Source organism: Alkalimonas cellulosilytica (assembly GCF_036325985.1).
Lineage (GTDB): Bacteria > Pseudomonadota > Gammaproteobacteria > Enterobacterales > Alteromonadaceae > Alkalimonas > Alkalimonas cellulosilytica.
On the sequence record NZ_JAUHLI010000008.1, the window covers coordinates 171,855 to 216,144 of the forward strand.

34 protein-coding genes, 4 tRNA genes and 1 riboswitch (1 of these 39 running past the window's edge) are annotated in these 44,290 nt (G+C 51.0%); of the genes, 14 read left to right on the top strand and 24 right to left on the bottom strand.

Going from position 1 to position 44,290, the window contains the following annotated elements; translation table 11 throughout:
• Positions 1-299, top strand: partial view of an FAD-dependent oxidoreductase gene (locus QWY20_RS09785; RefSeq protein WP_330128838.1) — the final stretch only. 1,114 nt of this gene lie to the left of the window's left edge; 299 of the gene's 1,413 nt are visible here — the last part of the coding sequence; the start codon falls outside the window, past its left edge; the stop codon is at positions 297-299.
• 57 nt (positions 300-356) lie between these two features.
• On the opposite strand, the gene QWY20_RS09790 is transcribed toward QWY20_RS09785, so the two are convergent.
• Entirely contained in the window at positions 357-2,387 is a 2,031-nt protein-coding gene (locus QWY20_RS09790) for a spermidine synthase (protein WP_330128839.1), read from the bottom strand.
• 166 nt (positions 2,388-2,553) lie between these two features.
• Between QWY20_RS09790 and QWY20_RS09795 the strand changes: the two genes are divergently transcribed.
• Together QWY20_RS09795 and QWY20_RS09800 are read left to right on the top strand one after the other, a co-directional pair.
• Entirely contained in the window at positions 2,554-3,990 is a 1,437-nt protein-coding gene (locus tag QWY20_RS09795; protein ID WP_330128840.1) for a YfcC family protein, read from the top strand.
• A 12-nt stretch (positions 3,991-4,002) separates the two neighbouring features.
• Positions 4,003-4,860 (top strand): PA4780 family RIO1-like protein kinase, encoded by an 858-nt coding sequence (locus QWY20_RS09800; RefSeq protein ID WP_330128841.1) that lies wholly within the window; start codon positions 4,003-4,005, stop codon positions 4,858-4,860.
• A 121-nt stretch (positions 4,861-4,981) separates the two neighbouring features.
• Here QWY20_RS09800 and QWY20_RS09805 read toward each other — a convergent pair whose 3' ends face one another.
• The 7 genes from QWY20_RS09805 to dnaQ all read right to left on the bottom strand — a co-directional run bounded on the left by QWY20_RS09805 (position 4,982) and on the right by dnaQ (position 8,451).
• Positions 4,982-5,494: a peptidase S1 gene (locus tag QWY20_RS09805; RefSeq protein ID WP_330128842.1), complete on the bottom strand. Its 513-nt coding sequence runs from the start codon at positions 5,492-5,494 to the stop codon at positions 4,982-4,984.
• Between the two features lie 280 nt (positions 5,495-5,774).
• A tRNA-Asp gene (locus tag QWY20_RS09810) sits at positions 5,775-5,851 on the bottom strand.
• Positions 5,852-5,900: 49 nt separating this feature from the next.
• A tRNA-Asp gene (locus QWY20_RS09815) sits at positions 5,901-5,977 on the bottom strand.
• Positions 5,978-6,020: 43 nt separating this feature from the next.
• Positions 6,021-6,097: transfer RNA gene (locus tag QWY20_RS09820), tRNA-Asp, on the bottom strand.
• A 23-nt stretch (positions 6,098-6,120) separates the two neighbouring features.
• Positions 6,121-6,197, bottom strand: a tRNA-Asp gene (locus QWY20_RS09825).
• Positions 6,198-6,304: 107 nt separating this feature from the next.
• Complete coding sequence (locus tag QWY20_RS09830; RefSeq protein ID WP_330128843.1) at positions 6,305-7,759, bottom strand: TIGR03503 family protein; 1,455 nt, start codon at positions 7,757-7,759, stop codon at positions 6,305-6,307.
• The gene (gene dnaQ, locus QWY20_RS09835; RefSeq protein ID WP_330128844.1) at positions 7,744-8,451 is read right to left on the bottom strand and encodes a DNA polymerase III subunit epsilon; all 708 of its coding nucleotides are present in this window, start codon (positions 8,449-8,451) and stop codon (positions 7,744-7,746) included. The genes QWY20_RS09830 and dnaQ overlap by 16 nt, the downstream gene beginning before the upstream one ends.
• A 100-nt stretch (positions 8,452-8,551) precedes the next feature.
• On the opposite strand from dnaQ, the gene rnhA reads away from it, so the two are divergent.
• Positions 8,552-9,028: a ribonuclease HI gene (rnhA, locus tag QWY20_RS09840; RefSeq protein WP_330128845.1), complete on the top strand. Its 477-nt coding sequence runs from the start codon at positions 8,552-8,554 to the stop codon at positions 9,026-9,028.
• A gap of 3 nt (positions 9,029-9,031) precedes the next feature.
• Here rnhA and QWY20_RS09845 read toward each other — a convergent pair whose 3' ends face one another.
• Positions 9,032-9,583, bottom strand: a complete 552-nt coding sequence (locus QWY20_RS09845; protein ID WP_407935419.1) for a glutathione peroxidase — start codon at positions 9,581-9,583, stop codon at positions 9,032-9,034.
• Positions 9,584-9,760: 177 nt separating this feature from the next.
• Between QWY20_RS09845 and QWY20_RS09850 the strand changes: the two genes are divergently transcribed.
• From QWY20_RS09850 to QWY20_RS09860, 3 genes are all read left to right on the top strand, one after another.
• Complete coding sequence (locus QWY20_RS09850) at positions 9,761-12,739, top strand: bifunctional diguanylate cyclase/phosphodiesterase (protein ID WP_330128846.1); 2,979 nt, start codon at positions 9,761-9,763, stop codon at positions 12,737-12,739.
• Between the two features lie 187 nt (positions 12,740-12,926).
• Positions 12,927-14,894 (top strand): methyl-accepting chemotaxis protein, encoded by a 1,968-nt coding sequence (locus tag QWY20_RS09855; RefSeq protein ID WP_330128847.1) that lies wholly within the window; start codon positions 12,927-12,929, stop codon positions 14,892-14,894.
• Between the two features lie 50 nt (positions 14,895-14,944).
• Positions 14,945-17,041, top strand: coding sequence for a putative bifunctional diguanylate cyclase/phosphodiesterase (locus QWY20_RS09860; protein ID WP_330128848.1), 2,097 nt, complete (start codon positions 14,945-14,947; stop codon positions 17,039-17,041).
• A gap of 56 nt (positions 17,042-17,097) precedes the next feature.
• Here QWY20_RS09860 and folE read toward each other — a convergent pair whose 3' ends face one another.
• Complete coding sequence (gene folE / locus QWY20_RS09865) at positions 17,098-17,745, bottom strand: GTP cyclohydrolase I FolE (RefSeq protein ID WP_330128849.1); 648 nt, start codon at positions 17,743-17,745, stop codon at positions 17,098-17,100.
• A 91-nt stretch (positions 17,746-17,836) separates the two neighbouring features.
• Complete coding sequence (locus QWY20_RS09870) at positions 17,837-18,190, bottom strand: DUF2750 domain-containing protein (RefSeq protein WP_330086031.1); 354 nt, start codon at positions 18,188-18,190, stop codon at positions 17,837-17,839.
• 144 nt (positions 18,191-18,334) lie between these two features.
• On the opposite strand from QWY20_RS09870, the gene ettA reads away from it, so the two are divergent.
• On the top strand, positions 18,335-19,996 hold the full coding sequence (ettA, locus tag QWY20_RS09875) for an energy-dependent translational throttle protein EttA (protein ID WP_330128850.1): 1,662 nt from the start codon (positions 18,335-18,337) through the stop codon (positions 19,994-19,996).
• A 25-nt stretch (positions 19,997-20,021) separates the two neighbouring features.
• On the opposite strand, the gene QWY20_RS09880 is transcribed toward ettA, so the two are convergent.
• The 3 genes from QWY20_RS09880 to QWY20_RS09890 all read right to left on the bottom strand — a co-directional run bounded on the left by QWY20_RS09880 (position 20,022) and on the right by QWY20_RS09890 (position 22,496).
• Positions 20,022-20,444, bottom strand: a complete 423-nt coding sequence (locus tag QWY20_RS09880) for a CBS domain-containing protein (protein ID WP_330128851.1) — start codon at positions 20,442-20,444, stop codon at positions 20,022-20,024.
• A gap of 115 nt (positions 20,445-20,559) precedes the next feature.
• On the bottom strand, positions 20,560-21,753 hold the full coding sequence (locus tag QWY20_RS09885; protein WP_330128852.1) for an amino acid aminotransferase: 1,194 nt from the start codon (positions 21,751-21,753) through the stop codon (positions 20,560-20,562).
• Between the two features lie 29 nt (positions 21,754-21,782).
• Positions 21,783-22,496, bottom strand: coding sequence for a GAF domain-containing protein (locus QWY20_RS09890; protein WP_330128853.1), 714 nt, complete (start codon positions 22,494-22,496; stop codon positions 21,783-21,785).
• An 89-nt stretch (positions 22,497-22,585) separates the two neighbouring features.
• Here QWY20_RS09890 and QWY20_RS09895 point away from each other — a divergent pair, with 89 nt between their 5' ends.
• Positions 22,586-22,981, top strand: a complete 396-nt coding sequence (locus QWY20_RS09895) for a translation initiation factor (protein WP_330128854.1) — start codon at positions 22,586-22,588, stop codon at positions 22,979-22,981.
• Positions 22,982-23,146: 165 nt separating this feature from the next.
• Positions 23,147-23,869, top strand: coding sequence for a PEP-CTERM sorting domain-containing protein (locus tag QWY20_RS09900; RefSeq protein WP_330128855.1), 723 nt, complete (start codon positions 23,147-23,149; stop codon positions 23,867-23,869).
• A gap of 69 nt (positions 23,870-23,938) precedes the next feature.
• On the opposite strand, the gene QWY20_RS09905 is transcribed toward QWY20_RS09900, so the two are convergent.
• From QWY20_RS09905 to QWY20_RS09915, 3 genes are read right to left on the bottom strand one after another with little or no spacing between them, the layout of a single operon-like run.
• Positions 23,939-25,243: an amidohydrolase family protein gene (locus QWY20_RS09905; protein ID WP_330128856.1), complete on the bottom strand. Its 1,305-nt coding sequence runs from the start codon at positions 25,241-25,243 to the stop codon at positions 23,939-23,941.
• Positions 25,240-28,377, bottom strand: a complete 3,138-nt coding sequence (locus QWY20_RS09910) for an amidohydrolase family protein (protein ID WP_330128857.1) — start codon at positions 28,375-28,377, stop codon at positions 25,240-25,242. Before QWY20_RS09910 ends, QWY20_RS09905 begins: the two co-directional genes overlap by 4 nt.
• 22 nt (positions 28,378-28,399) lie before the next feature.
• Positions 28,400-31,360 carry a bifunctional diguanylate cyclase/phosphodiesterase gene (locus QWY20_RS09915; RefSeq protein WP_330128858.1) on the bottom strand — a complete coding sequence of 987 codons (2,961 nt, stop codon included), beginning with the start codon at positions 31,358-31,360 and terminating at the stop codon, positions 28,400-28,402.
• 137 nt (positions 31,361-31,497) lie between these two features.
• On the opposite strand from QWY20_RS09915, the gene QWY20_RS09920 reads away from it, so the two are divergent.
• The gene (locus QWY20_RS09920) at positions 31,498-31,959 is read left to right on the top strand and encodes a c-type cytochrome (RefSeq protein ID WP_330128859.1); all 462 of its coding nucleotides are present in this window, start codon (positions 31,498-31,500) and stop codon (positions 31,957-31,959) included.
• 49 nt (positions 31,960-32,008) lie between these two features.
• Here the strand turns inward: QWY20_RS09920 and QWY20_RS09925 are convergent, their stop codons facing one another.
• Complete coding sequence (locus tag QWY20_RS09925; protein ID WP_330128860.1) at positions 32,009-32,668, bottom strand: cytochrome b/b6 domain-containing protein; 660 nt, start codon at positions 32,666-32,668, stop codon at positions 32,009-32,011.
• Positions 32,669-32,723: 55 nt separating this feature from the next.
• On the opposite strand from QWY20_RS09925, the gene QWY20_RS09930 reads away from it, so the two are divergent.
• Both QWY20_RS09930 and QWY20_RS09935 read left to right on the top strand, forming a co-directional pair.
• Positions 32,724-35,078 carry a penicillin acylase family protein gene (locus QWY20_RS09930; RefSeq protein ID WP_330128861.1) on the top strand — a complete coding sequence of 785 codons (2,355 nt, stop codon included), beginning with the start codon at positions 32,724-32,726 and terminating at the stop codon, positions 35,076-35,078.
• Positions 35,079-35,270: 192 nt separating this feature from the next.
• Positions 35,271-36,422 carry a chorismate mutase gene (locus QWY20_RS09935; RefSeq protein ID WP_330128862.1) on the top strand — a complete coding sequence of 384 codons (1,152 nt, stop codon included), beginning with the start codon at positions 35,271-35,273 and terminating at the stop codon, positions 36,420-36,422.
• Between the two features lie 62 nt (positions 36,423-36,484).
• On the opposite strand, the gene QWY20_RS09940 is transcribed toward QWY20_RS09935, so the two are convergent.
• The 3 genes from QWY20_RS09940 to QWY20_RS09950 all read right to left on the bottom strand — a co-directional run bounded on the left by QWY20_RS09940 (position 36,485) and on the right by QWY20_RS09950 (position 40,167).
• Positions 36,485-36,856, bottom strand: a complete 372-nt coding sequence (locus QWY20_RS09940) for a DUF3718 domain-containing protein (RefSeq protein WP_091337817.1) — start codon at positions 36,854-36,856, stop codon at positions 36,485-36,487.
• Between the two features lie 126 nt (positions 36,857-36,982).
• Positions 36,983-37,073: riboswitch (cyclic di-GMP riboswitch) on the bottom strand.
• 84 nt (positions 37,074-37,157) lie between these two features.
• Entirely contained in the window at positions 37,158-38,564 is a 1,407-nt protein-coding gene (locus tag QWY20_RS09945; protein WP_330128863.1) for an MBL fold metallo-hydrolase, read from the bottom strand.
• Positions 38,554-40,167 (bottom strand): Na/Pi cotransporter family protein, encoded by a 1,614-nt coding sequence (locus QWY20_RS09950; protein WP_330128864.1) that lies wholly within the window; start codon positions 40,165-40,167, stop codon positions 38,554-38,556. The genes QWY20_RS09945 and QWY20_RS09950 overlap by 11 nt, the downstream gene beginning before the upstream one ends.
• 140 nt (positions 40,168-40,307) lie before the next feature.
• Here QWY20_RS09950 and QWY20_RS09955 point away from each other — a divergent pair, with 140 nt between their 5' ends.
• Positions 40,308-41,198, top strand: coding sequence for an LOG family protein (locus tag QWY20_RS09955; RefSeq protein ID WP_330128865.1), 891 nt, complete (start codon positions 40,308-40,310; stop codon positions 41,196-41,198).
• 11 nt (positions 41,199-41,209) lie between these two features.
• Here QWY20_RS09955 and tyrA read toward each other — a convergent pair whose 3' ends face one another.
• The 3 genes from tyrA to QWY20_RS09970 all read right to left on the bottom strand — a co-directional run.
• Positions 41,210-42,343, bottom strand: a complete 1,134-nt coding sequence (gene tyrA / locus QWY20_RS09960; RefSeq protein ID WP_330128866.1) for a bifunctional chorismate mutase/prephenate dehydrogenase — start codon at positions 42,341-42,343, stop codon at positions 41,210-41,212.
• A complete protein-coding gene (locus QWY20_RS09965; protein ID WP_330128867.1) occupies positions 42,340-43,398 on the bottom strand; it encodes a 3-deoxy-7-phosphoheptulonate synthase in 1,059 nt (352 codons plus the stop codon). Before QWY20_RS09965 ends, tyrA begins: the two co-directional genes overlap by 4 nt.
• A gap of 253 nt (positions 43,399-43,651) precedes the next feature.
• Positions 43,652-44,290: DNA-J related domain-containing protein (locus QWY20_RS09970; RefSeq protein ID WP_330128868.1), on the bottom strand; the 639-nt coding region annotated here is incomplete at its 5' end.

Sequence of the window (44,290 nt, forward strand, 5' to 3'; positions counted from 1 at the left end):
CCAATGGCCGCCGCAGCCCAGAGCCAATTGCCGGCTCTGAGCAGGTGCTGGAAGCCGATGCCATCATCATTGCCTTTGGTTTTCAGCCAAGCCCACCAGCCTGGTTGCAGGACTACGGCATTGAGCTCGATAGCAAAGGCCGGGTCAAAGCCAGTGAGAAAAGCACCTATGCACTACAAACCAATCAGGACAAAATCTTCGCCGGCGGCGATATGGTGCTGGGTTCTGATCTGGTAGTGACCGCCATCGCCCAGGGCCGCAAAGCAGCCGAAGGCATACTTGATTATCTGCAGGTATAAAACAAAGCGCCCGGCTGATGCCGGGCACTTTCGAGTCCTTGCTGCATGATCGAGCAACTACTTCAACACCCGCAGTAAATTGCTAAAATCATCCGTCCACTGAATGGCTGGGTTCAGCGGGGTCGGCCAATTGCCTGCCAGCTGCTGAATCGCTTCTTGCCGGATAAAGTCCTGATTCGTGGTGAGCAACACCCATTCGGTCGCCGCCGGGTTTTGGCTATCGGCCGGCGTGTGAAAAAACAGCGCGTCCAACCCAAAGTGACTGGCGTGATTGCGCACCACCGAGGTTAAATCCAGGTAGTTGTTTGAGATATGCACTGCCAATACGCCATCGGTGTGCAAATGCTGCAAATACAATGTAAAGGCTTCGCGGGTCAGTAAATGTTGCGGGATGGCATCGCTGCTAAAAGCATCCAGCACCAGCACATCAAACTGCTGGCTGCCCTGTTGCTGCAACTGCTGTTGCAGCACCAAACGGCCATCTCCCAGCAACACCTCAACGATCGCAGCGCTATCGGCCAGATAACTAAAGTGCTGCTGCGCCGTGCGGATAACCGCTGGATTCAGCTCGTAAAACTGAATGCGATCCCCAGCCTCACCATAGACCGCCAGGGTGCCGGCTCCCAGACCGACCATGCCAAAATGCCGGCCTGCGTTTTTCGTACCATCCGAGGTGCTTAGCTGCGGTTGACGATACTGCAGCGCCAGCGCCACGCCGGTACCAGGCCGGTAGTAGCTCAGCGCTTGTTGCCGCTGCTCCAAAGCCAGATACTGAGCGCCATGGCTGGTGGTGCCATCAATCAGAATACGCTGTAACTGTCCGGCCACTGGGATATCCCGCACCACCAGGCTGCCGTAGAAATTACGCTCTTGATGCACGGTAAACTGGTTTAGCAACAAATGCAGCCAAATCGCCAACAGCGCAAAACTTGCAGCCCCCCCCAGCCAGGCGACTTTTCGCCACAGCACCAGTTGACGCTGCCAGGGCAGCACGGCCAGCAGCAGAATAGCCAGCAGCACCAACGGGAATTCATGGAAATCATTTAAAAGAGCCGGAGCTAATAGATTAACCAGTAAGCCACCCAACACGCCGCCAAGCGCCATCGCCAGATAAAAGCGGGTGAGCTGACTTGCTACTGGCTTTAAGCGTGCCAGCTCGCCGTGACACAGCATGCAGCCGCTGAACAGGATCAGCAGATACAAAGCCAGCTGCGAATAGAGATCGAATAACCTGCCAAAGTGGATCAGCACCAGCGCCAGCACCAAACCAATACCAAACAGGTACAGCCAGATCGCGCGTTGATACCAGTGCTCGCGGTTAAATACCAGAATAAAGCTCAGCAGATACAGTGCCAGCGGTACCACCCACAAAAAAGGCACTGGCGGTACGTTTTGCGTCAGTTGCTGCGTCACCGCCAGCAATAACACCACCCCTGCGGCCGATAAACTGAGCCAATAACCCCACTGCCTGCTACTGGCAGCAGCAACAGCTTCAGAACTAGTACTGGCCTTCGGCCACTGCCATCTAAGTAAGACCAATAGCAACAAAGCCAGGCCAGTAAAGCCCAACTGCCAGCTAAAAAACTGCTGCGACAATGGCAGCCAGGGCTCCACGATAAAAGGATAACTAAGCAAAGCCCCTAAAGAGCCTAGATTGGATAATGCATAAAGCCGGTAAGGCGAGCGCATGGGGAAACGCTCAGCAAACCAGCGCTGCACCAGGGGGGCGCTGGCCGCTACCACCAACAACGGCAGACCCAATAAAAACAGCAGCCAGCTTAAAATACTAAGCAATGGATAAGCAGATGGCTCGGGCGCTGAGACGGCACTGCCAGCCCACCACAACCAAAGCAGCGCCAACAGCACCAGACTGCCGTGCACAGTCCGTTGCTGCTTTAAACTCAGCCTATGAGTCAGCCAATGCGCATAGCTGTACCCGGCCAGCAGCATCAGTTGAAAGAACAGCATGCAAGCAGTCCAGACCGCAGCGCCACCACCGTAATAGGGCAATAACCAACGTGCTGCCAGCGGCTGGATCAGAAACAACAACAAGGCACTGAGGAAAATGGTGATGGCAAATAAAGGCACAGCTGTATCCGGCTGGTTTTACAAGGCGCTCAGCCTAGCTAAAGCCAGCACAGACTGCAAGCCTGTTCAGAGCCGCAACAAAAAACCAACGGGGCCTTGGTTGCTTACCCTCCTTCAGGTAGACTTGGCGAGTTTGTATTCACCCTCATAACAAAAAGGTCTTTCCATGAAGAAAGCATTTAAGGTTCCTCATACCCTCACCTTGCTGTTTAGCATGATGATCGTGGCCATGATTGCCACCTGGATCGTGCCGCAAGGTTTTTTTGAAACGGCCCTGACCGATACCGGACGCACGGTAGTCATTCCCGGCACCTATACCCTGGCTGAAGAGCGTGGCTTACTTACCCCCTGGCAACTGCTGACAGCCGTACCCCGCGCCTTTGCCGCAGCGCAGGATATTATTTTCTTTGTATTCATCGTTGGTGGCGTACTGGCTATCGCCCGAAAAACTGGTACTGTCGATGCGTTGATTGGTCGTTTGCTGGAAAAACACAGTGACGCACCGCATAAATTGATTTTTATGGTGATCTTCTTTTTCTCACTGGCATCTGGTGCCATCGGCACTGCCGGTGAGTACATTCCCTTTGTGCTGATTTTAGTGGCGCTGTGCAAAGCGATGCGGCTTGATAGCATGACAGCGGTCGGTATGACCGTAGCAGGCTATGGTGTCGGCTATGGGGTGTCTGCTTTTAACCCCTTTACCGTGCTTATTGCACAAGGCATTGCTGAAGTGCCGCCATATTCCGGTATGTGGTTGCGCCTGGCGCTGATCCTGCCATTTTGTATTATTGCCTACCATCATGTCTGGCGATACGCTCAGAAAGTCATTGCCGATCCCAAAGCGTCCATGGTGGCCGATTTGCCCTGCCCGGTTGGTGATATCAGCAATAAAAGCTACCCCAGCTTAAACAAGCGGCATCAACTGATCCTTGCTACTTTCCTGGTAACTATTGGCATTGCGATTTATGGTATTTCCCAGCATGGCTGGTATCTGTATGAGCTGGGTGCTTGTTTTGTCGGTTGGGGCTTACTAACCACCCTGATTGGCCGGCTGAGCTTTGACGAGGCTTCCGATAGCTTTATTGAAGGGGTCAAAGATTTAACCACCACCGCAGTACTGATTGGTATTGCCCGCGGTATCGCGCTGATTTTAGAAGATGGCCAGATCCTGCATAGCATTGTACATGGCTTGTCATTGCCACTGTCGCATGTACCGGCGACTATTTCAGCCTTTGGTATGCTGGTGATTCAAACCATCCTGAATCTGTTTGTTCCCTCTGGCAGTGGCCAGGCTTTTGTCACCATGCCGCTGATGGCACCTCTTAGCGATTTAGTGGGCGTACCGCGTCAGGTCGCCGTGCTGGCGTATCAGTTTGGTGATGGTTTCTCCAACATGATCGTGCCCACCAATGCCGTACTGATGGGCATCATTGGTATTGCCGGCGTGCCTTACGATCGCTGGTTTAAGTTCTGTATGCCGCTGCTGCTAAAGCTAATGCTGGCCGCGGCTGTAGTGCTGATGTTGGCCGTGGTGTTCGGCTACGGTGCAGATGTGCAGCCTGAAGTGGTCCTGGCGCCGGTTGAAACCGTCACCGCCCCTTAACCGAAGCTCTTGATGAAAACACCTAAACGTATTCAGCCGCTGATCGATGAAGGCCTGGTGGATGAAGTAGTGAGGCCGCTGATGAGTGGCAAAGAAGCCGCAGTGTACATAGTTCGCTGCGGTGAGACCATGCGCTGCGCTAAAGTCTATAAAGAGGCCAGCCAGCGCAGCTTTAAAAAAGCGGTGCAATACCAGGAAGGCCGTAAAGTTCGTAGCTCCAGACGCGCCAGAGCCATGGAAAAAGGCTCAGGGTTTGGGCGCAAGCAAGCCGAAGAAAGCTGGCAGCACGCCGAGGTAGATGCTTTGTATAAACTGTCCGATGCAGGCGTACGGGTACCTGCCCCTTACGGCTGCTTTGATGGCATCTTGCTGATGGAGTTGATTCTGGATGAAGACGGTGATGTTGCGCCGCGTTTAAATGATATTGAACTAAGTGCCGAACAAGCAAGGCGCGATCATCAAAGTATGATGCAGGATGTGCTGCGGATGCTGTCTGTTGGTTTGGTGCATGGTGACTTGTCTGAATTTAATGTGCTGCAAGCGCCAGAAGGCCCGGTCATTATCGATCTGCCCCAGGTGGTGGATGCCGCCGCCAATAACAATGCTCAGTGGATGCTAGCGCGTGATGTTAACAACATCACTCAGTACTATGCGCAATTTGCGCCTGAACTAGCAAACACCCAGTATGCTAAAGAAATCTGGGCTTTGTTTGAAGCCGGTAACCTGAATCCCGATACCGAATTAACCGGGGTATTTCGCGAAGCAGAGCAAGCTGCGGATGTTACTGCCGTGCTGGCTGAGATCAATGCTGTGTTCGAAGAAGTTCAAGAGCGCAAAGCCAGGCAACAAGCAGCAAAAAGCCAGGATTAGTTCAAGGAGGCAATTATTACTGCACAAGTGTGGGCTAAATGCGCTTTTTGATGCAGTGTCTGAAGTTTAAACAACGGAAAGCAGCTAGCTTCCAAACCACTTTCCATTTTAAACAGCATCATTAACGCATAGCAGGTTTTACTTCGGTTACTTTGAGTTTCGCGCTATGCAGCTCGGCTGCACCATGCACGCCCACCCAAATATTGTACTGCCCTTCTCTTGGGTTTTGGAAAATAACCATTGGGTTTAAGCCAATAAAATCATCATTGCAGTACCAACGCCCATCCGGTGCATTGACTACCAGGGTGGTATCGGCATCCGACTCGACATGAATATAAACCACCGCACTGCTACCGGAAAAGTTAAAGTCTACATCAGGCCTGCTATAATTGATGAAGCCTTTACAACCTGGGGCTAAAGACGATGTCACTTCACGCCCTCCTCCCGCTTGCAAATCCTGCACCCAGGGATCTGGTGTAAAACCTGCGGCAAGGCTGACCGTGCCATAAACAGGGTTACCTTTCCAGTTCGGCTCATCAGCCTGAGTCATGGCACTAAAGCAGGCAGTAGCTGCCAGCATGCTTACTTTTAGCAGAGCGACCTTGTTGGTGGATAACGACAAGCCCTTGTACATTTTTCATTCCTTATAAATAATGTTCTGATATGAACGGAGTAAAAATATAGGGCAATTCAAAAGCTGTCAATCACCATCATAGACTTTGTAAGATCGAATAAAAAACAGGCCAAACGTAGCAGTAACTGACTGTTTTTTTTGAAAAATAAGGAATTTTACTATGGATAAGTCTTAGCAGGACAGGCCGCTAAGTTCGTAGCGATGAGCGAGCCAACTGAAGGACCGCTTCGCAAAAAGCGATCAGACCTAAAGTGATAAACAGAGAAATATACAAAAGAAGTGGCGGAGCGGACGGGGCTCGAACCCGCGACCCCCGGCGTGACAGGCCGGTATTCTAACCAACTGAACTACCGCTCCGCGAAAAGCGATTTGGCATTAGAGCCAACAATAGTGATGTACAAAGAAGTGGCGGAGCGGACGGGGCTCGAACCCGCGACCCCCGGCGTGACAGGCCGGTATTCTAACCAACTGAACTACCGCTCCGCAGCGGTATACACCAACTAAAGCTTTGCAATCGATCCGATAGTGGCGGAGCGGACGGGGCTCGAACCCGCGACCCCCGGCGTGACAGGCCGGTATTCTAACCAACTGAACTACCGCTCCGCTATCGGATGCTGCAAAAGGTTTGGCGGAGCGGACGGGGCTCGAACCCGCGACCCCCGGCGTGACAGGCCGGTATTCTAACCAACTGAACTACCGCTCCAAACCAAGGTGCGCTGCCCATCTTGTCAGGGATGTTGCAGTGCGGCGGGAATGATAAGGGTTCGGGTTTTCTGCGTCAACACCTTTTTGGCCGCAATTGCGCAAAGCTTAATCATCCGGTAACGATAAGTCGAGAATATCGTCCAAATCATCTTTTTTAGCGGCAGGGGCGCCCTGCTTGGCTTCGCTTTCCTTGTTCGGTTTGTTGTTATCGGCCGTTGCAGCCGCTTTTTTCTTTGGCAGTAAATCACGTACCGACTTGCCGGTGAGCATCAACCAGATAAAAAAGCCGCCTATCGATAGAATTAAAACATTCACACTGATCACCCATCCCCACGGGAAAGCAGCGGCTTGTTCCAACTCTCTTCTGGCTGCCTCTTCGGCCAGGATCTCTTCAGGCAAACGTTCCAGCTCAGGGGCCTGAAAAGTTTCGAGATTCACCGAAAAATCCACATTAGGCAGGGTCAGCATAAACTCCCGGCCATTACGAAGTTCACCAAAGGCCTGGATTTCAATCATATAGCTACCATAGCCCCGATGCTCCAGCTGCAAGCGATGAGCACCAAATTCAGACCGCTGCAGGCTAAATGCCTCGGTATCTCCATCCGGATAACGCACCCGGCCTTGCAAAATCAGGCTTTGAGCTTTGACTTCCTCGTTCACCACCACAAAGTTCAGTTGATGCTTGGCTTCGACATGTTCGGCTTTGGTCAGCTCCGCTTTGATTGGTATCGGATGAATCAACACCGGGGCTTGCTCTACTTCTCTGGTATAAAGCGGTGTTTTTACCAGGTATTTAGGAACCCACTCACCAGCGGCAAAACTCAGCTGGAACTCACCGGTAAATACCCCATCCCGGGCTCGTTCATCAAACCCCCGGCCGTCATCGCGGAATTGCGCGACCTGCACAATGCCCCGACCAAAATTGTCATAATCAGGGTTGTTGGTGCTGATAAAAATCACATCCAACGTTAGAATTTCACGGAAGTCTCTGGCATTAATCGGCTCACCAGCATTTTTTAGTCTGGCCGTTACCTTTAGGGTTTCGCCACTCATCAGATGATCTGGCAAAGGATCCACATCCAAAATAATATCGCTAAGTACCATAATCCGGCTTTCAGCTAAGATGCGCCCTAACGCCTGCCAGGGGCCTGCCATCGGCCGGGGAATCTGGATCAAATCGTAGTTACGGCTGGCATGCCATTCCACTTGCTGCTCTTCGGCATTTCGTACATTGATTTTACTGCCATCGGGCCGTACCAGAATCACGGAAGGTGAGCCCGGCCGGCGGAACATCAGTAAAGTAATTTCATCTACCTCGCCATCAATCCGAAAGCGATTGTCAAACAGCGAGATTTGGTTGCGGGTTGGCAGTTGCTGCAACATTTCAAAGCCAATATCAAACGGAGTATCTTGCAGTAACTCTGGAAAGTCCAGCTCCAGCTCCTCTAGCTGCTCCATGGTTAGCTCTGGCTCCGGGTCTGGTACAGGCTCAGGTTGGGCCAGTACCGCCAGACTACATAGCAAAAGTAAGCATAATAAATAACTCAGAGCTCTGGCCATAATGTGGCTCCGGATTTTTTGGCAATCAGTTGCAAGTGCTGTTGATGCGCTTGCAATTCCTGCTCGCTGGCTGCGATCACTTTCAAGGCACCGCTGCGTCTTATCTGCGCTGGTTGCCTCTGTTCACCACTGTCGTTTTGCTGCTCTGATGCCAGGTTCAGACTCACCTGGCCACCGGTCATCCGTAGATAGACATCCGCCAGGATCTCAGCATCCAGCAAAGCCCCGTGCAGGGTTCGATGACTGTTGTTGATATCGTAACGCCGGCAAAGAGCGTCTAAGTTGTTTTTCTGGCCAGGGTGTAGATCCCGCGCCAGCTTCAGCGTATCCAGAATGGCACAGTAACCCGCTACAGGAGGTAAAGTTGGCCGCAGCAGACTAAACTCGTGGTCAATAAAACCAACGTCGAAAGCTGCGTTGTGAATAACCAGCTCAGCTCCCTGAATGTAGTGATAGAAATCCTGGGCGATATCGCGGAACTTTGGCTCATGCATCAAGCGTTCATTGGTAATACCATGCACCGCAATGGCTTCGGCTTCAATATCCCGCTCCGGGTTGATGTAGACATGGTAGTTATTGCCGGTAAAACGCCGGTTCACCAGCTCCACACAGCCAATCTCAATGATTCGGTGCCCTTCTTTTGGGTTAATGCCGGTGGTTTCTGTATCAAGTACAATCTGACGTTTTGCCATCTCAGGTTCCGCTGCCATCGCTTTTACGGTAAATTATAACAACAATGCCAAAGCACTGCGCGCCTTGTCTGCATAGCCCATTGAATCATAGGACATCTGTATGCAAAAAACCGTCACCATCTTTACAGATGGCTCTTGCCTTGGCAACCCTGGCCCAGGTGGTTATGGCATCGTGCTGCGTTATCAACAGCACCAGAAGGAATTAAGCGCTGGTTTTGTGCAAACCACCAACAACCGAATGGAGCTGCTGGCAGCCATTGTTGCGCTGGAAAGCCTGAAATCGCCTTGTCAGGTGGAGCTCTATACCGACAGTCAGTATGTCCGGTTGGGTATCACCCAGTGGCTGGTTGGCTGGAAACGCAATAACTGGCGGACCAGCCAGAAAAAAGCCGTGAAAAACCAGGATCTATGGCAGCGTCTCGACAGCGCCAGTCAGCGCCATCAAATCAACTGGCACTGGGTGAAAGGCCACTCTGGACATCCGGAAAATGAACGTTGCGATGAACTGGCACGAGCAGCGGCAACGCATGGCGCTACCGCTATTGATCAAGGCTTTGTTGCTAATAAGGAGGAATAAGGCTTAACCTCCCTGGCCCAACAGCTTTTCCAGCTCGGCAACAAAAGCCGGATCAGCAGGACTAACCCGACTTCCAAAGTGCACTACGGTTTGCTCATCGGCACTGACTAAATACTTGTTGAAGTTCCAGGACGGCTGCTCGCCTGTTTTGTCAATCAAAGCACGAAACACAGGGTTGGCGTTACGTCCCCGTACTGAAGTGGTTGAGAACATAGGGAATTCAACCCCATAGTCTAAATAACACACTTCAGCCGTTCTGGCTTCATCGCTGTGTTCCTGACGAAAATCGTTGGAAGGAAAACCCAACACCACCAAGCCTTGCTCGCGGTAATCATGATACAGCTGCTGCAAAGCTTCAAACTGAGGAGTGAAACCACAACGACTGGCGGTATTGACCACCAGCAGTGTTTTCCCTTTGAATTGCTCGCATAAATCCACTGTCTCACGGGTATTGAGTTGCTGCATTGAATGACCTAACACAGCTCCGCATTGATTGGCCATCACCTGACTGCTAAAGGCCGCAGCAGCAACCGCTGCTAACCACCATGTTTTCATGACTAACTCCCACATTATGTTGTCCACTTAGCATGATTTATACGTGGCCATTATGCAAATGGATCGGCTATTTAACAGCAATAAGCCCTTGATTGGTCTAGAATAGGGAAATTGACTGGCAAAAGCTAAATACAGTCAGCCTTTAGCACTTACCGAATTTATCAACCACAAAAGCCGATGACCAAAACCATACTTAGCAAGCTGTCGAAACACAAATATCACCCCCTGGCTATTGCAAGCTTACTGGCAGCACTTTTGCTTAATACTGCATTTGTCTGGTATCTGGATACCCAACGTAGCCAACGCCAATCCATGGCAACGGCTCAGACATCTCAGGCTTTTCTGAATCAATTGCAACTTCGCCTGGAGCGCAACTTCACGGCAGCCTATGCCATTGCCGCAGGCATCAATCAGGCTGGTGCCGAACAAATCGAGTTTAGCGCCTATGCCAGAGAGTTACTGAACTATTATCCGGATATTGTTGCGGTTTCACTGGCTCCCAATGGGGTGATCAACGATGTTTACCCTTTAGCTGGCAATGAACAGCTGCTGGGTTTTGATATGTTCGCTCACCCGGCGCAAAGCATAGAAGCGAAACGCGCGAAAGCCGCCGGCAAACTTCGTTTAAACGGCCCTTTTGCCCTGGTGCAAGGTGGCAGTGGCGTAGTTGCCCGCTTACCTTTGTATCAGCAAACCAATAAGGGCGGTTTCCAGGGGTTTATTAATGTCACCTTGCTGCTGGATCCCATGCTGGATGGCCTGCATCAGGAATATTTCAGCGAAAGTTCCTTTGCTTATAAGCTATGGCGCTATGACGCTGAACAGCAAACTCAAATAATACGGCAACATGCTAACCCTGCTGCCAACAGCCTTTCTTTTACCCTGCCACTGGCTGACAATCCCTGGCAATTGGATATGCACTACCAACCTAGCTGGCAAGAGCAGCTCACATTCTGGCTGGAAGTACTGTTTGCACTTTTTTCCAGCCTGCTGCTCTATAGCTTTGCCTTATTCTATTTACAACTACGCAGTCAACGTGGCCTACTCGAACATCAGGTCGTTAAACGTACCGATGAGTTGCAACAAACATTGCAGCGTTACCGCTCTTTTATTCAGGCATCCAATACCGGTGGCTGGGAGTACGATCACAGCCGCAACTTTCTCAAATGCAGCCAGGAATACTTCAGTATGCTGGGCCGCAGGCGGGAACACTATGATCAATCCGGTCAGGATAATCTGGCGGCAACCTGGCTGGATTTAATGCACCCCGATGATGTTACCGCGGCCAGCCAGGCTTTTATCGACTACTTGCAACAGCCCGATGGTATGTACGAAAGCCAGTTCCGGATGCGTCATCAGGACGGCCACTGGGTGTGGGTTTTATCGCGCGGCCGGGCCATGCTTAATGAGGACGGCAGCCTGTCTCCAATTGTTGTTGGCACTCATATTGATATCAGTAGTCAAAAACAAGCTGAGATGAGGTTGCGGCTGTTGGAGCAGTTATTTGAGCAAAGCTCCGAGGGCATGCTAGTCACGGATCCAAACCATACCATCGTATTAGTAAACAGGGCCTTCACCGCTATCAGTGGTTACAGCAGCGACGAAGTTATGGGCCAAACCCCCAAACTACTCTCCTCCGGTAAACACAACAAAGATTTTTACCAAGCGATGCAGCAGGCTATACAGCGCCATGGCAGTTGGCAGGGCGAGATCTGGAATCGCCGCAAAAATGGTGAGCTCTATCCGGAATGGCTGAGCATTTCACAAATCAGAGATGCCAAAGGACAGCTGAGCCACTATGTCGCGCTGTTCAGTGATATCAGCACTTACAAGCAAGATCAGGAAAAGCTCAATTTACTGGCACACTTTGACACCCTGACTCAACTGCCAAACCGAACACTACTGATTGACCGGACCGAACAAGCCATTCAACGTGCCAAACGTGCCGGCCAGCAGATTGCCATGCTGTTTATTGATCTGGATCGCTTTAAGAAAATCAATGATGCGCTCGGGCATGACATCGGTGATGAGGTGCTGGTACAAGCCGCAAAGCGCTTGCAAGCCATGACCCGCAGCCAGGATACTTTGAGTCGCTTAAGCAGCGATGAGTTTATCCTGTTACTACCCGATACCAATCAGGAAGCCGCCGGCCGGCTGGCTAAGCGTATTCTTGAAACCATGCAAACACCTTATCAATTTGCCAAAGAACCACTGAGCATCTCGGCTTCCATTGGCATCGCTATCTTCCCGAACGATGGAGCCAACTTCTTTGAGCTAAACAAGCATGCCGATATCGCCATGTTTAAAGCCAAAGAAGATGGCCGCAACAAATACTGCTTCTTTACTGCCGGTATGCAAAGCCAATTCAATCGCCAGCTGCAACTGGAAAATGCCCTCAGGCTTGCGATCACCAACAATCAGCTGCAGTTAGCCTATCAACCACAGCTCTGTCTGGAAAAAAACACCCTGACAGGCTTTGAGGCCCTGCTGCGCTGGCAGCATCCGGAACTGGGCTTCATTTCGCCGGCCGAGTTTATTCCGGTAGCAGAGCACAGCGGTTTGATGATTAAACTGGGTGAATGGGTGCTGCAACACGCCATTCAACAGCAAAAGCGTTGGTACCAGCATGGCTATACCGAACTGGTGATGGCCATTAACCTGTCTCCGGTACAGTTTCGTCAGCCCGAGTTATTGGACATTATTAGCACCCAACTGGAGCTGGCCAAACTGCCGGCCCATTGCATTGAGCTGGAAATTACAGAAAGTGCCATGGTCGAGGATGCCGAACAAGCCATCAAAACGGTGGATGCGATTCGGCACAAAGGCATCAGCCTGGCCATTGATGATTTTGGTACCGGTTACTCTTCGCTTAGCTATCTCAAGCGCTTTCATTTAAGTAAGCTGAAAATCGATCAGTCTTTCGTGCGTGAACTGTTAGATAGCCCGGAAGATCGTGCCATCGTCACAGCAATCATCCGTATGGCGCAAAGCCTGGGGTTAAGAACCATCGCGGAAGGGGTGGAAACCGCCGAACACCAGAGTTTATTGCAACAATTAGGTTGTGATGACATTCAGGGCTATCACTATGGCCGCCCTATGCCGGCAGAAGCAGCGACAGCCTTTATTCAGCAAGCGTTTGTGCATCAACAAGCCTGATAATCATAATGAATTTCGCGAGTAACCGTTCTATTTTTCGGCTATAACCCTGCTATTATTTTATTACCCAACAAAATCATCATGTTGTGTATATTTTTCAAAAAAAGGGACTTTTAATCCCTCAAGCTTTGAACCAAACCAATCACGGAACAGTAAACATTGATGGACATTTACTGGAGAATCCATCATGGCGACTTTCTACCGTTTGCTCTGCAACATGACCGTACGAAAAAAATTATTCAGCGGCTTTGGTTTAGTTCTCGCCATCCTGCTAGGGATCAGCTGGCTTAGCATGCAAGCCCTAAGTAGCCTGGGTGAGCGATTTGCCCTGCTCAATCAGGTTAAAACCATCAGCATTCTGGTGGGCGAAGCGAGGCAGCAGGAAAAAAACTTTATGCTGCGCCTCGATGAGCAGTACTTAACCGAAGCAAATGCATTGATTGACCAAGGTATTCAGCTGGCAAATCAGGCATCAGCCGCCTTCACCACAGCTGAGAGTATTACTCAGATGCAACAAATGCAGCAAGAAGCCAACCGCTATCAGCAGGAGCTAACCACCTATATGGAGCTGGAACGCAACAGCCAATTGCAGCAACAGCAGATGGAAGAAAATGCCCGTTATGCTCTAGAGGTATTCAATCAGTTGGAGCAGCAATTTCGGCAACAAACCCTCGTATTGATTCAGGCGCAGGGTGATCAGGCCAGTATCCAAAGCCTGCATCAGGCACAACTTGCCAGCGATGCCGCCCGGGCTTTATTGGAAGCCCGTCGGCTTGAGCGTACTTTTGTACAGAGTGAGTCGGCCAGTGATTACCAGGCACTACAGCAGCAACTGGGACTGGTTGAGCAATACAGCCAACAACTTCGGCAAAGTGGACTGCACAGCTCACTGCTGACCGAGCTCGACTACAGCCTTGGGCAGCTGCAACAGTATCAGCATTATTTCTCCGAGTTTCGTCGTTTGGTTGATGCGACCAATAACTCTGAACAGCAACTCAATACGCAAGCCAGATTAATGGTCGACAGCGCAGAGCAGTCGCTGGAGAGACAGCTGGAGCAAATGCATCACCAACAGCAGCAGCTTCGCTTGGTTCTGCTGGCGGCAAGTAGTCTGGCACTGCTGCTGGGGATTGCTGCAGCCATACTCATCACCCGTTTGATTGTACAACCACTGCAACAGGTGGTCGCAGTTGCCAATAAAATTGCCAGTGGTGACTTAACAGAAGATTTGCACAGCGATCGCAAAGATGAATTAGGGCAATTATCACAAGCCATGCAGCGCATGACCGTTAGTCTGCGTCAGCTGATTCTTCGGCTATCCAGTGGTATTACCCAACTAGCAAGCTCAACCGAAGAAATGGCGGTGATTTCCCAGCAAACCAGTGCTGGCGTAAGCCAGCAAAAAGTAGAAACGGAGCAGGTAGCTGCCGCCATGAATGAAATGACAGCGACCGTGCAGGAAGTGGCCCGCAGCGCGGAGGAAGCATCGCTAGCAGCAACCAATTCAGCACAGCAAGCTGAGATGAGCAATCAGATCCTGGATAAGACCATGACCGGTATCAAGCAACTGGCCCAAGATGTCAATCAGTCGGCAGTATCCATTGCTGAGCTAAAAGATGAAGCCGACAGCATCGGCTCCATTCTGGATGTGATTACCAATATTACCGAGCAGACCAATTTATTGGCACTAAATGCAGCCATAGAAGCAGCCCGCGCCGGTGAAGCAGGCAGGGGGTTTTCGGTGGTAGCTGATGAAGTGCGTCAGTTGGCAACACGGGCTCAGGCTTCCACCACCCAAATCAATGAGGTGATTCAGCGTCTGCAACGCAAAGCGGAGTTGGCTGTGACAGCCATGCAGAGCAATACTGAGCGGGCCAATGAGGTGTTTGAGTCCACCGATGATGCCAGCGAGGCCATCGAGACGATTTTAAAAGATATCCAGAACATTCAGCAAATGAACCAGCAAATTGCTGCAGCAGCGCTACAGCAAAGCACCGTGGCAGAAGAGATTAACCGTAGCCTGACCAATATTCAGGTCGCCACCGAACAATCCTCAGTCGCCATTGAAGAAACAGCAAAAACCAGCAGCACCCTAAGTCAACTGGGGCTGGAGCAGCAAGAGCTGGCACACCAGTTCCGCTTATCCGCCGCTTAACCCAACCGGCTGGCGGCTTGGTACCGCCAGCCAATGCAAGGAGATGCATCATGCTGGAATCTTATGCCAGACTAACCCCAGGTGCTTTTTACCTGTTTCAAAGCGATGCCTTTGGCCGCTACAGCTTGCCTGCAATCAGTGAGCAAATTCAAGCCATTTTAGGCTTTGATGCCGGCACCTTAAGCCAAAATCCACAACTATTTTTTGACCGTCTGCACCCGGATGATCGGGCCCGGGTTCATGCCTATATTCAACAGTCCAGGCAAGATTTGAGCAGCTTTCACTGCGAATACCGTATTCAACACCAGGCAGGTCAGTGGGTTTGGCTTGCTTCACATTCTGAGCCTGAACAATTGGCAGGCAACATCATTTTATGGCGTGGATTTTTGTATGACATCAGTGCACAAAAAAACGCAGAGTTACAGCTGCAGCAATCCATCCAGTCTTCCATAGCCCTTTTGAATCATATTATGGATGCGGTGATTAGTATCGATGAGCAAGGAATTATCCTGAGTTTTAACCGCTCAGCTGAGCTGTTGCTCGGTTATCAGGAGAGTGAAGCTGTAGGACAGAATATCAGCCTGATCATGCCCGAACATCATGCGCAACAACACGATGGTTACCTTGAACGGTACAAACAACATAAAGTCGCCAAAATCGTAGGCAACACACGAAAACTAGAGGCTCAGCACAAAGATGGGCATTTAATCCCAATCGAGCTGCGGGTGAACGAGATCCAGGATAGTTTAGGTAAACGTTTTCTGGGGGTACTTCGTGATCTTTCCGAGCAACAACAACAATCTAAGCTCATTAACCAATTAACACACCGGGATCCTTTGACGCTTCTTCCCAACCGAATGGCCTTTGTGGATGAGCTATCTAAAATATCAAACCACTTTGAACTCAATACTACATCGTATGGTTTGTACTTACTAAACATCGACAACTTCAAACAACTCAATAGTGTTCATGGCCGTCAGTTTTGTGACAGAATTTTGCTTAAAGTCGCCAAGCGATTGCAACAATACAGTACAGATGCAACTAAGCTGGCAAGAGTGGGTGGCGACGAGTTTGCATTACTGATTGCCCTTCCCAATAGCAAGGCAACTGGGCTTAAAAAAATAGCTTGCAAACAAGCTCGTCAACTGTTGCAGCTCTATGACACCCCAATTCAGTGGAATGAAAAAAGCTGTTTAATTAGCCTATCGATTGGTGTGTGTCTGATTGAGCCATCAATGAATAGCGAGCAATCATTGCAATATGCTGAAACGGCAGTCAAATATGCCAAACAGCAAGGCAAAAATAGTTATCAAATTTTCACATCAGAGCTAGAGAACAAACACAACTCAGAGTCAGTGCTGGCAGTGGATTTGCGACACGCGATAGAGCTGGATCAGTTAGAAGTGCATCTGCAGGGGCAGTTTGATGTGAACGAGCGCCTTATCGGTGCCGAGGCATTACTGCGGTGGCAGCATCCAACGAAAGGCCAGATCCCACCTGGGGTTTTTATCCCTCTGGCGGAAGAGTCTGGTTTGATTGTCGCGATTGGCCGCTGGCTCATCGAAGAAAGCGGAAAAATTCTTCATCGCTGGAAACATAGCCCGCAAAGCCGCGACTTAAAACTGGCCATCAACATCAGCTCACGCCAATTCAGTGATCCATCCTTCATCAAAGACCTGTTAAACTGCCAGATGCGGTATCAGTTCACGGCAAGTCAATTACATCTGGAGCTCACCGAAAGCCTGTTAATTAACAATGCTGCAGAGGTAGCTTCCACCATGATGAAGTTAAATGGGCGAGGCTTTACCTTTTCTCTGGATGATTTTGGTACCGGCTATTCTTCTCTTGCATACCTGAAGCACCTACCACTGCAAACGCTGAAAATTGATCGAAGCTTTGTAAATGATATACATGTCAACCAAAATGATTCACTCATCGCCAGAAGTATCATATCGCTGGCACACAACATGGGGCTGGATGTCATCGCTGAAGGTGTCGAAACCAAAGAGCAGTTAAATGCACTCAGATCAATGGGCTGCACCTGTTTCCAGGGTTACTTTTTTCAGCATCCTGAATCCATCGAGACCTTTACTAAACGATACCTTGAACCTGAAAAGCCAAAGTGGGGCTTGGGTTCTGTTGGCTAAAAGCCAATCACACAAGAAAACAAAAACGGCAGCCAGTGCTGCCGTTTTTGTAGGGATTAACTTAACCGTGAAAAAAACTCGGAACGGGTACGGGCGTCTTCGCGAAATGAACCACCAAGGGCAGTGGTTTGGGTTTTGGAATTGGTATCCATCACCCCACGCGCTTTAACACAGTAATGCACCGCTTCAATGCTAACCGCTACGTTATCCGTTTCCAGCAAGGTTTGCAGCGCTACCAGCACCTGCTCGGTTAAACGCTCCTGCACCTGAGGGCGCTGGGCAAAAAAGCGGACAATGCGGTTGATTTTTGACAGGCCAATCACTTTGGTCTCTGGGATGTAAGCGACTGTAGCCGTACCATCTATGGTAATAAAGTGATGCTCACAAGTGCTGGACACGCTGATATCCCGTACCTTGATCATCTCTTTGACCTTCATTTTGTTGTCAATTTGAGTGACTTTCGGGAAGTTGCGGTAATCCAGGCCCGAGAAGATTTCATCGACATACATCTTGGCGATGCGATGTGGCGTTTCGGCCAGGCTGTCGTCGGCCAAGTCCAGGCCCAGGGTTTGCACCACGTCCTTCATGAGCGCCGAAATTTTCTGGTACTTCTGATCGCGGCTCAGGCCAGTCTCCAGCATCGGAGTTTCCAGACCTTTTTCCTCGAGTGCGCTACGAACGCGAATGGCTTCTTCAGATAACATAGCTTTTCCAAAACAAGGGGATCTTCCCCTTTATACAGCGGCGCCCTGTGGCCGGTTCAACCGGAAGCTGCCACGGGTGCAAATAAACCGCTTATTGTACCAGACGAAGCGCAGCCAGCAAAACAGTTGGCTCTACCTCAGGGCCGCTCAGCTCGCTGTCCCAGTTGGTGCCAATCAACAGGCCGTCATCGTACATTTCTTTTAACCAGCCATCACAGAACACATCCAGTGGGATAGCTTCAGGCTGATAACTGGCCCACTCATCGCTACAATGCGCTTTGGCATCGGCTTCAGAGGACCAAAACGGGATCACATCGGTTTCTTCGTATTCAACCGACTCCACCACCAATAAGTCTTCACCTTCGGCGAGCGCATAGACCACGCCATTGGTTTTTGCGGCTTCGACAAACTGTTGGTATTTCGGATCGTGCTGTGCTTCAGACATAAGGCTTCACAAAGTTGGCTGCAATACCGCCTATTAGAACAGAAATCAGGGGCAAAGTGCCAGTGTTATCGGCTTGGTTGTGACTTCACGCCCTGTCTGAAATCACGTACAATCTCTGCAATTGCAACCAATGATGTGGACGCTATGGCACAGTACATTTACACCATGCATCGGGTCTCGAAAGTAGTCCCACCGAAAAAAACCATTTTAAAAGATATTTCGCTGTCGTTTTTCCCTGGCGCCAAGATTGGTGTGCTGGGTTTAAATGGCGCCGGTAAATCCACTCTGCTTCGCATTATGGCTGGGGTAGATCAGGATTTTGAAGGCGAAGCCCGGCCACTGACCGGCACCAAAATTGGCTATTTGCCGCAAGAGCCTCAGCTGGATACCAGCAAAACTGTACGGGAAATCGTTGAAGAAGCGGTGGCTGATGTAAAGCAAGCCTTCAGCCGGCTGGATGAAGTCTATGCCGCTTATGCCGATGAAAATGCCGATTTTGATGCGCTGGCTAAAGAGCAAGGCGAGCTGGAAGCCTTAATTCAGGCTAAAGACGGTCATAACCTCGACAATACGCTGGAGCGGGCGGCTGATGCCCTGCGCCTGCCGGCCTGGGATGCCAAAATTGAGCATTTATCCGGTGGTGAGCGACGCCGGGTGGCTATTTGCCGCTTGCTGTTAGAGCGCCCGGATATGCTGTTACTCGACGAGCCGACCAACCACCTGGATGCCGAGTCGGTAGCTTGGCTGGAACGCTTCCTGCACGATTACCCAGGTACTGTGGTAGCCATTACCCACGACCGTTATTTCCTCGACAATGTTGCTGGCTGGATTTTGGAGCTGGACCGTGGCTACGGCATTCCATGGGAAGGCAACTACTCGTCCTGGCTGGAGCAAAAAGAAGCCCGCCTGGCGCAGGAAGAGCGCAGCGAGCAGGCCCGCCAGCGCTCCATTAAACAGGAATTGGAGTGGGTGCGCACCAACCCGAAAGGACGTCATGCCAAGAGCAAGGCGCGGATGGCCCGCTTTGAAGAATTGCAAAACTCCGACTTTCAAAAGCGCAATGAAACCAACGAGCTGTTTATTCCACCTGGTCCGCGCCTTGGGGACAAGGTACTGGAAGTCAGCCACCTGCGTAAAAGCTTCGGCGATCGCTTGCTGATTGAAGATTTAAGCTTCAGCATCCCCAAAGGCGCTATTGTCGGCATTATCGGCCCGAACGGTGCCGGTAAATCGACGCTGTTTAAGATGATCACCGGCTCCGAGCAGCCAGACTCCGGCAGCATTGAGCTTGGCGATACCGTGCAGGTGGCGTCGGTTGAGCAGTTCCGTGACAGCATGAACGCCAAAAACACGGTTTGGCAGGAAATCTCCGATGGCCAGGACATCCTGCAGATTGGTAATTTTCAGCTGCAGAGCCGGGCTTATGTCGGTCGCTTTAACTTTAAAGGCAACGATCAGCAAAAGTTTATCGGTGATTTATCCGGTGGTGAGCGCAACCGGGTGCATTTGGCCAAGCTACTGCGCGCCGGTGGCAACATGCTGCTGCTGGATGAGCCCACCAACGATTTGGACGTGGAAACGCTGCGGGCTTTAGAAAATGCCTTGCTGGACTTCCCGGGCTGCGCCATGGTGATCTCGCACGATCGTTGGTTCCTCGATCGTATCGCCACCCATATCCTGGATTACCGCGATGAAGGTCAGGTCAATTTCTACGAGGGCAACTACTCGGATTACGAAGCCTGGATGAAAGAGACGCTGGGTGCTCAGGCGCTGGAGCCGCACCGCATCAAGTACAAGAAGATCTAAGCCATACAGGCACAATAGCCACGCTCTACTCCGGGCGTGGCTGTTTTTTTTCCAACGCCTTCATAATATCGCGCCAGCTTAAGATACCCAGCGGCCGGTTAAAACTGTCGACCACCGGAATGCAGGACACCCCTTCACGGTTAAACAGCCGCACGGCGTCTATCACCTCTGCCCCTACTGACAAACTAATCGGTTGGCGATGCATCACCTGATGCACACGTTTCTTTAGTGTGGCCAGATCTTTGGTGGTCTCAGCGGCAGTGCCAAGATTTGGGCTTAGCGCTTTAAACAGATCCCGATCAGAAATCACGCCCATTAATTGCTGATTATCCACCACCAGCAAGTGATGAAATTTCACCTGATCGAAAATCTCTTTCACCACCGCCAGGGTATCATCCGGGGAGACACTGACCGGGTTACGGCTCATCAATTGAGTGATTGCAGGCATGTGCAGCTTTCCTGTGGTGCAATAGGATTTAAGTGTATGATCATCTGCCAGAAAAACAAAAGCCGCAGCACTACCTATCAAGGAGTAGCTACGGCTTTTTGCAAGCCAATACGACTTACTTCAGCACGGTGGCAACCGACTTGGCAAAATAATCGATGTTGCTGTGGTTCAAGCCGGCAATACTAACCCGGCTGGAGCCCACCATGTAAATGCTGAACTCATCCCGCAAGCGGTCGATTTGCGCTTTGTTGATCCCCAGGAAGCTGAACATCCCATGCTGACGGGTAATAAAGCTGAAATCCTGTGCAATGCCCTCGGCTTTGAATTTATCCACGATCAGCTGGCGGTAATCGTTGATGCGGTTGCGCATTTCTGCCAGCTCCTGATGCCACAGTGTGGTCAGTTCATTGCTATCCAGAATATGACTGACAATGATAGCGCCATGCGCCGGTGGCATCGAGTAAATACTACGCACAACGCTTAATAACACCGAGCGGGCGGTTTCGGCGGTCTTGGTGTGCTCTGCCAGCAAAGTACAGGCACCGATACGCTCACGGTACAAGCCAAAATTCTTCGAGCAGGAGCTGCACAAAATCAGTTCAGGCACTTCCGCTGCCAAGTGACGCAGACCAGCAGCATCTTCATCCAAGCCAGTCCCAAAGCCCTGATAAGCCATATCGACCAGCGGGGTAAAGCCGCGTTCTTTCGCAAGCTCGGTAAAACGCTGCCACTGGGCGAAGGTTAAATCCAGGCCACTTGGATTGTGGCAGCAAGCATGCACCAACACCACATCGCCAGGCTGTACTTCTGCCAACTCAGCAAACATGGCTTCTTCTTGCAAGCCTTTGCTGTTGTAATCGTAGTAGCTGTACTCTTTCACCTGCAAGCCAGCTGCCTGAAACAGAGAAATGTGATTGGCCCAGGTTGGCGTGGTGACCCAGATGGTCGCTGAAGGATTAGCACGCTTAATAAACTCGGCGGCAACCCGCAAGGCACCGGTACCCCCCGGGGTATGTGCGGTGGTCAGGCGACCAGCCAAAAGTGCGGGGTGCTCCTTGCCAAACGCCAACTGTTCAATATGCTGGTTAAAGCTGAGATCACCCGCCATGCCGATGTAGGTTTTGCTGTCTTCTTTGGCCAGACGCAGTGCTTCCGCTTTTTTCACACACTTGAGTACCGCCGTATGCCCTTGCTCGTCTTTGTATACCCCTACCCCCAAATCGATTTTATGTGGATTTGGATCTTGCTGATAAGCAGCCATCAGGCCAAGGATTGGATCGGTTGCCACCGGCTGTAACTGAGAAAACATAGTGCTCACCTGTTTTAATCACTGCATGGTTAGTCTGCTGCAGGCAAATAGGCCGGAACCATCAAACAAATGGCAATCAGCAGGGCCAGGGCAGCAGGGTTAAAGACGTCTTTTTGAAAAGCTTCGGCATCAATAATGCCAACTATTCTGCCTGATTGGTCAAACAGAGGCAAACAGGCTTCGGCTAAAACTTTTGGATCGCAGGTGTAGTAATCACCACCCTGAGCCAGGTACTGTGGGATATCGTTGATCACCCGCGCCTTGCCCGTCAAACCAACGGTGCTGTTATTGCTCATGCGGGCAAACTCTGGCGTTAACGGGAATTCGGCCCGGGAAGGGGCGCCATAATACGCCAACTTCACCAGCACGGGCTGCTGCTCCTGATTGGTGCGTGCCTGGTAAATACCAAACCATTCCATACCGGTGCGCGCTTCAAAAGCCTGGCAAAACACCTGCAATCGCTGTAAAGCACGCTCCGTCTCCGGGCTCTTTCCGCCCAAAGTGGCAGCCAAATCATAAGGCTGTTCGGCCAATTGACCAAACAGCGAGCAGGCCCCACCCTCACCTAATTCCGGCACCAAATAACTCCAGCACACTTCAGGCTGGACGGTCTCATCCAGAAAATGCTCCAACCACAACACTTCCCGTTCAATTTCATGATCATCCAGCTGCCATACCGTATCCAAACCGGTATGCTGAATATAATGGCGGATTAATGGATTAAGCTGCGACAATTTAGACATCCAGATTTCTAAAATATTAAGGCGCCATTCTAGGCAAAAAATGGCAAAATGCCAACAAGATTTACAGTAAGACATAAAGCGGAGCAGGCATGAATCGTAAAACGCTATCCCTGGCTGACTGGCAACAACAAGCCGGTATAAGCAACTCTTCTACTCCCGTTGCCGGAGAGGATCTGGTGTATAGCACCGGACATGGCAAAATCATTGCAGAGAAACCAGAAAAACCGGACAGCATGGCTTTTGCAGATGGTAAGTTACGTCTGCAACGTCAGACCAAAAAACGCGGTGGTAAAGCCGTGATTGTGATCAGTGGCATTGCCGGCAATAGGGAGGCACTGCAAGCCGTGTGTAAAACATTAAAGCAGGCCTGTGCCTGCGGTGGTAGTGTCAAAGACGGCAGTATTCTCTTGCAAAACGATCAGCGCGCTCAAGTTGAAGCCGCATTACAGAAGCTAGGTTATGCTACGATCTGGTCAGGTGGATAAGCGCTTAGCGATAGTGTCTAATTCCTTTACACCAGCAAGCCCGACCTGTGACAAAAAAATATAAACTAATGATAATAATAAAAATTAATTTTAGGCGTGATTTTTGCATTATAGATTGAAACACATTTAAATTCTCTAATTACGATCAATCATACGGAGTATGACATGAAAAAATTTCACGGCAGAACACTTGGTCTTGCTTTTGCAACTTTATTTGCAGGCAGTGCTTTAGCATCACCTATTATTACCTTTACTGATGGCGTATCTTACACCACAGATAGCTTGACCGGCTTCACCACCAATGGCTCTCAAATGCATGGTATGAGCATTACTACCTGCTTTATCACCGGTGCTTGTGAAGAAATAATCTGGGACGGCACTGTCGGTATGGCTTCATACGGTGAAGCAAGAAGTTCCAACTGGTTGCTTTCGGTTAATGGCGATACCTTTGGTAACCCTTTCACCTTTGAAACCTTAAATGGCGATACTGCGATCACCAGCATCAGCATTAATGGTCGTCCGGGAAATACAGTGTTTGATGTCATTCTAGACCCGGTCTTATCTCCTGGTTCAGCCCGAGGAAATCCTTTCACCTTGTTTGGTTCCAATCCAGATCTTGCCAATTACACGGTGAATGTGAATTACACAGATCGCTTAGCTATTGGCGGCGTGTTTTATGGTGATTTGTACACTGTAATGAACATCGACTTTGGTGGTCAAGGATTTACCGGTAGTTTCAGATTTATTACTGACACCGATAACAATGATTTCGCTGGTGGTAGCCCTATCGTGCCAGTAGATCCAAACCCGGTACCATTACCAGGTACTTTGTTCCTGTTTGTTGCGGGCCTTGCTGGTTTGGGCTTACGTCGTAAACTAAGAAAATAATTAGTTCTTTCTTCAAAATGAAAACCCCTGCAATGCAGGGGTTTTTTATGATACCTAACAGATGAACTGTTACTGATAACGCTGCTGATAACGTCTGTGCAGTTGTTTGTGGCGGTTATCCAAATCTACCTGGCGGCCATCAATCCACATCTGTTCAACCCGGTGGCCGAGGTAATCAAAAATATCACCATCGGACACCACCAGACTGGCGCTTTTCCCCACTTCAATAGAGCCTAGCCGATCAGCCACTCCAGCGATTCGGGCGGCATCCAGCGTTAACGCCTTCAGTGCATCCGCCTGGCTTAAGCCATAACGGGTGACATGACCGCTGGCAAACACCAGGTTGCGGGTATCCCAGAAACCATCCAGGGAAAGGGCAAGTCGCACGCCGGCATCACGCAGCATGCCAGGAGCCGCAAAGGCCTGGTCATAGGCTTCATCACCCCGGGTCGGCAACCCAAAGGGGGCGGTGTAAATTACATCGACCTTGGCTGCAGCCAGCTCATCGGCCATGCGCCAGCTATCACGCCCCCCCACAATGACCAAACGAGCCTGGTATTGCTGTGCCAGCAGCATGGCCTGGCGGATTTGCCGCGGGTCATCAGCATGCACAAACAGTGGGAGTTCGCCTTTGAAAAAAGGCAGCATCCGGTGCCAGCGCGAGTCCACGCCATGGTTCAAGCCAGCCTGCTCCGCTTTGAAATATGCCTGGGCCTGTTCAAAGTAGCGGTGCAGCTGCTGCAATTGCTGTTGCTGCTGCTCACGCTGCTTGTCCGGGCTCTGACTGGCACGCCAACCGGTACGAATGGTCATGGACGGCCAGTTGATGTGCAAACCCACATCGGACTGTACCAGAGCATCCTGCCAATTCCAGCCATCCAGTTGCATCAAAGCGGAGCGGCCGGTAATCATCGAGCCGGACGGATAGATCAAACTGTGGCTGAAACCATTGCTTCGAATAGTTGGGATCACTACCGAGTCGGCATTAAACGCCACTTCAACCCGTAAGTCCGGGTTGGTATTGCTGGTCTCCCGATCATCTCTGGTGGCCCGTACCGCTTCAACTTCAATCAGGCCCAGTTGGTTGATCAGGGCAATAAGCCCCGGATACAGGTGCTTGCCGGTCAAGTCATGCAATTCGGCATTGGCTGGTACCTGCAATTGCGAACCAATGGCGGCAATCTTACCATCGACCAGTAACACGTCTTGTACCTTCGGCTCAGCGTCAATGACCGTATGCACCAGCGCGTTTTGCAATAGAATCGGTTGCTGCTGCGCAGTGCCTGGGACCGGGTTAACAGCCAGCACCGGCAATGCTATCGTCATTGCCAGCAAACAACCACAAAGTTTAGAGAAAATTGTCTGCAGCTTCATTGGTGTGCTCCTGCATGCTGATGGCCCTGATGGTGGCCGTGGGAGTGACCATGCTGATGGTAGCGCTGATGTCCAAAGCGGATTTGCAGCCAGTCCTGGTGATCATCGCAATGCCAGATGGGATCCTCGTCTTTATAACCTACGCTACTGCCCTGACGCGCTGACTCACCGGCGGTCAGTACTTTTTGGATCAGTTGCAAGCGCTCCTGCTCCAGTTGTTCACGCTGGGCAAGATCACTGGCGCGATCAAAATAACGCGCCCCTTCAATCCAGGTTTGCTGCACCTGGCTGTAGACAGACAGCGGATGCCCATCCCACAGCACAAAATCGGCCCGTTTACCGGCTTCAATGGAACCGACCTGATCAGCAATTTTCAGCTGCATCGCCGGATTAATAGTGACCATTTTCAAAGCTTCATGCTCATCCATCCCGCAGTACATCACCGACTTGGCCGCCTCCTGATTCAAACGGCGCAACAAGCCCGGATCATCAGAATTCACACTGACATTCAGCCCTTGCTCGTGCATCAGGCAGGTATTGGTTGGAATGGCATCGTACACTTCCATTTTAAAGCCCCACCAATCGGCAAAGGAAGAGACAGAAGCACCATGCGCTTTCATCTCACTGGCAACCTTGTAGCCTTCCAGAATATGGGTGAAGGTCTGAATTCGGAAACCCATCTGTTCAGCCAGTTCCATCAGCATCAGAATTTCGGAAGCAACGTAGGAGTGAGTATGAATGTGACGCTCGCCATTGAGGATTTGCACCAAAGTATCCAACTGATAATCCCGCCGTGGCGGTGCTACCTGCGCCCGGTCACGCCGTGATAAGCGCTCATAGGCCTGCCATTTGGCTTGGTACTCTTTGGCGGCCTGGAATTGATCACGGATAAAGGTTTCTACTCCAACCCGGGTTTGTGGATAGCGGCTGCTGAACTGAGCACCCCAATTCGATTGCTTGACGTTTTCCCCCAGTGCAAATTTAATGCTTGGTGGTGCATTTTGAAACTTCATGCCTTCAGCATCCTGCCCCCAGCGCAAGCTCAAAATTTGCGCCTGGCCGCCAATCGGGTTGGCACTACCATGCAATAGTTGCACAGCAGTCACACCACCGGCCAAGCCACGGTAAATATTGATATCATCAGGGTTTATCACATCGCCTAAGCGTACTTCTGCAGTATTGGCATGCGAGCCTTCATTCACTCCCTGTGCAGTAGCTATGTGGGAGTGCTCATCAATAATGCCTGGTGTCAAATGCAGGCCGGTAGCATCAATCACGGTATAGCCTCTGGGCGTAGACAAGCCCTGGCCGATACGTTGAATACGGCCATCCCTGACAATGACATCGGTTTCAGTTAACACACCGGCATCGGCAGCTGTCCAAACGGTAGCATTTCGAATATGAAGGTTTTGCCGACTTGGAAGCTCTGACAGGCCAAAGGCACGATTTGGAAAAGTCAGCTGTGAAATCAAAGGAGCAGCCTCAGTAGCCGGCGCAGCTTCTCTCGCAGGCAGAGGCTGTCTACTGGCTTGGACCGCACTGCGCGTCCCATTCGCTTCCAGCCACTGACCCGTTAATTGATTGTCTGACAACACCCCACTGAACTGAATCACCTCAGTGCGCTGTAACAGATCGTTTAAAGCAAGACTGAACTGCAACTGAGCACCCTGCTGCTGAAGATGCTCCAGTTTGACGCTCGTCTCAGCCAGTTTCAACTCACCTTGATAAGCTCCAGAGCGACCAGTCAATGTCAGCTGAGCCGGCTGGCCAGCAAGCAAAACCGAATAATGACCTGTAAAATCAGGACCCGGAGCCTGATGCTGCACCGGCTGACCACGCAGCCAGGTCGCGACAATAGCCCCATCTTCAAACAGATTGCCCCGACTCACGACCAGATCTGCCTGATAACCTGGCTGAATTTTTCCATGATGTCCACCAAGGCCAAGCAGTTCAGCTGGGACTGTGGTCAGCGCAGCAAGTGCTTGCTGCTCTGTTAAGCCATACTGCATCGCCCGGCGCAGGTTTGGCCAAAAGTCTGCAACTTTATCCAGGCCATGGCTGGTTAAAGCAAAGCGAACTCCAGCCTGAGCGACAGCCGCCGGATTAGCCGGAGCCCGCTCCCAGTGCCGCAGATCTGCCAGACTTACATCCAGCTGAGCATCTGCATAATGCACATCCGGTGCCGCTGGGAAGCTAAGCGGTAACACCAAAGTGCGGTTGCTGGCTTTCACTTGTTCAAGACGGCTGTACTCATGGCCAGAACCCAGCAAGACAACCCGCTCCAGTCCGAACTCGGCCAACAATTTATGCGCACGCAATAGAGACTGTTCATCGCTGGCTTCAAACAAAACGCCCTGCTCTGGCAGATTGGCTAACGCCGCCAAAGCTGCATTGTACTCAATCGGCTGGCTATGAAAGCGCAAATCCGTCTTGCCATACGCACTCTGGTACCAGTTCGCATCCGATAAGGTTTGACGGATCAACGCCATACTGCCCATCAGCGACGACGGGTAGCTCTGAGTAGAGCTGCCTTTGCTAAAGGACATGAACTGCTTGCCATTGGCTTTTAAGATAACTTCATTTGGTAAGCCTTCCGCCAAGGAAGCTACCACAGCCGAACCGCGAAAAATGCCATCGTGACGCGCTGCCTGCACCACAGTAAACCCTTGCTCAATCAGTGGTTTTGCCTGGCTGCTATCCGGTCTGAAGGCATCAGCCCAGCGACGTTCTGCATGGATGGCTGCATTGCTGGCATTGCCCCCTTTGCGCTCGTTCTCATACTGGGGCGGCTCACCAAAGCGGAAACCTCCTACTGCTTTTGCCTGCTCCACGCCATACTGGGTAAAAGGATCGATAAAGCCGGCGTAAACAAAATGGCCACTTAAGTCATGCTGTTGGTAGCCTGCGGGTACAGCGCCACCAGCACGAACCGACTCAATGACACCATTGCGAATTAAAATGGTGGCATTGGTTAGGGTGCGGCCTGGCTCGGTGGTCACAGTGGTATTGGTAAGCGCAACCAGGTTCGGCGTTTTATCCCGGATCCCCAATTGCGGAGTGGTCTGTGCGGCATAGAGGACAGGCGTTGCCAGAGCAACGGCCACCATACCAACCCAGGGAAGTTGTTTAGTCATTGTTGTGTTCCTGATGTTGGGATCAGTTGATTGTAAATTCGAGTTGATTAAGCTCTTGCTCAGCCAACGGCATACTAAAATAATAGCCTTGCACCAAAGTGCAATGATGCTGCTTAAGAAACGCTACCTGCTCAGCAGTTTCAACCCCTTCAGCCACCACCCGCAAATTCATTTGCTGCGCCATGGCAATGATGGCAGATACAATATCCATATCGTTGCTGTCTTCCGGGATATCCTGCACAAAGGAGCGGTCAATTTTAAGCTCATCGACCGGGAAGCGTTTCAAATAACTCAGCGATGAATAGCCTGTACCAAAATCATCAATAGATAAAGACACACCAAGGCTTTTCAGCTGATTTAGCTGATGAATAGCCGCATCGGTATCGCCCATCAGCATACTTTCGGTAATTTCGAAAATAATTCGTTTCGGTTCTACCCCGGTACGCTTCAAAATTCGCTCCACCGTTTCAGCCAAACTGTTATCTCTGAACTGCCGTGCCGACAAGTTGATGGATAAGTCCACATTGAAACCGCGGCTGCATTGACGCGCCAGAAAGCGGCAACCCTCCCACAGTACCCATTCACCAATTTGCACGATAAGACCGGTACTTTCTGCCACCGGAATAAAACGAGCTGGCGGCACCAGCTTATTATCCGGTCGCAACCAGCGAATTAAGGCTTCGTAGCCAATAATACGCTGGGTGTTCAGGTCGATTTTTGGCTGATAATACAGCATGAACTGATGTTCACGAATGGCCTCTCTCAGCTGATTTTCAAGCTCCAACCGCTCTTTGGCCGCCTCATTCAAATCCTGACTGAAGAAGTGAAAGGTGTTCTTACCGCGCGCCTTGGCTTCATACATCGCTAAATCGGCATGCTTTAACAGCAACTCTTCATCACCGGCATCTTCGGGTGCCATGGTGATGCCAATACTGGCACTAATGGCAACCTCATGGGATCCCAGTTTAACCGGCATGGCAAAGGAGTGCTGCAGGTTTTCTGCGATCAACGCAGCCTGTTGCCGGCTTTCAATGCCACTAAGAATAACGGCAAACTCATCACCACCCAGCCGGGCAATGGTATCTTCCTCACGCAAACGACTGATCAGCCGCTTCGCTACTTCTTTTAGCAACTCATCACCTGCATCATGCCCCAGAGTGTCGTTAATGAGTTTGAATTCATCCAAATCAAAATAGAGCAGTACAAAGGAGTAATGACCTCGCTGCGACATCGCGAGTGCCTTGCGCAGTTGTTCGCGAAAGTACCCCCGGTTAGCAAGGCCGGTCAGCACATCAAAGTAAGCCAGTTGCTCCATCTTTTGCTGGCTTTCTTTGATGAACGAAATATCCTGCAAAGCACAGACATAATTAGTGACTGTACCTTTTTCATCCCGAATCGGTGCAATTGCCATCGACATCCAACACTGCTGAGCCTGATGTGCTAACAAGATATCACCTCGCCAGTGGTGGCGCGACAGGATGGTTTGCAACATCTCCTCCCGCACAAACGCCATCTCCATGGCGATTAAATCGGTGATGGACTTACCCTCCGCCTCTTCAGCGGGCAACAACAACAAATCCACTAAAAAAGGATTCAGGTATTCAATGCGCAACTGCTCATCGGTTAACACAATGCCGGAACTGGAAAAAGCCACTGCTTTGGTCAGCTTTCTGGTCGAGCGTTCGGCCTGTTCTTTTTCTGCAATACGGGTATTTAAACCAGCCAATAATTCACCAACTTCACCCGACATTCCTTCGACGGCACGGTTCAGCACACCAATCTCATCGTTGCTCTGATCCAGCTTTAAAGTGTGATACCCACCCCGACCAAGCCGGACCAATGCATCCGATACCCGGTTCAGTCGCTTTAACACCAGTTGATAGATAAAAAACTGCAACAACACGGCCACAATCAAAGCAATCAGCACGAACAGCACAACGACTTTGGATTGAATGCTTTGCAGTGTATGAAAGGTGTCTGCTGAGGGCCTGTAGAGGGTTAAAAACCAGCCCAAACGCTCAATAGGAGCAGCCTGCAATACATAGTGCTCACTCCGGCCACTATAAAACTGATTGCGCTCGGGCTCTTTCAGCAATTGCTGCTTAAAAGCCTGCAGCTCAGGATCCGAAACCTCCAGACCTTCCAGCAGGGTATTCATTCGGGCTTCAGGCTGCGGACGCTGCCCCGGAGCCATCAGCAGATTGCCGGTTCGCTCAAACACCATCAGTTGATACTGTCTGGCTATCAGTACCAATGACGTCAAATCCGCAAAAAGGTCGTCCAGTAAATAGTCGGAGCCGGTGACACCAACAAACCTATCATCAAGGTACACAGGCACAACCAGACTGATCATCCACTGTTGCCAGATGTCATCAAAATACACCGGCGTCCAACGCGGTATTCGCGCGGGGTTATGCTCCGGGGTCGCCAGTCGATAAAACAGATCCTGGTGAAAATTGTGTTCAGCATCAATGACCAGTGCCCAATCGGCTGGTGAAATTCGGATAAAGTGATCATGGCTGATAAAATAGAAATTGAAAAAATCCTGCCGCATCATGGCAGCAAGCTCTGGCCAACCGCCCTCACTGGCAGCAAACCAGCGCTCTGCCTCAGTGCCAAGCTGTGATCCTGGCAGAAAAGCACCTGAGGCCGTATCACGGATCCGGACAGCTCCATCCTCTCCCGGCTGTAAGGGCACAGCAACTGAGCCTGCATCCCCTTGCAAAGAGCGGGTGAGTAACTGATTGGCAGCCAGCGCTTTTTTTTCTTTTTGCGTGATGAGCTGCTCAATATGCTTCGCCGTCTGCGAAGCCAGGCTCGCTAAATTGTTTTGTTCCTGCTCTAAAAGAACAGCACGTTGCAAAAACAACACCCCCGATAGCACTGCAATGCCCGCCCCCATCGTGCAAATAAATACCAACAGCGCTAATTTCACGCTGAGCGATTGCAAACCGGAGGGTTTTTGCAAATGCAGATCTTTCACTACCAAGGAGCCTGTTGTTGTTATTGCTGAGTAAAGTGATGGTCAGATCCTGACTACAACTTAAGATACTACACTTTTTATGACAAGTCCCTTAGTATAGTGACTTGGGTAAAGAGGATAAGCCAACAGGAGTTACCATGAAAAAAGCTCTTATTACAGTCGCCTTGCTATGCTCTGGTGCTTTATTTAGCCATACAGCTCAAGCCAATGCCTTTGTCAATGGCGAAGACGCAGTGAGCTACCGCCAGGCAGCATTTCAAACCATTCGTTTTAATCTGGTGGATATTAACGACATGTTTCGTGGCAATGTGCCTTATGATCTTGAGCGGGTACAACGTCGGGCTGAAGCACTGGCTACCCTGACTCAACTCCCGTGGGAAGCCTTTAATATCCCGGGCGCCGATCATGCCAGCGGCAAAGTAAAAGCGGCGCTTTGGCAAAACCTGGACGATTTTAATCAGCGTGGAGAAAAGTTTGCTGCTGATGCAGCGGCACTGCATGAAGCCGCTCAAGGTGGAGATCGCCGTGCCATTCAGGGCGCCTTCCGTGAATTTGCCAATAACTGCAAAGCCTGTCACGATAACTACCGGGCTGATTAAACACACCTGCTGTCACATGATCAGAAAGGGGCCAACAGGCCCCTTTGCTTCACTGGTAGGATAACATCCGAATTAAATCCGCCCCTTGCCACCAGTAAAACGCCAGCCAGAACAGCACCACCAATACAAAGAAACTCCAGCCTGTTTTGGGTTCAGGCACATTCACATCCTTTGCTGTAGGTAACTTGCCATGCAGCATCCCCATAATTACATTGTGATGCCGCCAGCTGTGCCAAATGGCAGCGATGATGTGCACAACCACAGCAACCAATAAAATATCAATGCCCAGTTTGTGCCAGCGTGTGGCTAAAGACACCGTCTCGCTCGACACATATCGCACCAGCGGCCCATCGGTGAAAATATGATCGGTTGTCATCAGGCCGGAGATAAACTGCAGCAAAACCAACAGCAATAAAGCAAAGATCATATAAGACGACGCTGGGTTATGCCCCATCACCGGCTGCGGCCGCTGTAAGTAACCTATGGCGGTTCTCGGACTGGCGGCAAACTGACTGAAACGGGCAGTTTGACTGCCATAAAATCCCCAGCAAATCCTGGCCAGCAAAACAGCAGCCAGAGTATAAGCCAACAACTGATGCCACTCCATCAGGCCTTCTGTGCCGGTATACCAGAGCCCTGCCAACAGCAGCAATTGGCTCCAGTGAAAAAACCGCACCGCCGGATCCCAGACTTTTTTCATCACCGTCATGCACACCTCCGAATGCTATGCTAACCTTCTGATTTTATGCCAAAGAGTTTAGCATATGCGCTGGTTAAAATGGATAATCGCAGGCTTACTGCTGCTGGCTTTGGTCGCGATGATGACCGCTTACTTCGTGCTGCGAGCCAGTTTGCCGCTGTATCAGGGCGAAGTGTTGGTGCGGGTAGCAGACGAGGTAGCGATCAGTCGCGATCATACCGGCTATGTGAAAATTCAGGCTTATAGCCGACAAGATGCGGCCTATGCGCTTGGCTTTGTCCATGCTCAGGAGCGATTTTTCCAAATGGACTTGCTGCGCCGCAATGCTGCCGGTGAGCTGGCTGCTTTATTTGGTCCACGCGCCATCCATGCCGACATTCAATTGCGTCAACACCGTTTTCGTAGCCGTGCCAGTAGTATTTTACACCAGTTACCGTTGGAACAACTGCAGTTGCTCACAGCATACACCCATGGCGTTAACGATGGCTTATCACAGCTGAGAGTACGACCTTTTGAGTACCTGCTGTTACAAAGCAAGCCTGAACCCTGGCGAGAAGAAGACTCGCTGCTCACCATCTTTAGCATGTATCTGGAATTGCAAGGCAAGCAAGGCCGTGATGAATTAGCAATGGGCGCTCTGGCCGATGCAATCCCAACGGGCTGGCTGGCTTTTTTGCAGCAACATCATCCGGATTATCAAGCCGCCATTGATGGGAGCAGTAAACCGCCAGTCCCGATGCCACGGACCTCCTACCCGGATATTCTGCGCCAACAAAACTTGGCCTGCCTGGATTGCAGCGTCAAAGACAGCGTGGATATCGGTAGCAATAACTTTGCTGTCGCTGGCGCTATCACCGCACATGGCAGCGCCATCCTGGCTGATGATATGCACCTTGGCATTCGGGTACCGGCCACCTGGTTTAAAGCAGACATCCACTGGCCAGCTGCTGAAGGTCTGCAGCGAGTTACCGGTCTCACCTTACCCGGCGCGCCTGCTATCGTGGTTGGCAGTAATGGCCATATCGCCTGGGGTTTTACCAACAGCACCGCCGACTGGCACGATGTGATTGCACTGCAACTCAGCGAAGATGGCCAGCAGTACCTGACACCAGATGGCTGGCAAGACTTTATATGGCACCATGAAGTGATTGAAGTCAAAGGCCAGACAGCCACCCAGCTGCAGCTAAAAGAGACCCAGTGGGGGCCGCTATTACCAGCCATGACAGATGAACAGCGCTATGCGCTGCGCTGGGTGGCTTACGATTCCGAAGCGGTCAATATGCAGTTAATGCAACTGGAAGCCGCCCGCACCGTGCCTCAGGCACTGCGCATCGCTGCCATGGCAGGCATTCCTGCACAAAACATCCTGGTAGCGGACTCACAAGGACAGATTGGCTGGGGTATTATGGGCCCAATACCCAAACGGCAAATCAGTGACTGGGACAAACCGCAAGACTGGAGCAATGGTGACAATAGCTGGCTGGGCTATCTGGAGCCAGCGCAGCAACCACAGCTGATCAATCCAGAGCTGCAGCGGCTATGGTCTGCCAATGCCCGAGTAGTCGGGGGCAGCAACTATCAATTACTTGGTAATGGTGGTTATGATATGGGTGCCAGAGGCTGGCAAATACAGCAACGCTTGCTGGCCCAAACCCAGTTTACCGAACAAGATCTACACGCAATTCAGCTGGATCATCAGGCCAAAATGTTACAGCCCTGGCGACAGCTGTTACTGGAGCAACTGACCCCTGAGTTTATTCAGCTTCATCAGCTGCATGACTACCAGCAGGAGGTGACAGCCAGCAGTGATTATGCCGCCACCGATGCCATTGGCTACTCCCTGGTTCGTGCTTTTCGGCAAAAAACCCTCGAGTTGCTGTTTGCACCTTTGAGCGCCTATTTGGAAAGCAAAGGATTTCGCAGCCATGACTTAAAATATCCACTGGCGGCCCCAGCCTGGCAAATGCTGCAACAACGCCGGCACGATACCTTACCAGCGGCCTTTGCCAGTTGGGACGATTTATTGCAAACGGCGGTGGTGCAAAGCTATAGCGATCTGACCAGAGGACAGCAAGAGCTGAGTGAGCTTAGTTGGGGTGAGCAAAACAGGGCGCGTTTCTGGCACCCCCTGGCCAGCGCCGTGCCGTTTTTAGGCCATTATCTGAATATGCCAGCCGATCCTTTAGCAGGTGATAGCCATATGCCTCGGGTGCAACGGCCTGGTTTCGGACAGTCGCAACGCATGGTGGTTGCTCCTGGCTTTGAGCAGCACGGCATACTGACGGTTCCGGCTGGTCAGTCTGGTCATCCGCTGTCCCCTTTTTATCGGACCGACCACCGCTATTGGCTGCACGAGCAGGAGCTTGCCTTTTTACCCGGGCCAGAAAAATACCATTTACTGCTGCGACCAGCGCATTAACAGTTGACTTTAGCCATCCAGACTGATAAAAAAACAGGATGAAACGCGCTCACACCAACACACTCTTTTTTGTTTTTTTTACCACCCAACCCGGGAGGTAGTGTTGCGCGCGTGCAGAACACCCAAAACCTCCCTCGAAGGGAGGTTTTTTTTTGACCAAACACCGACAGAATGCAACGAGGATGATCCGTCATGGAACTAACTGAAGTACGACAACAAATCCAGCATACCGATCAGGAGTTGCTGCAATTGCTGGCCAAACGGCGCAAGCTGGCTTTGGCCGTTGCCGAGGCCAAAATCAGCCAGAATAAGCCTATCCGCGATCAACAACGTGAAGAAGAGTTGCTGCTACGTTTGATCGAAAGCGGCAAGGCACTGGAGCTGGATGCCCACTATGTCACCCGGTTATTTCATGTCATCATCGAAGACTCCGTATTGCAGCAACAAGCCAAGCTGCAGGGTGAACTGCGGGGTATGCAAGGGCCCTCGGTCAAAGTTGCTTACCTTGGTGGTCAAGGCTCATACAGTTACTGGGCAACGCAAAAATACTTCACCCGCCGGGCAGAGCAAATCATTGATATTGGCTGCGACAGTTTTAATGAAATTATTAAAGCGGTTGAAACCGGCCACGCCGATTATGCTGTGCTGCCCATTGAAAACACTTCCTCAGGCAGCATCAACGAAGTCTACGATTTGCTGCAGCACACCCGCTTATCCATTGTCGGCGAACTGACCCATCCGATAGATCATTGCGTGCTTGGCTTGCCGGGAGCTCCGCTGAATCAAATCCGCCAGATCTGCGCCCACCCTCAGGTCATTGCCCAGTGCAGCCAGTTTTTGTTGGGTCTGACCAATATTAAGGTTGAGTATTGCGACAGCTCGTCCGATGCCTTTCAGCGTGTTCAGCAAAAGCAGGATCCAACCATGGTTGCTATTGGCGGTGAAGCCGGCGGTAAAATTTATGGCCTGGAGGTACTGGCGCGCGAACTTGCCAACCAAAAAGACAACGTCAGCCGCTTTATCGTGGTTGCCCGCAAAGCAGTGTCCGTAGCAAAAGCCATACCCGCTAAAACCACCTTTATCATGTTTACCGGCCAGCAGCCTGGGGCTTTGGTCGATGCCTTAACCGTGCTAAAACGTCATGGTATCAGCATGGCAAAATTAGAGTCCCGTCCTATACCTGGCAACCCGTGGGAAGAAATGTTTTATGTGGATGTGCTGGCCAATGCCAACGACTACGCTATGACCCGAGCGCTGGAAGAGCTAAACCGCATCACCAAATTTATTAAAGTGCTGGGTTGTTACCCCAGTGAGGACATCCAGCCAACCCAAGTAGAAGCTTAAACTAACACACAAAAAAAGGCGCCAAACCGGCGCCTTAAAAAAACAGGGAGGGTGTACAACAATTAGCTATTGGCGCGAGCGCGAATGGCTTCAATGACCGGCGAGCCAGAAAAACCATTGCTTTCAGCCCACTCAATATCACCAGAAGAAGCTACCTGGCTGCCTGGCAACTGACGGATGATAAAGTCAGCAGTATCATTGGCATTGTGGCGAATGGCATGACGTACCAGTGGCAGACCATCACACAGGATACCATCGTACACGTTGCGCAGACGCAAACGGTGATCACTTAAGGTTTTACGTAAATCATTACGGCTATCCGCTGCAACATACGAGCAGATAGACACAGCAAGCTGTTGATCGGCCTGAGCCTGTGAGCTGAACACACCAGTGGCTGCAAGTACAGACGCTAAAGCTACAAATTTCAATTTCATTTTCTGGCTCCAAAAACCGTAAATTAGTCAGAATCCATTCGTCTTTGAATGGTGATTAGCTTGTGCTTGCGAAAGGTCGATATGACGACTGCTGTTGCAGTTCACATTAAGGTCAGGACGACACTTAATGGCAGCCCAGCTATCATGGGAAACATTGTTTCCGTTAGATCTGAAGCTTTGCGTGATCACCCTTTCGGATGTCTTGCCTTTCGAAGTGCGCACATATTAACCAACTCAAACGACTATAGCAATAGCGTCATAAAAATTTCATCGTTTAAACCGGACAGCCTGACGTTTTCAGTCAAAGACTGATCTGCTGTCCCTGAGCAGCAATATCCACAGCCAAACCAAGCGCCGTCATTTCTTGCTGCAGCACCTGTTGCGCTTTGCTTTCGCCATGCACTAACCAGAATTTTGGCTGCCCGCCAATGGCCTTCGCCCACTGCAATAACTCACTTTGCCCGGCATGGGCGGAAAAACCTCCTATGGTATGAACTTTGGCTTTGACCACAATATCCTGGCCGAACAGCTTAATACGTTGCTCGCCGTCAACTAAGCGTCGCCCCAAAGTACCTTGCGCCTGAAAGCCAACAAAAATCAAATGATTGGAGTTTTTCCATAAGTTGTGCTTAAAGTGATGCACAATACGGCCACCATTACACATACCACTGCCGGCAATGATGATGGCGCCTTGTTTAAAGCGGTTGATGGCCATAGAGTCTTCGACCGTTTCCGATAGCTTCAGGATCGGTAGAAACGACGCCAGATCGCGCACATTCTGCTGCTTCAAAATCCTGGTATCATCCGGATCCATGCTATGAAAAAAGCGGTCGTAGATCTCGGTAATGCTAATGGCCATCGGACTGTCCAAAAACACAACTTTTTGTTTGAGTTTGCCCTGATGGTACAACACGCCCAGGTAGTACAAAATCTCCTGTGAGCGACCAAGCGCAAAGGCTGGGATATAGACATTGCCGCCGGCCTCGTAGGCCGCATCGAGCGCTGCCGCAAACTCGGCGACAGTGTGCTCCACATCCTGATGATTACGATCGCCATAGGTACTTTCCATCAATACCACATCAGCATGTTCAATCTGCGTCGGATCGTGCATCAGCACGGTAGCAGGATTGCCCAAGTCGCCGGAAAATACCAAATGCCGCATGCCTTGTTTGCCCTTGAGCCAAAGCTGCACAATGGCAGAGCCCAAAATATGGCCGGCATCGTTAAACTCCAGCTCCAGCCCTGGCATGGGTACCAAGCGTTTGTTGTAAGGCTGCGGTTCGCATAAGTCCACCACCCGCTCAGCGTCGTTTAACTGCATCACCGGCTGGATTTCTTTCTTACCAGCCCGGGCAGCCCGCCTGTTCTTCCACTCCAAATCTTTTAAATACAAGTGCACCGAGTCTTTTAACAGTACCGGCAGTAATTCAGCGGTGCCTTTGGTGCAGTAAATCTTACCCTGAAAACCTTTCGCCACCAGTAAAGGCAATAAACCACTATGATCGATATGGGCATGCGATAAAATCACCGCATCGATGTCTTTTGGCCGAAATTTAAAGCGGAACTTGTGCCACTCACGAATTTGATCGCTGCCTTGCACCATGCCACAGTCGAGTAATAGTTTCTTGTTGTTTAACTCCAGTAAATAGCAAGAACCGGTCACTTGCCCGGCCCCGCCGATAAAGGTGAGTTGTGCATTAACTGGCATTGGGTTCTCCTGGTTTAGTTTGGCTAGGCACGATCTCTTGTTGCTGCTCATAATAGTGCTGGATCTGACCAACACCCAACATGGCCTTGGTTAAATGGTGGTCGAAACGGCGTAACTCAGCCAAGCGCAGCAACCACTCGCCGCCATGACCGCTGTGTAAAGCCACGCTTAATTGTGCTGGCGCTACCAGTTGCTGTTTTTGTGCTGCACGCCAACGGCTAATGTCCCGGTACAAGGCAGAAATCTGACCGGTTCCGGCCGGTAAATCCAATGCAGCTAACTGACGCCAGAACTCGGCTTCGAGCCGAATGCCGGCACGATCATGTTCAAAACGATGCTCCAGCTGCGGCAGCATTTGCAATAAGAGCTCGACCCTGAGTTGACTCTTCGCCAAAGCATTCAACAAATCGGACTCGGCAGAGTGCAGTGGCTGTTGACCTAACTGGCTGCTGAATTGAGCAATGGTACGTTGCGACTGACGCAACTCATCCAATACAGATTGCTCCATCGGTTTATGGTCCATACTGCCAGCCAAGCGGCAAAGCTGCTGCAAGACATGCTGCTGCTCCATGGTTAATGTTTTCAGAGCAAGTGCGGGAATTGCCAGACTGGACTGATCCAGCATCCGCAGTCGATCACTGGGCTGACGGCGGAAACGGCCATTTAACCACAGCACCAGCCGGTCACTGATCGGCCACATCAACAGCACCCCAAGCACGTTGAATAAGGTATGAAACAAGGCCAGACTAAAAGCGGCATGGTGCACATCAAATAACAATTGCTGCAACCACAATAACAACCACAGCAAAGGCTGCAGTAAAATCAATGCGACAACAGCAGTGATGACATTAAAAATAACATGCAGCATAGCCAGCCGCTTGGCCTTGGCGGTGGCAGCCAAAGCAGAAAGAATGGCGGTCGAGGTAGTGCCCAGGTTAGAGCCGATCACAAAAGCAGCCCCCAGGCTAAGAGGTACCACCCCACTGGCAACAGCAGTGATCACCAAGGCAATGACCGCCGCCGAAGCTTGCATCACCGTAGTAAGCAATGCGCCAATCAGCACTGCCAACAACAGTCCAAGCCAGCCGATACCCACCAACCAGCCAAACTCGATATTGACAAAAGCTGCATCAAAGCTGTCTTTTAACAGGCCAATGCCCAAAAACATCAAACCAAAACCCGCCAAGCCCTGACCACTGCCTTGCCAGCCTCGCTGTTTAACAAACGACTTGACCAGGATCCCTATCCCAATCAGCGGCAGGGCGAGCGCATCGATTTTAAATTGCAGACCAACCAGAGCAACAAACCAACCGGTAAAGGAAGTCCCGACATTGCTGCCATAAATGACATAAGCGGCATTGCGCAGTGACAACAGGTTGGCGTTGACAAAGCCGATGGTGGTGACCGTCACCGCCGTAGATGATTGCACCGCCACTGTGGTAACAGTGCCAATCAGTAAGCCATGCACAGGTTTACCAGTCCAGCGCTGCAAGCCCGTTACCAGATTATTACCGGCCGCCTTTTTCAGGCCGAGTGTCATCCACTCCATACCGAGCAAAATAAGGCCAAGGGCACCAAGCGCCATTAATCCATCGGTCATCATCTTGCTGCTACAATCCTTTTGGTGGTGATTGCGTCATTGTGACACAGTTCAATGCCAGTTAATCTTAGTTTAAATCAAAGCAGGTTGCATTCTTCACGGCAATTGCTTGTTTAAAAAACAACCACTTATCAGGAGCCACTATGTCAAACTCCCACCACAATGCCTTACATCGCCGGCATTTTAACAGTGCCCAGGACTCGGTCGACGCCATCAGTCAATTGCAGGATCATGCGTCCTACCGGCTGGCTTTTGCAGACCATAGTTTTTTGTTGCAGGATGAGCTTCGTCATGTGCGATTGCAATTGGAGTATTTAAAGCCGCAACTGGTGCTGGAGCAACATGGTATCGATGCTACCCTGGTGGTATTTGGCAGTGCCCGCTTTAAGGCTCCCGAGGATGCCAAAAAAGCTCTGGCTCAAGCAGAAACCGCCCTTAGCACCTCGCCTGAAGACATCAAACTGCAACAGGCAGTACAACAAGCCAGGCGCGATCTGAGCAACAGCCGCTATTATCAGGCTTCGCGGGATTTTTCCTATTTAGTTGCCGAGCACAGCCAGCGCAGGCCGGAAGAGCAACTGACCATTATCAGTGGTGGTGGTCCTGGTATTATGGAGGCAGCAAACAGGGGCGCGATGGAAGCAGGCAGTGCCAGCATTGGCCTGAACATTGTGCTACCGAAAGAGCAACACCCCAACCCTTACATTACCCCGGAATTTTGCTTCCAGTTTCACTATTTTGCCATTCGCAAGATGCATTTTTTGCAGCGTGCCCGCGCATTGGTTGCTTTCCCGGGTGGCTTTGGCACTTTGGATGAGCTGTTCGAAACCCTGACTTTGCTGCAGACCAAAAAGGCCGAAGCGGTACCGGTGATTTTGTACGATGAGACGTTTTGGCGGCGTTTAATCAACTTTGATTTACTGGTAGAAACCGGGGTAATCAGTGCCGCCGATCTGGAGCTGATTCGTTTTGTCGATTCACCGCAACAAGCCTGGCAGGTGATCCGTGATTTTTATCAACTGACAGACATCTAAGTCCAGTAAGCTTAGCTTCTGCCGTCAGTCGCTTTTTGCAAAAGTTGCCGGCTTTCATCCAGAAACTGACCAGCAAGCTCACCAAAGAAGGCTTTGCCTTTTGTAAACTCAGCCATCAGCGCCGCTTTATCGGCGCTTTGCACCAGGCCAAGCACCTGCGAAAAACGCTGCAGATAGCGTTCAAGCAACTTGGAGGTTTGGGCCGATGATAGCATAATATCGGCGTACAACTCGGCATTTTGTGCAAATAAACGGCCGATCATAGCCAGCTCCAATCGATAGATGGGTGAGCTCAATGCCAGTAACTCTTGCAGATCTGCCTGCTCTTCTGCCAAATGAACGCCATACACCAACGACGTAAAATGGCGCATGCCCTGGATCAACTGCATGCGTTCATCGTGCAGTTGGGCACTTTGCTCTACCAGCTCAGCACCCCACACCACCAGTTGCTGCCGTAGCCAATCGCTTTTTTCGGTAAAACGGCCATCACAGACCACGATCACCTGCTTCACCAGATTACTCACATCCGGGCCAAACATCGGGTGCAGCCCAAGCACAGGGCCAGCATGCTTTGCCAGCATACACACCAGTGGTTGTTGTTTAATGCTGGTGAGATCCGCCAGTACACAATCGTCAGGCAATTCAGGCAGCTGTGCAATCAACTGACACGTCAGCGTAATGGGGGTGGCCATCAGCACCAGCGCAGCATCCTGACACAGCTGCGGCGCTTTGGGCCAATCACCGGCTTCCAGTACTTCAACCTGATAGCCAGAGCGCTGAAACAAACTGACAAAACGGCTGCCAAGGGCCCCGGCACCACCAACCACCACTACTTTGCCGCCGCCTGGCCGGCAACAGACAAAGCTGTGTTCCTGCGTTTGATAGGATTCACGCATCACCCGGCGCAGTACATCCTCGATCAGCTCTGGCGATAAGCCATGCCGCACTGCTTGCGCCCGCCTGGCTTGCAATAAAGCCTGCTCGCGTGCTGGCATGTAGACGGGTAAGCCAAACTGTTGTTTCACCCGTCCTACTTCGGCAGTAACCTCAGCACGCCGCGCCAGCAGTTGCACCAACTCGGCATCAATCGCATCAATTTGCTGGCGCAAAGGCGCAAGCGCCTGCTGCTCCGGTGTTTGGTTCATGCCGCAGCCACCAGTGTTTGCATGCGCAGATGACAGTCTGCCAGAAGCTCGGCCGTGGTCTGCCAGTCAATGCAGGCGTCTGTTACGGAAACCCCATACAAAGGCGCTTTACCATCCACAATATCCTGACGACCGGCATGCAGATGACTTTCCAGCATAATGCCAATAATGGCAGCATTGCCAGCCTGTCGCTGGGCAATCACATCTTTGGCAACCAGACCCTGGCGATTATGGTCTTTATTGGAGTTGCCATGGCTGCAATCCACCACAATGGCGGTGGCCAAATCCAGTTTATTCAACGCCGTCACCGCTTCAGCCATGCTGGCAGCATCATAATTCGGCTTCTTACCGCCGCGCAGAATAATATGGCCATCCGGGTTGCCCTGGGTTTCTACCAAAGCGACTTCACCACGTTGGTTCATACCAATGAACCGATGTGGGCTGGCCGCCGATTGCAGGGCATTTAATGCAATGCTCAGGTTACCGTCGGTGCCATTTTTAAAGCCAACCGGCATCGACAGGCCGCTGGCCATCTCCCTGTGGGTCTGAGACTCCACCGTACGGGCGCCAATGGCGGCCCAGCAAATCAAATCCGACATGTATTGCGGGCTGATCGGATCCAGCGCTTCAGTAGCGGTTGGCAATTCCATCTCAATCAGTTTTAACAGCAATTCACGCCCCCAGGTGAGGCCGGTTTCCAGATCGAACGAGTCATTCAAATGCGGATCATTGATAAAACCTTTCCAACCTACCGTAGTACGCGGCTTTTCAAAGTACACCCGCATCACAATGTAGAGGCTGTCACTGTAACGCTGCTGCAACTCTTTTAAACGTTCAGCGTACTCCAGCGCAGACACCGGATCATGAATAGAGCAAGGCCCGGTCACGACCAGCAAGCGGGGATCGCGGCCATGAATAATATCGGCAATGGTCTGGCGCGATTGCTGCACAAACACAGCCCCCTGCTCGGAGAGCGGTAAAGCTTGTTTCAATACATTGGGTGGGCTTAAAGGCCTTTCTGCGGCAATACGCAGATCATCAACACGGGTGGTCATTGCAGTAGCTCCTGAAAAAGCACCCTTAAGTGTATGGCAGGCTTGACCATATTGCCGTCTGATCGGAGCAGGCGACATCAGCCGTAAACTTAAAGATACATTATGTACTTAATTAATTACAGAAAGCCAGTGTAACCAGATAGCAACGCAAGTTCAACCCCAGCAAAGCCATTATTTGCAAGGCATAAGCAAAATCATCACGACAAACAAATCGTAAACTTTGTTATACAAACAGGTAATGGGAAGCAGTCACTTACCGCAATTTTGCGCTAAGCTGCTGATAGGCCAGTCGGATCCGGACAAATTGCTCAGCATCACCGCCTCGATCCGGGTGATGTTTTAATGCCAGGCTGCGGTATTGCCGCTTTAACACCGCTAACGGGCACGGCCAGCTCAGCTGCAATAGCTCACAGGCCTGCTGGTGACTAAATTGCGGTGTGGCCACCGCCCTGCTGGCAAACTGCAGCCAGAAATCATCCAGTTGCTGCGCCAGAGTGGCTGCGTCCATCCGGTAAAAATTTTGCCAATTCAGATAATACTGTGCCCGACCCTGATCCTGGGCCGATAGCTGCTGGCCCTGATAGGGTAATAGCTCGGCTTTGGCCAGGCCAATGTCCAGCCAGGCCACTTCATCGGCCAGCCATAGCTGCTGAATGCAATACAACAAATGCTGTAATACGAAATGACGCTGAAACAACGCGTGCTGCGGATCCTCGGGCGCATTGGTCAGCTGCAGGCCCAGACGCTGCAACAACTGCTGTTCAGTCACCATGCCACTGCTTTGCAGCAGAATGGTTTCCAGTTGCCCTTGCAGTAACTGTAATTGTGGGGTAGGAAGCGGTGCTTGCATAGCAACACAGTGCCAGAGCCCTGGTGCCTGTGCAAGTCTGAT

Coding starts and splice junctions, on each gene's coding strand:
- QWY20_RS09955 (WP_330128865.1), top strand. CDS start 40,308: ATGTCAAACTCCCACCACAATGCCTTACATCGCCGGCATTTTAACAGT.
- QWY20_RS09900 (WP_330128855.1), top strand. CDS start 23,147: ATGAAAAAATTTCACGGCAGAACACTTGGTCTTGCTTTTGCAACTTTA.
- QWY20_RS09925 (WP_330128860.1), bottom strand. CDS start 32,668: ATGACGGTGATGAAAAAAGTCTGGGATCCGGCGGTGCGGTTTTTTCAC.
- QWY20_RS09895 (WP_330128854.1), top strand. CDS start 22,586: ATGAATCGTAAAACGCTATCCCTGGCTGACTGGCAACAACAAGCCGGT.
- QWY20_RS09805 (WP_330128842.1), bottom strand. CDS start 5,494: ATGTACAAGGGCTTGTCGTTATCCACCAACAAGGTCGCTCTGCTAAAA.
- QWY20_RS09930 (WP_330128861.1), top strand. CDS start 32,724: ATGCGCTGGTTAAAATGGATAATCGCAGGCTTACTGCTGCTGGCTTTG.
- QWY20_RS09860 (WP_330128848.1), top strand. CDS start 14,945: ATGCTGGAATCTTATGCCAGACTAACCCCAGGTGCTTTTTACCTGTTT.
- QWY20_RS09945 (WP_330128863.1), bottom strand. CDS start 38,564: ATGCCAGTTAATGCACAACTCACCTTTATCGGCGGGGCCGGGCAAGTG.
- ettA (WP_330128850.1), top strand. CDS start 18,335: ATGGCACAGTACATTTACACCATGCATCGGGTCTCGAAAGTAGTCCCA.
- QWY20_RS09800 (WP_330128841.1), top strand. CDS start 4,003: ATGAAAACACCTAAACGTATTCAGCCGCTGATCGATGAAGGCCTGGTG.
- QWY20_RS09965 (WP_330128867.1), bottom strand. CDS start 43,398: ATGACCACCCGTGTTGATGATCTGCGTATTGCCGCAGAAAGGCCTTTA.
- QWY20_RS09885 (WP_330128852.1), bottom strand. CDS start 21,753: ATGTTTTCTCAGTTACAGCCGGTGGCAACCGATCCAATCCTTGGCCTG.
- QWY20_RS09850 (WP_330128846.1), top strand. CDS start 9,761: ATGACCAAAACCATACTTAGCAAGCTGTCGAAACACAAATATCACCCC.
- dnaQ (WP_330128844.1), bottom strand. CDS start 8,451: ATGGCAAAACGTCAGATTGTACTTGATACAGAAACCACCGGCATTAAC.
- QWY20_RS09910 (WP_330128857.1), bottom strand. CDS start 28,377: ATGACTAAACAACTTCCCTGGGTTGGTATGGTGGCCGTTGCTCTGGCA.
- QWY20_RS09830 (WP_330128843.1), bottom strand. CDS start 7,759: ATGGCCAGAGCTCTGAGTTATTTATTATGCTTACTTTTGCTATGTAGT.
- QWY20_RS09845 (WP_407935419.1), bottom strand. CDS start 9,583: ATGAAAACATGGTGGTTAGCAGCGGTTGCTGCTGCGGCCTTTAGCAGT.
- folE (WP_330128849.1), bottom strand. CDS start 17,745: ATGTTATCTGAAGAAGCCATTCGCGTTCGTAGCGCACTCGAGGAAAAA.
- tyrA (WP_330128866.1), bottom strand. CDS start 42,343: ATGAACCAAACACCGGAGCAGCAGGCGCTTGCGCCTTTGCGCCAGCAA.
- rnhA (WP_330128845.1), top strand. CDS start 8,552: ATGCAAAAAACCGTCACCATCTTTACAGATGGCTCTTGCCTTGGCAAC.
- QWY20_RS09870 (WP_330086031.1), bottom strand. CDS start 18,190: ATGTCTGAAGCACAGCACGATCCGAAATACCAACAGTTTGTCGAAGCC.
- QWY20_RS09880 (WP_330128851.1), bottom strand. CDS start 20,444: ATGCCTGCAATCACTCAATTGATGAGCCGTAACCCGGTCAGTGTCTCC.
- QWY20_RS09890 (WP_330128853.1), bottom strand. CDS start 22,496: ATGTCTAAATTGTCGCAGCTTAATCCATTAATCCGCCATTATATTCAG.
- QWY20_RS09920 (WP_330128859.1), top strand. CDS start 31,498: ATGAAAAAAGCTCTTATTACAGTCGCCTTGCTATGCTCTGGTGCTTTA.
- QWY20_RS09950 (WP_330128864.1), bottom strand. CDS start 40,167: ATGATGACCGATGGATTAATGGCGCTTGGTGCCCTTGGCCTTATTTTG.
- QWY20_RS09935 (WP_330128862.1), top strand. CDS start 35,271: ATGGAACTAACTGAAGTACGACAACAAATCCAGCATACCGATCAGGAG.
- QWY20_RS09795 (WP_330128840.1), top strand. CDS start 2,554: ATGAAGAAAGCATTTAAGGTTCCTCATACCCTCACCTTGCTGTTTAGC.
- QWY20_RS09940 (WP_091337817.1), bottom strand. CDS start 36,856: ATGAAATTGAAATTTGTAGCTTTAGCGTCTGTACTTGCAGCCACTGGT.
- QWY20_RS09855 (WP_330128847.1), top strand. CDS start 12,927: ATGGCGACTTTCTACCGTTTGCTCTGCAACATGACCGTACGAAAAAAA.
- QWY20_RS09905 (WP_330128856.1), bottom strand. CDS start 25,243: ATGAAGCTGCAGACAATTTTCTCTAAACTTTGTGGTTGTTTGCTGGCA.